The 54,888-nt window shown below is 64.8% G+C and carries 59 protein-coding genes (2 of these 59 running past the window's edge); 31 read left to right on the top strand and 28 right to left on the bottom strand.

Translation table 11 applies throughout. From position 1 onward, the window contains the following. Positions 1-869, top strand: the final stretch of a protein-coding gene (mdeB, locus tag AC3FLX_RS25405) for an alpha-ketoglutarate dehydrogenase (RefSeq protein WP_488700096.1). 1,789 nt of this gene lie to the left of the window's left edge; the window shows 869 of its 2,658 coding nt (coding positions 1,790-2,658); the start codon falls outside the window, past its left edge; it ends in the stop codon at positions 867-869. 112 nt (positions 870-981) lie between these two features. On the opposite strand, the gene AC3FLX_RS25410 is transcribed toward mdeB, so the two are convergent. Continuing rightward, positions 982-1,401, bottom strand: a complete 420-nt coding sequence (locus tag AC3FLX_RS25410) for a DUF1801 domain-containing protein (protein WP_488700097.1) — start codon at positions 1,399-1,401, stop codon at positions 982-984. Positions 1,402-1,608: 207 nt separating this feature from the next. On the opposite strand from AC3FLX_RS25410, the gene AC3FLX_RS25415 reads away from it, so the two are divergent. After that, entirely contained in the window at positions 1,609-2,859 is a 1,251-nt protein-coding gene (locus AC3FLX_RS25415) for an MFS transporter (RefSeq protein WP_488700098.1), read from the top strand. 15 nt (positions 2,860-2,874) lie between these two features. Here the strand turns inward: AC3FLX_RS25415 and AC3FLX_RS25420 are convergent, their stop codons facing one another. The 7 genes from AC3FLX_RS25420 to AC3FLX_RS25450 all read right to left on the bottom strand — a co-directional run bounded on the left by AC3FLX_RS25420 (position 2,875) and on the right by AC3FLX_RS25450 (position 7,445). Continuing rightward, entirely contained in the window at positions 2,875-3,897 is a 1,023-nt protein-coding gene (locus AC3FLX_RS25420; protein WP_488700099.1) for an alpha/beta fold hydrolase, read from the bottom strand. 11 nt (positions 3,898-3,908) lie between these two features. Beyond that, positions 3,909-4,706 (bottom strand): HvfC/BufC family peptide modification chaperone, encoded by a 798-nt coding sequence (locus AC3FLX_RS25425; RefSeq protein WP_488700100.1) that lies wholly within the window; start codon positions 4,704-4,706, stop codon positions 3,909-3,911. Further along, positions 4,703-5,548: an MNIO family bufferin maturase gene (gene bufB / locus AC3FLX_RS25430; protein ID WP_488700101.1), complete on the bottom strand. Its 846-nt coding sequence runs from the start codon at positions 5,546-5,548 to the stop codon at positions 4,703-4,705. Before bufB ends, AC3FLX_RS25425 begins: the two co-directional genes overlap by 4 nt. Before the next feature lie 61 nt (positions 5,549-5,609). Further along, complete coding sequence (gene bufA2 / locus AC3FLX_RS25435) at positions 5,610-5,876, bottom strand: BufA2 family periplasmic bufferin-type metallophore (protein ID WP_488700102.1); 267 nt, start codon at positions 5,874-5,876, stop codon at positions 5,610-5,612. A gap of 37 nt (positions 5,877-5,913) precedes the next feature. Then, positions 5,914-6,684, bottom strand: a complete 771-nt coding sequence (locus tag AC3FLX_RS25440; protein WP_488700103.1) for an alpha/beta fold hydrolase — start codon at positions 6,682-6,684, stop codon at positions 5,914-5,916. Positions 6,685-6,693: 9 nt separating this feature from the next. Further along, positions 6,694-7,131: a DoxX family protein gene (locus tag AC3FLX_RS25445; protein WP_488700104.1), complete on the bottom strand. Its 438-nt coding sequence runs from the start codon at positions 7,129-7,131 to the stop codon at positions 6,694-6,696. Positions 7,132-7,169: 38 nt separating this feature from the next. After that, a complete protein-coding gene (locus tag AC3FLX_RS25450) occupies positions 7,170-7,445 on the bottom strand; it encodes a BufA1 family periplasmic bufferin-type metallophore (RefSeq protein WP_488700105.1) in 276 nt (91 codons plus the stop codon). 175 nt (positions 7,446-7,620) lie between these two features. Between AC3FLX_RS25450 and AC3FLX_RS25455 the strand changes: the two genes are divergently transcribed. The 3 genes from AC3FLX_RS25455 (at position 7,621) to AC3FLX_RS25465 (ending at position 10,216) form a co-directional block, all read left to right on the top strand. Then, on the top strand, positions 7,621-8,082 hold the full coding sequence (locus AC3FLX_RS25455; protein WP_488700106.1) for a MarR family winged helix-turn-helix transcriptional regulator: 462 nt from the start codon (positions 7,621-7,623) through the stop codon (positions 8,080-8,082). Positions 8,083-8,186: 104 nt separating this feature from the next. Then, positions 8,187-9,074: a LysR substrate-binding domain-containing protein gene (locus AC3FLX_RS25460; protein WP_488700186.1), complete on the top strand. Its 888-nt coding sequence runs from the start codon at positions 8,187-8,189 to the stop codon at positions 9,072-9,074. Positions 9,075-9,097: 23 nt separating this feature from the next. Continuing rightward, positions 9,098-10,216, top strand: a complete 1,119-nt coding sequence (locus AC3FLX_RS25465; protein ID WP_488700107.1) for an NAD(P)H-dependent flavin oxidoreductase — start codon at positions 9,098-9,100, stop codon at positions 10,214-10,216. Between the two features lie 19 nt (positions 10,217-10,235). On the opposite strand, the gene AC3FLX_RS25470 is transcribed toward AC3FLX_RS25465, so the two are convergent. The 3 genes from AC3FLX_RS25470 to AC3FLX_RS25480 form a co-directional block, all read right to left on the bottom strand. Next, positions 10,236-10,640 (bottom strand): hypothetical protein, encoded by a 405-nt coding sequence (locus AC3FLX_RS25470; RefSeq protein WP_488700108.1) that lies wholly within the window; start codon positions 10,638-10,640, stop codon positions 10,236-10,238. A 47-nt stretch (positions 10,641-10,687) separates the two neighbouring features. Further along, positions 10,688-11,503: a hypothetical protein gene (locus tag AC3FLX_RS25475; protein WP_488700109.1), complete on the bottom strand. Its 816-nt coding sequence runs from the start codon at positions 11,501-11,503 to the stop codon at positions 10,688-10,690. 104 nt (positions 11,504-11,607) lie between these two features. Further along, the gene (locus AC3FLX_RS25480; RefSeq protein WP_488700111.1) at positions 11,608-12,507 is read right to left on the bottom strand and encodes a LysR family transcriptional regulator; all 900 of its coding nucleotides are present in this window, start codon (positions 12,505-12,507) and stop codon (positions 11,608-11,610) included. A 170-nt stretch (positions 12,508-12,677) separates the two neighbouring features. Here AC3FLX_RS25480 and AC3FLX_RS25485 point away from each other — a divergent pair, with 170 nt between their 5' ends. Both AC3FLX_RS25485 and AC3FLX_RS25490 read left to right on the top strand, forming a co-directional pair. Then, positions 12,678-13,421, top strand: a complete 744-nt coding sequence (locus AC3FLX_RS25485) for an SDR family oxidoreductase (protein ID WP_488700112.1) — start codon at positions 12,678-12,680, stop codon at positions 13,419-13,421. 26 nt (positions 13,422-13,447) lie between these two features. Continuing rightward, the gene (locus AC3FLX_RS25490; RefSeq protein WP_488700113.1) at positions 13,448-14,347 is read left to right on the top strand and encodes an SDR family oxidoreductase; all 900 of its coding nucleotides are present in this window, start codon (positions 13,448-13,450) and stop codon (positions 14,345-14,347) included. Between the two features lie 127 nt (positions 14,348-14,474). Here AC3FLX_RS25490 and AC3FLX_RS25495 read toward each other — a convergent pair whose 3' ends face one another. The 5 genes from AC3FLX_RS25495 to AC3FLX_RS25515 all read right to left on the bottom strand — a co-directional run bounded on the left by AC3FLX_RS25495 (position 14,475) and on the right by AC3FLX_RS25515 (position 20,896). Continuing rightward, a complete protein-coding gene (locus AC3FLX_RS25495) occupies positions 14,475-15,587 on the bottom strand; it encodes an acetoin dehydrogenase dihydrolipoyllysine-residue acetyltransferase subunit (RefSeq protein WP_488700114.1) in 1,113 nt (370 codons plus the stop codon). After that, positions 15,587-16,603: an alpha-ketoacid dehydrogenase subunit beta gene (locus tag AC3FLX_RS25500; protein ID WP_488700115.1), complete on the bottom strand. Its 1,017-nt coding sequence runs from the start codon at positions 16,601-16,603 to the stop codon at positions 15,587-15,589. Before AC3FLX_RS25500 ends, AC3FLX_RS25495 begins: the two co-directional genes overlap by 1 nt. A gap of 28 nt (positions 16,604-16,631) precedes the next feature. Next, complete coding sequence (locus AC3FLX_RS25505; RefSeq protein WP_488700116.1) at positions 16,632-17,630, bottom strand: thiamine pyrophosphate-dependent dehydrogenase E1 component subunit alpha; 999 nt, start codon at positions 17,628-17,630, stop codon at positions 16,632-16,634. A 51-nt stretch (positions 17,631-17,681) separates the two neighbouring features. Then, positions 17,682-18,725, bottom strand: a complete 1,044-nt coding sequence (locus AC3FLX_RS25510; protein ID WP_488700117.1) for an ATP-NAD kinase family protein — start codon at positions 18,723-18,725, stop codon at positions 17,682-17,684. Between the two features lie 203 nt (positions 18,726-18,928). Further along, positions 18,929-20,896, bottom strand: a complete 1,968-nt coding sequence (locus AC3FLX_RS25515) for a sigma-54-dependent Fis family transcriptional regulator (protein ID WP_488700118.1) — start codon at positions 20,894-20,896, stop codon at positions 18,929-18,931. 256 nt (positions 20,897-21,152) lie between these two features. Between AC3FLX_RS25515 and AC3FLX_RS25520 the strand changes: the two genes are divergently transcribed. Then, entirely contained in the window at positions 21,153-22,748 is a 1,596-nt protein-coding gene (locus AC3FLX_RS25520) for an FMN-binding glutamate synthase family protein (protein WP_488700119.1), read from the top strand. Here AC3FLX_RS25520 and AC3FLX_RS25525 read toward each other — a convergent pair whose 3' ends face one another. The 6 genes from AC3FLX_RS25525 to AC3FLX_RS25550 all read right to left on the bottom strand — a co-directional run bounded on the left by AC3FLX_RS25525 (position 22,749) and on the right by AC3FLX_RS25550 (position 27,438). Then, on the bottom strand, positions 22,749-23,543 hold the full coding sequence (locus AC3FLX_RS25525; protein ID WP_488700121.1) for a YdcF family protein: 795 nt from the start codon (positions 23,541-23,543) through the stop codon (positions 22,749-22,751). 65 nt (positions 23,544-23,608) lie between these two features. After that, the gene (gene pcaD / locus AC3FLX_RS25530; protein WP_488700122.1) at positions 23,609-24,388 is read right to left on the bottom strand and encodes a 3-oxoadipate enol-lactonase; all 780 of its coding nucleotides are present in this window, start codon (positions 24,386-24,388) and stop codon (positions 23,609-23,611) included. Positions 24,389-24,401: 13 nt separating this feature from the next. Continuing rightward, positions 24,402-24,686 (bottom strand): muconolactone Delta-isomerase, encoded by a 285-nt coding sequence (gene catC / locus AC3FLX_RS25535; RefSeq protein ID WP_488700123.1) that lies wholly within the window; start codon positions 24,684-24,686, stop codon positions 24,402-24,404. Positions 24,687-24,715: 29 nt separating this feature from the next. Further along, positions 24,716-25,774, bottom strand: a complete 1,059-nt coding sequence (locus AC3FLX_RS25540) for a cyclase family protein (protein ID WP_488700124.1) — start codon at positions 25,772-25,774, stop codon at positions 24,716-24,718. A 7-nt stretch (positions 25,775-25,781) separates the two neighbouring features. Then, positions 25,782-26,078 (bottom strand): YciI family protein, encoded by a 297-nt coding sequence (locus AC3FLX_RS25545; RefSeq protein WP_488700126.1) that lies wholly within the window; start codon positions 26,076-26,078, stop codon positions 25,782-25,784. Positions 26,079-26,100: 22 nt separating this feature from the next. Beyond that, entirely contained in the window at positions 26,101-27,438 is a 1,338-nt protein-coding gene (locus tag AC3FLX_RS25550; RefSeq protein WP_488700127.1) for a short-chain fatty acid transporter, read from the bottom strand. 96 nt (positions 27,439-27,534) lie between these two features. Here AC3FLX_RS25550 and AC3FLX_RS25555 point away from each other — a divergent pair, with 96 nt between their 5' ends. Both AC3FLX_RS25555 and AC3FLX_RS25560 read left to right on the top strand, forming a co-directional pair. Beyond that, positions 27,535-27,756: a hypothetical protein gene (locus AC3FLX_RS25555; RefSeq protein ID WP_488700128.1), complete on the top strand. Its 222-nt coding sequence runs from the start codon at positions 27,535-27,537 to the stop codon at positions 27,754-27,756. 76 nt (positions 27,757-27,832) lie between these two features. Further along, positions 27,833-28,759: a LysR family transcriptional regulator gene (locus AC3FLX_RS25560; protein ID WP_488700187.1), complete on the top strand. Its 927-nt coding sequence runs from the start codon at positions 27,833-27,835 to the stop codon at positions 28,757-28,759. 12 nt (positions 28,760-28,771) lie between these two features. Here AC3FLX_RS25560 and AC3FLX_RS25565 read toward each other — a convergent pair whose 3' ends face one another. Next, a complete protein-coding gene (locus tag AC3FLX_RS25565) occupies positions 28,772-29,692 on the bottom strand; it encodes a dihydrodipicolinate synthase family protein (RefSeq protein WP_488700129.1) in 921 nt (306 codons plus the stop codon). A gap of 273 nt (positions 29,693-29,965) precedes the next feature. Between AC3FLX_RS25565 and AC3FLX_RS25570 the strand changes: the two genes are divergently transcribed. From AC3FLX_RS25570 to AC3FLX_RS25590, 5 genes are all read left to right on the top strand, one after another. Next, positions 29,966-30,931 carry a Bug family tripartite tricarboxylate transporter substrate binding protein gene (locus tag AC3FLX_RS25570; protein WP_488700130.1) on the top strand — a complete coding sequence of 322 codons (966 nt, stop codon included), beginning with the start codon at positions 29,966-29,968 and terminating at the stop codon, positions 30,929-30,931. Positions 30,932-30,978: 47 nt separating this feature from the next. Then, positions 30,979-32,004: a 4-hydroxythreonine-4-phosphate dehydrogenase PdxA gene (locus tag AC3FLX_RS25575; RefSeq protein ID WP_488700131.1), complete on the top strand. Its 1,026-nt coding sequence runs from the start codon at positions 30,979-30,981 to the stop codon at positions 32,002-32,004. A gap of 24 nt (positions 32,005-32,028) precedes the next feature. Beyond that, entirely contained in the window at positions 32,029-33,204 is a 1,176-nt protein-coding gene (locus AC3FLX_RS25580; protein ID WP_488700132.1) for an L-rhamnonate dehydratase, read from the top strand. A gap of 217 nt (positions 33,205-33,421) precedes the next feature. Continuing rightward, positions 33,422-34,474 carry a patatin-like phospholipase family protein gene (locus AC3FLX_RS25585; RefSeq protein ID WP_488700133.1) on the top strand — a complete coding sequence of 351 codons (1,053 nt, stop codon included), beginning with the start codon at positions 33,422-33,424 and terminating at the stop codon, positions 34,472-34,474. A gap of 3 nt (positions 34,475-34,477) precedes the next feature. Further along, positions 34,478-35,959 (top strand): GntP family permease, encoded by a 1,482-nt coding sequence (locus AC3FLX_RS25590; protein ID WP_488700134.1) that lies wholly within the window; start codon positions 34,478-34,480, stop codon positions 35,957-35,959. 22 nt (positions 35,960-35,981) lie between these two features. On the opposite strand, the gene AC3FLX_RS25595 is transcribed toward AC3FLX_RS25590, so the two are convergent. Continuing rightward, complete coding sequence (locus tag AC3FLX_RS25595; protein ID WP_488700135.1) at positions 35,982-37,091, bottom strand: NADH:flavin oxidoreductase/NADH oxidase; 1,110 nt, start codon at positions 37,089-37,091, stop codon at positions 35,982-35,984. Positions 37,092-37,185: 94 nt separating this feature from the next. On the opposite strand from AC3FLX_RS25595, the gene AC3FLX_RS25600 reads away from it, so the two are divergent. Next, a complete protein-coding gene (locus AC3FLX_RS25600) occupies positions 37,186-38,061 on the top strand; it encodes a LysR family transcriptional regulator (RefSeq protein ID WP_488700136.1) in 876 nt (291 codons plus the stop codon). Positions 38,062-38,070: 9 nt separating this feature from the next. Here the strand turns inward: AC3FLX_RS25600 and AC3FLX_RS25605 are convergent, their stop codons facing one another. Beyond that, the gene (locus AC3FLX_RS25605; RefSeq protein ID WP_488700188.1) at positions 38,071-38,598 is read right to left on the bottom strand and encodes a cupin domain-containing protein; all 528 of its coding nucleotides are present in this window, start codon (positions 38,596-38,598) and stop codon (positions 38,071-38,073) included. 172 nt (positions 38,599-38,770) lie between these two features. Here AC3FLX_RS25605 and AC3FLX_RS25610 point away from each other — a divergent pair, with 172 nt between their 5' ends. The 6 genes from AC3FLX_RS25610 (at position 38,771) to AC3FLX_RS25635 (ending at position 45,358) form a co-directional block, all read left to right on the top strand. Beyond that, positions 38,771-39,679, top strand: a complete 909-nt coding sequence (locus AC3FLX_RS25610) for a DMT family transporter (RefSeq protein ID WP_488700137.1) — start codon at positions 38,771-38,773, stop codon at positions 39,677-39,679. After that, positions 39,663-40,433: a helix-turn-helix transcriptional regulator gene (locus tag AC3FLX_RS25615; RefSeq protein ID WP_488700138.1), complete on the top strand. Its 771-nt coding sequence runs from the start codon at positions 39,663-39,665 to the stop codon at positions 40,431-40,433. The genes AC3FLX_RS25610 and AC3FLX_RS25615 overlap by 17 nt, the downstream gene beginning before the upstream one ends. A gap of 109 nt (positions 40,434-40,542) precedes the next feature. Next, the gene (locus AC3FLX_RS25620; protein ID WP_488700139.1) at positions 40,543-42,750 is read left to right on the top strand and encodes a VTT domain-containing protein; all 2,208 of its coding nucleotides are present in this window, start codon (positions 40,543-40,545) and stop codon (positions 42,748-42,750) included. Beyond that, complete coding sequence (locus AC3FLX_RS25625) at positions 42,747-43,511, top strand: endonuclease/exonuclease/phosphatase family protein (protein ID WP_488700140.1); 765 nt, start codon at positions 42,747-42,749, stop codon at positions 43,509-43,511. The genes AC3FLX_RS25620 and AC3FLX_RS25625 overlap by 4 nt, the downstream gene beginning before the upstream one ends. 52 nt (positions 43,512-43,563) lie before the next feature. Next, entirely contained in the window at positions 43,564-44,667 is a 1,104-nt protein-coding gene (locus AC3FLX_RS25630; protein ID WP_488700141.1) for an alpha/beta fold hydrolase, read from the top strand. A 265-nt stretch (positions 44,668-44,932) separates the two neighbouring features. Next, positions 44,933-45,358 carry a hypothetical protein gene (locus AC3FLX_RS25635; RefSeq protein WP_488700189.1) on the top strand — a complete coding sequence of 142 codons (426 nt, stop codon included), beginning with the start codon at positions 44,933-44,935 and terminating at the stop codon, positions 45,356-45,358. A gap of 17 nt (positions 45,359-45,375) precedes the next feature. Here AC3FLX_RS25635 and AC3FLX_RS25640 read toward each other — a convergent pair whose 3' ends face one another. Continuing rightward, positions 45,376-45,918: a hypothetical protein gene (locus AC3FLX_RS25640; RefSeq protein ID WP_488700142.1), complete on the bottom strand. Its 543-nt coding sequence runs from the start codon at positions 45,916-45,918 to the stop codon at positions 45,376-45,378. A 108-nt stretch (positions 45,919-46,026) separates the two neighbouring features. After that, the gene (gene hutC / locus AC3FLX_RS25645; protein WP_488700143.1) at positions 46,027-46,767 is read right to left on the bottom strand and encodes a histidine utilization transcriptional repressor HutC; all 741 of its coding nucleotides are present in this window, start codon (positions 46,765-46,767) and stop codon (positions 46,027-46,029) included. 290 nt (positions 46,768-47,057) lie between these two features. Between hutC and AC3FLX_RS25650 the strand changes: the two genes are divergently transcribed. The 3 genes from AC3FLX_RS25650 to AC3FLX_RS25660 are packed head-to-tail and all read left to right on the top strand — an operon-like array spanning position 47,058 to position 49,891. Beyond that, positions 47,058-48,068, top strand: a complete 1,011-nt coding sequence (locus AC3FLX_RS25650; RefSeq protein WP_488700144.1) for a Bug family tripartite tricarboxylate transporter substrate binding protein — start codon at positions 47,058-47,060, stop codon at positions 48,066-48,068. A 10-nt stretch (positions 48,069-48,078) separates the two neighbouring features. Then, a complete protein-coding gene (locus AC3FLX_RS25655; protein ID WP_488700145.1) occupies positions 48,079-49,083 on the top strand; it encodes an ornithine cyclodeaminase family protein in 1,005 nt (334 codons plus the stop codon). A 1-nt stretch (position 49,084) separates the two neighbouring features. Then, on the top strand, positions 49,085-49,891 hold the full coding sequence (locus AC3FLX_RS25660; RefSeq protein ID WP_488700146.1) for a phosphate/phosphite/phosphonate ABC transporter substrate-binding protein: 807 nt from the start codon (positions 49,085-49,087) through the stop codon (positions 49,889-49,891). Between the two features lie 15 nt (positions 49,892-49,906). Here AC3FLX_RS25660 and paaX read toward each other — a convergent pair whose 3' ends face one another. Next, positions 49,907-50,839: a phenylacetic acid degradation operon negative regulatory protein PaaX gene (paaX, locus tag AC3FLX_RS25665; protein ID WP_488700147.1), complete on the bottom strand. Its 933-nt coding sequence runs from the start codon at positions 50,837-50,839 to the stop codon at positions 49,907-49,909. A 125-nt stretch (positions 50,840-50,964) separates the two neighbouring features. Between paaX and paaA the strand changes: the two genes are divergently transcribed. From paaA to paaN, 6 genes are all read left to right on the top strand, one after another. Then, on the top strand, positions 50,965-51,966 hold the full coding sequence (paaA, locus tag AC3FLX_RS25670) for a 1,2-phenylacetyl-CoA epoxidase subunit PaaA (RefSeq protein ID WP_488700148.1): 1,002 nt from the start codon (positions 50,965-50,967) through the stop codon (positions 51,964-51,966). Between the two features lie 48 nt (positions 51,967-52,014). Beyond that, entirely contained in the window at positions 52,015-52,296 is a 282-nt protein-coding gene (paaB, locus tag AC3FLX_RS25675) for a 1,2-phenylacetyl-CoA epoxidase subunit PaaB (protein ID WP_488700149.1), read from the top strand. A gap of 8 nt (positions 52,297-52,304) precedes the next feature. Beyond that, entirely contained in the window at positions 52,305-53,066 is a 762-nt protein-coding gene (paaC, locus tag AC3FLX_RS25680; RefSeq protein ID WP_488700150.1) for a 1,2-phenylacetyl-CoA epoxidase subunit PaaC, read from the top strand. 5 nt (positions 53,067-53,071) lie between these two features. Next, complete coding sequence (paaD, locus tag AC3FLX_RS25685) at positions 53,072-53,590, top strand: 1,2-phenylacetyl-CoA epoxidase subunit PaaD (protein ID WP_488700152.1); 519 nt, start codon at positions 53,072-53,074, stop codon at positions 53,588-53,590. Positions 53,591-53,614: 24 nt separating this feature from the next. Next, positions 53,615-54,691: a 1,2-phenylacetyl-CoA epoxidase subunit PaaE gene (gene paaE / locus AC3FLX_RS25690; protein WP_488700153.1), complete on the top strand. Its 1,077-nt coding sequence runs from the start codon at positions 53,615-53,617 to the stop codon at positions 54,689-54,691. Positions 54,692-54,779: 88 nt separating this feature from the next. Beyond that, positions 54,780-54,888, top strand: partial view of a phenylacetic acid degradation protein PaaN gene (paaN, locus tag AC3FLX_RS25695; RefSeq protein ID WP_488700155.1) — the beginning only. The gene runs 1,562 nt beyond the window's last position; only the first 109 of its 1,671 coding nucleotides appear in the window; it begins with the start codon at positions 54,780-54,782; the stop codon falls past the right edge of the window.

A 54,888-nucleotide genomic window follows, 5' to 3' on the forward strand; every position in this document is an offset into this window, starting at 1 on the left:
AGCCGATGTTGCCGTTCTACATCTACTATTCGATGTTCGGCTTCCAGCGGGTGGGCGACATGATCTGGGCCGCTGCCGACCAGCGCGCGCGTGGCTTCCTGATCGGCGCCACCGCCGGCCGTACCACGCTGTCGGGCGAGGGGTTGCAGCACCAGGACGGCAGCAGCCAGCTCGTGGCCGCCACGGTGCCCAATTGCCGCGCCTACGACCCCGCCTTCATTGGCGAGGCCGCCGTCATCATCGACCACGGCGCACGCGCGATGCTCGAACATCGGCGCGACGAGTTCTACTACATCACCGTCAACAACGAAAACTATGCCCATCCGCCGTTGCCGGCGTCCGCTCATGCCGACGTGGTGCGCGGCATATACCGGTTTGGCGTGCGGGGCGACGGAGACGCGCGCGTGCGTCTGCTGGGCTCCGGCCCGATTCTGCGTGAGGTCATCGCGGCGGCGGATCTGCTCGCGCAGGACTGGAACATCGCCAGCGAGATCTGGAGCGTGACGAGCTTTCCCGAGTTGGCCCGCGACGCACGCGAATGCGAACGTCAGCAGATGTTCGGCTGCAATGCCGACGCCACCAGCCACGTGGCCCGCTGCCTCGCCGGTACCGCACCGGTGGTGGCTGCCACCGACTACGTGCGTGCCTATGCGCAACTGATCGCGCCCTACGTGTCGGCGCGCTATATCGCACTGGGGACGGATGGGTTCGGCCGCAGCGATACGCGGAGCGCGCTGCGCCGCTTCTTCGAAATCGATCGCCACCACATCGTCGTGAGCGCGTTGCATGCGATCGATGCATCGCTGCATGCCGAAGCCGTGCGGCGTTACGGGCTGAGCGCCGGGGAAACGGCACCCTGGGGGCGGTGACGGCGGAGCGATGCGATGAAAGGATCGCCCGGCTAAAAACTGGACGGGACGCTGCGCGATGCAACACTCGCCGCAGCGGCCCGTTCGCAGCGTCACTCCATCGGAAACAGGTTCAAGCCTTGGCCTTGGTCTTGGTTTTTGCCTTCACGGCAGCCTGGTTCAGCGCCACGGCCGCGCGGATCAACGCCTTCAGCGCGGTCTTGTCGATCTTGCCGCCTTCCCGGAAATCAATCGCGCGGCGCACGTTGCCTTCCAGGCTCGAATTGAACAGCCCTTTCGGGTCGTCCAGCGACGCACCCTTCGGAAACGTCATCTTTACGGCGGCCTTGTAGACCTCGCCCGTGCAGAGAATGCCGTCGTGCGACCAGACCGGAACGCTCCACTTCCATTCCTCGATCACGTCCGGGTCCGCGTCCCTCACGATGGCGCGCAACTGCGCAAGCGTAGTGCCGCGCCAGTCGCCGTATTCGGCAATCCGTGCGTCGATCAGCTCGGCTGCCGGAATGCCCTCGAGCGTTTCCTCCTGCTTCATGGCGATGTCTCCCAGTCAATGGTGTTGTCAGGTTCGGATGCTTCGACCGCTACCGTTGTTACTGCGACGAACAACTGTTGATACATGGCATGCCACGCGTCGGGGCGGGTTTTCCCCTAGCTTTGAGGGACCCAGCCAACCTGGCGCGCCGTTCCGGAGAATATGACCGGAGGGCCACCACTATAAATCACAGCGTTCCCGCGCCTTATGTCCGAAGCCTCCAGCACCCTGCCCTCATCCGACGCGCCACCCGCGCACAGCTACGCGGCGCGCAATGCCTCCTACTGGCAGCGTAATCTCGCCGTGGCCACTTTCGGCTCGTTCACCACGCTCGTCAGCCTGAGCATGTTGCTGCCATTTCTGCCGCTATACGTGGAGCAGCTTGGCGTGACGGCCCAGGCCGACATCGTGCAATGGTCCGGCGTGGCGTTTGGCGTGACGTTCCTGGCCACGGCCGTGACGGCGCCGCTGTGGGGCAAGCTGGCAGACCGCTTCGGACGCAAGCCGATGCTGGTACGCGCCGCCGTTGGCATGGCCATCGTCATGTCGATGATCGGCCTGGCCCACAACGTCTACGAACTGGTTGCGCTGCGTTTTGCGGCCGGACTGATCGGCGGGTATGCGTCGGCCGCCACGGTCATGATCGGCACCCAGGCGCCCGCCGATCGGTCTGGATGGGCGCTTGGCGTGCTGTCGACCGGCGCCCTGGTCGGCAACCTCGTCGGCCCACTGGTCGGTGGCCTGTTGCCGAACCTGATCGGCATCCGCGGCACGTTCTTTGCCGGTGGCGCGATGATTGCCGTGGCGGCCCTACTCACGATCTTCGTGGTCCGCGAGGACTTTACGCGGCCCGTGAAGCAAGTGGCATCCAGGCAATCGGACACGGCGTCGCAGCCGCGCGCGTCACGCATTCCGCTCGCCGCACTGCTGATCACGGCGACGATGGTCCTGCTGTCCAACATGTCGATCGAGCCGATCATCACGGTGTATATCGGCGAGCTTGGCGTGCCCCATGACCGGCTGGTTACGATTGCGGGCATCGTCATGGCAAGCTCCGCCTTCGGCAGTGTATTGACGGCCTCGCGCCTGGGCGCACTCGCCGACCGCATTGGCGCCTGGAACGTCATCATTGGCTGCCTTGTTGCCACGGCGCTCGTGATGATCCCGCAGGCATTCGTCACCAACTGGTGGGCCCTTGCAGTGCTGCGCGGGTTGATGGGCATGACGCTGGCGGGCCTGCTGCCGGCCATCGGCAAGCTCGTACGTCAGGCAGTCAAGGAGCACCAGTCGGGAAAGATGCTCGGCTATCTGCAGTCGGCGCAGTTTGCCGGACAGGTCGTGGGGCCGCTGATTGGCGGGCAGATCGGCGTGCACTTCGGCATGCGATCCGTGTTCTTCGTCACCAGCGCACTGCTGCTGGCCTGCGCGGGTTTCGACCGCTGGGCCAGAAAGCAGTAGCGCATGCTGCCGAGCTCAGGTACGCCATTTACCCGCGCGTACGAGTTCGGCTACCGCATCGGCGAATGCTTCGGGCGCTTCTTGCGGGAGGTTGTGGCCGACGCCCGGAATCTGGCGATGGCTGCGCTGTCCGGTGAAGCGGGCCGCCTGCGCCTTGCCGTCGGTGGCGGGCACCACGCCATCGGCGGTGCCATCGAGCGTGATCGTCGGTACCGTGATCGGCGGCAGCGCCGCGAGCTTCTTCTCGGTGGCTTCATGCAACGGGAAACCCGGCGCCAGGCCCAGCCGATGCCGGTACGAATGGATCACGACATCAACGTAGTCCGGATTGTCGAACGCCTGCGCCGCGCGCGTGAATGTGGCGTCATCGAACTGCCAGGTGGGCGAGTTGTTCCGCCAGAGAATCCGCGCGATATCGCGGCGATTGGCCTGCAGCCCAGCGCGGCCACGCTCGGTCTGGAAGTAATACTGATACCAGAGACCGTGCTCGACCGGCGCCGCGATTGGCGACGCTGCATGCGCGATGTCCTGGATCAGGTAGCTGTTGACGGGAACCAGTCCAACGCAGCGCGACGGCTTGATCGCTGCCACCACGCAGGCCGCACGTCCACCCCAGTCATAACCGGCGAGCACCGCCTCGGGGATATGCAGCGCGTCCATCAGCGCGATCACGTCTTCACCAATGGCGGCCTGCTGCCCGGCCCGGGGCGTGGCGTCATCCCGAAACCGCGTGGTGCCGTGGCCGCGCAGATGCGGCACGATCACGCGGTAGCCTCGGCTGGCCAGCAGCGGCGCCACGTCGACATAGCTATGAATGTCGTACGGAAAACCATGCAGCAGAATCACCGGGCGGCCGTTGTCGGGGCCATCCTGGTGATAGCCGATGTCGAGCAGGTCGGTGCGAACCTGGCGCACGGGCATGGTTCGCGGCGCTCCAGCGTCCGCCGGGGCCGCAAAGACCTGTGACGCTGCCACCAGACCGGCTCCGGCGGTGCCTGTAAGCAGGAATTTCCTGCGGGATGTGTTGATATCGGCCATCTGTTACTCCATTACTCTTTTGCTCTATTGCTCTCGTACGCCTTGATTGGCTGGGGCGCTGCGCTGACGATGTCCGCAAGCAGATCGCTGCCGATCCAGTTCGCCAGCAATGCACCGGCGCGCGCGATACCTTCGCCTTCGCCAAGCTGCTCCACCAGATGCGCGCACAGCGCGCTGAAACTGCCATTGCCGGCCACGTGCATGAGCGCGTCACGCTCGATGGCGTCAACCTGCCGGACCACGCACATGAATTGGCGACGCCAGACAACCAACCCGGCAGTGGCTTCCCGGATCTCGCCACGCGGCACTTCCGTGCCGTCGTCGAGCGCGTTCCAGATGTCGAAGGCGTTGGTGGCAGCCGTGCGTATCGTGAATGACGGCACCAGCACCATGTGTGCGGCGTCCCAGTCAACGTCCGCCAGCGCCGCTGCGGTCAATGGCGTGGCGTCGGCGGCGACGAATGCCCATGACAAAGCGTGCTCGATCCAGGCCAGCTCGTGCAGGTCGGGGTTGTGCGGATACAGGCGGACCAGTGTGTCGCCAAAATTATCGGCATAGGCGTCGAGCGTGAAGGCATGGGGCGGACGGCTATCGATATGATCCGCGGCAGCGGACACGAACGCTTCGTCGCCCATCCACTCGCGCACGCGCGGAAACGACACCTGAAGACAGTCCAGCAACTGCGCCCGGTAGTTGTTCTGGTATACGGCCAGCCCTGGCGCCGCCTGGGTGCCAAAGCGGTCTACCGCATCGGGCGCGGCCGCCGTCAGCCAGAGACGGAAATCCTGCTGCATCGAGGCCAGATTCATGCCGCCGCTCCCAGGTTGTCTTGCGCTGCGCCGATGTCGCGGGCAATCGCCAGTTCATCCAGCAGTTCCGGCAACGGCGGGATATTGCCGTCGCGTTCGATCATCGTTGCCACGTTGCCCAGTCGTGCGCGCGCCCGCGCATAGAGCTGCCACACTGGGTCGCAGACCGCGCTGTCGTGGGTATCGATCAGCAGCGCCGCGCCCTGGCTATGGCCGGCCAGGTGAATCTGGCGCACATGGGCGGCGGGAACACTGTCGATGAATGCATGGGCGTCAAACCCGTGGTTTGTCGCGCTCACATAAACGTTGTTGACGTCCAGCAGCAGGCCGCAGCCGGTGCGCTGGCACATCGCCGCCAGGAATTCCCACTCGGTCATGCTCGCACCCGCCAGCGCGATGTAGCTCGACGGATTTTCGAAAAGCATGGCGCGGCCAAGCGTGTCCTGCGCGTGGTCGATATTGGCGCAGACGATATCGAGCGCCTCTTCCGTGTACGGCATGGGCAGCAGGTCGTGTGAATTGAACTGCCCGATGCGCGACCAGCTCAGGTGATCCGACACGAACAGTGGTTCCACCTCGTGGACCAGTGTTTTAAGCCGGCGCAGATAGTCCTGGTCCAGCCCATCGGCGGAGCCAATCGACATCGAAACGCCGTGCAGCACCACGGGATAGCGCGTGCGCACCTGCCGCAGGATATGGCGTGGACGGCCGCCGTCGACCATGAAGTTCTCGGAGATGACTTCGACAAAGTCCACCGGAACGTCGGTTTCGAGGAAGTCCGAATAATGTTCCTTCCGCAGGCCGAGGCCGTAGCCGGAGAATGGCTGGGCAAGTGCTGGCATGGTGCGTCCGCTTCGATGATTGGTCTGGGAGGGGACGGACATCCGCCCCCTCGATCACGTCTTACTTCGGCTCGGTCAGCGTGCCGCCTTCCTTCAGGCAGACGGAAGCGGGCTTGACCAGCACGCCCTTGCCCTTGCACTCGTTCAGACCGGCGCAATCGTTGCTGGCCGTGGCGCACAGGCTCGTGCCCTTGCACGAATTGACGCCGTAACAGCGGCCCGGCTCGTCGTTGCCGGCCGCATGTGCCGGCGCGGCGAATGAGGCAAGCGAAGTCAGGGCAACGAATGCCGCGGCGGTAGCCAGCGTGGCGCGTGAAGTCTTGGTCATGGTGAAACTCCTTTGGTGTGTTGGCGATAGCGCCGGGTTACTGCACATTGCGCGCGGCGTCTTCAATCACCTGCGCGACGGCTTCGGGTTGTGAAACATTGACGGCGTGACTGGCCTTGATTTCGGTGACCTTGGCACCCGCACGCTTGTACATCCAGCGCTGAAGCTCCGGATTCAGGATGCGGTCGTCGGTGGCGACGATGCCGTAGCTGGGACGGTCACGCCACGCGGCGGTCCAGACATTGCCCGCGAACACGCTGCTGGCCACCGGCACCTGCGAAGCGGCCATGAAATCGGTGCGGTTGGTCTTGATATCGGCGGCGTAGTCGGCATTGAACTTGGCCGGGTCGATATACAGATGACCGTCGCGCGTGGACCGCACGCTGCTGGCCGCGGGCTTCATCGAAGCGTTGAGCTGGTTCACGCCTTCGCCCACATCGGGCACCAAGCCGGCCACGTAGACCAGCGCCTTGACCTTGCTGCGGGCGCCGGCTTCCGTGATGACGGTGCCGCCGTAGCCGTGGCCTACCAGCACCACCGGACCCGGCTGCAGGCTGACGCGCTCTCGCACGACGGTTACGTCTTCACCGAGCGTGTTGTGGGCGAGTTGCACGACGCTGACGTCGTAGCCCTTGTGGATCAGGATGTCGTGCACCACGCGCCAGCCGGAGCCGTCGACAAAGGCGTCGTGCACCAGCACGACATGTTTCGCGCCGGGCGGCGCGGCAGGTGCAGCGGGCGTGGCTGCCGGCGCGAGCGCGGGTACGGCCAGCGCCACCGCAGCGGCGAGCATTGGAATCGATCGCATGATTCGTGTTCAGAAGTGAGTCAAAGGTTTGGAAATCGGGGCGTGCAGGTGCCGGGGGCGCAACAGGCCGTCCAGCGACCAGCGTCCACCGCCGTAGGCCAGCAGCGGCAACAGCAGTCCTGCCCAGGTCAGGTGCGTGGGCCAGGCATCGGGATAGACAAAAATCTCGATCACGGCCGTCATCGCCAGCAACGCCGCCGCGCCGATCCGTGTGCCCAGGCCCAGCACGAGCAGGACCGGGAACAGATGCTCCGCCCACGTGGCCAGCACCGCCGCCAGGTCGGGTGAAATCAGCGGCAACGCGTATTCGGAGGCAAACAGCGCATAGGTCGACGCCTTGATCGTCAGCAGCCCTTCCACCTTGGTACGGCCAGATAGGAAGAACACCGACGCAACACCAAGCCGTGCCACCAGCAGCAGCGCCGAAGGCGGCAGCAGCCGTTGCATCAAGCCGGCGCCGTCATGCCGTGAATCGGCATGTGGCCTCACTGTTGCGGCTCCAGCGTGCCGTGGCCCTTGGGCGTCTGGATCTGGGTGCAGGTGCCTTTCTTGACCATCACCCAGGCATTGCCCTGATAGTCGGCTTTGGACGTCGCGGCACAGCTGGTACCCGGTCCGGCGGAACAGTCGTTCTTGCCTGCCAGCGACACGCCGTAGCATTTCTCCATCGCCGGGGCCTGCTCGGCGGCGTGGGCGGCAGTCGCCGCGGCATTGATCGAAAGGGCCAGCGTGGCTGCCAGCAGCGCGTGGGAGCGATTCATTGTGAACTCCTGAAAGAAATCGGAATGGAAGGGAAGACTTGCAAAATCGATCCGAGGGGAACTTCATGGACCAAATTCGTATCCGTTCCTATCGGATGCGATGCATACTATCCGATTGAATCGCGCGCGATGTAGCTATAATGTATGCGGGATACACGCCGACACAATGGACGCCATGAAACGAAAAACCACGCCTGCCCCGGAAGTTCCCCGGCTTGCCGACTTCCTCTGCTTCGCTGTCTATTCGGCCAACCTCGCCTTCGGCAAGGCCTACAAGCCGATCCTGCAGGAACTTGGGCTGACCTATACGCAATACATCGTGATCATCGCGCTTTGGGAAGAAGACCAGCAGACGGTCAGCGGGCTGGGCGAGAAGCTGTTCCTGGAGTCGAACACCCTCACGCCGATGCTCAAGAAGCTCGAGACAATGGGATACATAATTCGCACTCGCAACGCGGCGGACGAACGGCAGGTGGTACTGAGCCTGACCGATGCCGGCCGCAAGCTGCGCGAAAAGGCCTTCGACGCGGACCTGTTCCAGGCATGCGGCTTGACGACCACCGAGTTCGCGCACCTGCAGCAATCGGTAGTCGACCTGCGCGACAACCTGATCCGTCACACCGCTGACAAGGACTGACCCGCCGGCGTCCGGACGCTTGACTTTTTATTCTCGAATTACAATACTAGTTCCACTTTCATTCTCTAATGGAGAACGACACATCGCTTGTGTCGTCGAACAGCGTGGAACTGGCTGAACTCGAGATTTTCCGGGCCGTCGCGCGCGAGCAGAGCATCACACGCGCCGCCAAATCGCTGGAGCGTGTGCAGTCCAACGTCACCACGCGCGTCAAGCAACTTGAAGAAAGCCTGGGCGTGGCCCTGTTCCAGCGCGCGAACAAGCAGATGATCCTGACCCCGGCCGGGCAACGGCTGCTGGGCTATGCCGATCAGTTGCTGGCGCTGGCCGAAGAAGCCCGGCAGTCGATGCGTGCCGATGCGCCGAGCGGCCGGCTGCGTGTGGGGTCGATGGAGAGCACCGCCGCCACTTTGCTGCCCAGGCCGCTCGGCCGCTTTCATGCCACATGGCCCGAAGTGGAACTGGACCTGACCACCGGTACGTCCCAGGCGCTGGCCGATGCAGTGCTGGAGCGCCGGCTCGATTGCGCCATCGTGGCGCACCCTGGTATCGGCACGCCCCGCGACATCGATGTCGCCGAGCTGGGCGACGGTCTGGAAGGCACCTTCCTGAAGACCGAAGAACTGGTGCTGGTGTTGCCGGCCACCCATCCTAAAGTGCGCCGCCCTGAAGACGTGACCCTGCGCCAACTGGCCGCTTTCTCGCGCGGCTGCACCTACCGCCGCTGTGCCGAAGACTGGCTGGAACAGGCCGGCGATGACGTGCGCCGGCATCTGAACGTCATCGAACTGCCCTCTTATCACGCCATCCTGGCCCAGGTTACGGCAGGGTCTGCCGTCGCCATCGTGCCGCGCTCGCTGCTGGCCATGCAGGGCGACGTGACTGAACTTCAAACCGTCCCCATCCGGAAGGTTCATACGTTCCTGATCCAACGCTCCGGCTTTACCACCTCCGCCTACGAGGCATTCCAGCAGGAACTGCGTCGCAGCTAGTCCGCTTCACAAGGATTTCCGCCATGAACACCGCCGCTCGTCCAACCCCGTCTCACAATCTGCTGTCCCGCCTGGGCCTTCGCCTGCCGATCATCCAGGCGCCGATGGCCGGCGTCAGTACGCCTGGCATGGCCGCGGCGGTCTCCGAAGCCGGCGGCCTTGGCTCGCTTGGCGTCGGCGCAATGGATGCCGAAGGCGCGCGCAAGGTCATCCGCGAAACCCGCGCACTGACGTCGAAGCCGTTCAATATCAACCTGTTCTGCCACCCGCCCGCTAAGCCGGATGCCGAACGCGAGTCCGCCTGGCTGTCATACCTGGCGTCGACGTTTGCCGAATTTGGCGCAACGCCGCCGGGCAGCCTGCGCGAGATCTACAAGAGCTTTGTGGTCGACGACGCGATGTACCAGATGCTGCTGGAAGAAAAGCCGGCCGTGGTGAGTTTCCATTTCGGACTGCCCGCGCAGGAATGGATCGACGCCTTGCACGCCGCCGGCATCGTGCTGCTGGCCAGCGCCACAACGCTGCAGGAAGGCCGCCAGATTGAAGCGGCGGGCATCGATGCAATCGTCGCGCAAGGCATCGAGGCCGGCGGCCACCGTGGAGCCTTCGATACCGAAGCGGAAGACGAGGGACTGGGGACGTTTGCCCTGGTGCGCGTGCTGGCGGCACGCACCGGCCTGCCAGTCATCGCCACAGGCGGGATCATGGATGGCGCGGGCATTGCTGCCGCACTGGCGCTGGGCGCCGCCGCGGCTCAGCTTGGCACCGCGTTCGTCGCCACCAATGAATCCGCGGCCGATGCCGCCTATCGCGCCAACCTGACGGCGGCCGAAACGCGCCCGACCACGCTGACGCGGGCAATCTCCGGCCGCGCGGCGCGTGGTTTCACCAGCCACTTCACCAGGCTTGGCATCGCAGCCGGGGCACCCGCCATTCCCGATTACCCGGTCACGTACGACGCCGGCAAGGCACTGCACGCGGCAGCCAAGGCCAAGGGCGTCAGCGAATACGCGGCTCAATGGGCCGGTCAGGCCGCACCGCTGGCCAGGTCGATGCCGGCTGGCGAGTTGGTCGCGGTCTTGGAACAAGAATTGAAGGAAGCGCTGGACCAGTTGGGTGGATGGCGCGCGAAACTGGGCTGATGCGCTGGCGGCCAGGCCGCTATGCAGGTTGGCGGGTCTGTGCGAAGAGTTGACCGAGGGTCATGTCATCGCTCCACAGGCTCGCCAGATCAACGCTGTATCTGGATTTCATGTGTTTTGCCAAGGTTTCCAATTCAAGGGAATCGGCCATCCACGGGTAGGGGTAAAAAGCCCGATAGATCGATAGGATGTCGTCGTCGGGCCGAAGCTTCAGCTTGTCCTTGTCGCGCAACGCGAAGGCGTCGACGAATGTCGACAGAAATCCCCGGATCTCGGACTTTGGCGCAGCGGGAAACGCGCGCCGCCATGCCGTGCCTTGGCACTTCCGCCGATGGTAGGAATCGGGCAACCGCCCGCCTGTCAGCGCGATCAGCGCGATCGATGCGACCGCTGCAACGGCATACAGCAGCGTGGTAGTCGACATGCGGATACCCCCAATTTTCCTCAGGTTTCGTGTTTGCGCCGCCGAATTCAATATGGCGCAACCAGTGGCTCGAACTGGTATGGATTCAGATCGTGCAGTAGCCGCACATCGCGCAGTCCGGCGGCGTCCAGCGTAGCCGCGTAGAGTTTTCCGGCCTCCACCCACACCAGGCGCTTGCCGTCGACGTCCGCCCATTGCCAGGTTGGCTGCGCAATCGAACGCCCGGTGCCGACGTGCGTGAGTTCGTGGCGTTCCCGGCTCCAGGTGAGCCGTTTGCGTAAGACCCAGCGCAGTCCGACGGGCTTCTCGAAGTCAACGGTCGCGCCTTTGCCGGTCCATCCTTCATTCATGCGCTTCCAGCCATCGCGCTGCAGGCGGACTTCGTAGAATTCACTGTGCCCGATCGGCGGATATTCGGGCCACGGATAGTCCTTCACGCGTCTGGCCTGCGACTGGTTTCGGACCACCGTGTGCCCATATCCATCATTGAGCCAGTATTCGCCATCCGTTACGAACAAGCCCCCGCCGTGCCACGTGTCGCCTTTCGCCAGCAGGGTTTCGGCCTTCAGATAGGGGGCGCGCGACACGGCTGTATACGCGCCACGCGCTTCCGACGCCCACTTGCCGTTCAGTGCGAAATAGATCAGGAACCTGCCATCGGGTGACAAATCGGAGCGGCGATCGAAGATCCGCCCCTGGAACCACTGTCCGATTTCGAAAGTGTCACGCCTTCTGTCCCAGCCAATCAACGCCGTCCACCGAGTGGGGCCGCGACGAATAATCACCGCAGTGTGCGCGTCGCGTGCCAGCAGAATATGAACCCTGGCGGGCGGTGCTGGCCGGACATTTGCGGACGGTTCCATGATCCAGTTGGATGGCGACGTTCATCGGTTGGCGGAAAGTCCGACGAATATATCAAAAATGGCAATCAAGGCGAGACATGGCACGCGGCAGCGGCCTCGCCAAATCAACCCAGCAACCTGCTTCCCGCAAACTCCGCGGTTGCCCAGTCCAGAAACGCCCTCACACGTGGCGACAATTGCCGGGATCGTGGATAGAGCAGCGATACCGGCTGCGACGGCGGCGGTGTGTCGCGCAGGATTTCCACGAGCGAGCCGCGCTTGAGTTGTTCGACGATATGAAAGCGCGGCACCTGCGCCATGCCGAGTCCCAGCTCGATGCCGGCCAGGTAGCTCTCGGTACCGGTCACGGCCAGCGGGCATGGCAGCGAAACGGATTTCAGGGCATCGCCCACCTCGAATTCCAACGGCGTGACATTGCCCGTACTCATCTGGCGGATGGCCACCATCCGATGGCCTTCGAGTGATTCGAGATCGGCCGGGGTGCCAAAGCGCTCCAGGTATCCGGGCGTGGCGCAGGTCAGCCGCTCAAGCATCGCCACTTGCCGGGCCACAAGTTCGCTGTCGGGCAGCTTGCCGTAGCGGAGCACGCAGTCCACGCCTTCCTGCACGAGGTCAACCCAGCGGTCGCCTTCGCTCATCGTGATCTGAAGCTGCGGGTAGCGCGCCAGAAAATCGGGAAAACCGGGCATCAGAAAATGGCGGGCCAGCGTGCCCTGGACTTCGATCCGCAGCATGCCGCGCGGCTCGGCACCGCTGAAGCCGCCTTCGGCGTCCTCGATATCGTCGAGGATGCGCAGGCAGCGCCGGTAGTACGCCTCCCCATCCAGCGTCGGCCGCACGACGCGCGTGGTGCGTTGCAGCAACCGAACGCCCAGGCGCTTCTCCAGGTCGGCAATCACCTTCGTCACGGTCGAACGCGGCACTTCCATGTCATTGGCCGCCAGCGTGAAGCTGCGGCGCTCCACCACGCGCGTATAGAGCCGCATCGCGTCGAATCGATCCATCTCCCCCTCCCCTGTGCCGTTTGGCGCTCATTCTGGCGGGATTGTTTCCCTGGCAGAACAAGTGCTGGCAATTCTAGACCGATTATCCAATCGAGGCGATCGCGCATAGTTCAGTCACACCGCGGCGCAACGCGGTTCACCCAACCCGAAGTGACCAACCGGAGCCTGACATGACCACCACCCAATCGAACCCTGTTGCCATCGTGACCGGCGCCTCGCGCGGCATTGGCGCCGCAATCGCCCGGCGCCTCGCTGCCGATGGATTCACCATCGTCGTCAACTACGCCGGCAACGCCCGCGACGCGGAAGCCGTGGCGGCCGGGATCGAAGCCGCCGGCGGCCGCGCACTGACGCACCAGGCCGATGTCAGCGACGCCGCCGCCGTTGCCCGCATGTTTGCCGCCGCGGAGTCTGCGTTTGGCGGCGTGGACGTGCTGGTGAACAACGCCGGCGTCATGAAGCTGGCCACGCTGGCGGAAAGCGATGACGCGCTGTTCGACAGCATGATGAACATCAACGTCAAGGGGACGTTCAACACCCTGCGCGAAGCGTCCCGCCGCCTGCGCGATGGCGGCCGCATCATCAATCTGTCGTCGAGCCTGGTCGGGCTGCTGATGCCGACGTACGGCGTCTATTCGGCGTCGAAGGCCGCCGTGGAGGCGATGACCCACGTGCTGATGAAAGAACTGCGGGGCCGCAATATCACCGTCAATTCGGTAGCCCCCGGACCCACCGCCACCGAACTGTTCCTCGACGGCAAGTCGCCGGAGCTGATCGAGAGGATGGCCAAGATGGCCCCGCTGGAGCGACTGGGCAAGCCCGAGGACATCGCCAACGCCGTGGCTTTCTTCGCCGGCGCCGATGGTGCCTGGGTCAACGGCCAGACGCTGCGCGTCAACGGCGGCATCATCTGAAACCCGTCTCGCACAAGGAGCCAATCATGGGCAAGGTTATTCTCGTCACCGGCGCCTCCAGCGGATTCGGGCGCCTCACCGCCGAAGCACTCGCCACTTCCGGGCATACGGTCTATGCGTCGATGCGCAATATCTCCGGGCGCAATGCGCCGGTGGTGGCGGAAATGGCGGCGTTCGCGCGCACCCGCAACGCCGACCTGCGCACCGTGGAGCTTGACGTCCAGTCGCAGCCATCGGTCGATGCCGCCGTGGCGCAGGTCATCGATGAAGCGGGACGGATCGATGTGCTGGTCCATAACGCCGGGCATATGGTGTTCGGCCCTGCGGAAGCGTTCACGCCGGAGCAGTACGCGCATCTCTACGACGTGAACGTGCTGGGCACACAGCGCGTGAATCGCGCCGCGCTGCCGATCCTGCGCAAGCAGGGGCAAGGCTTGCTGGTCTGGGTATCGAGCAGCAGTTCGGCGGGCGGCACGCCACCCTATCTGGCGCCCTACTTCGCCGCCAAGGCCGCGATGGACGCCATTGCCGTGCAATATGCGCGCGAGCTGTCACGCTGGGGCATCGAGACATCGATCATCGTGCCCGGCGCATTCACCAGCGGCACCAACCATTTCGCGCACACCGGCACGCCGGCCGATGCGGCGCGGGCGGCCGAGTATGAAAACGGTCCCTATGCGGGATTTGGCGACCAGATCCAGCAGGCATTCGGCGCCATCGTGCCACCCGATGCCGACGCCGGGCAGGTTGCGGAAGAGATCGTCAAGGTCGTGGATGCCCCATTCGGCAAGCGTCCGTTCCGCGTGCATATCGATCCATCGCAGGATGGCGCCGACGTGGGCTTTGCCGTACTCGATCGCGTGCGGGCCGAAATGCTGCACCGGGTGGGCATGGGGGATTTGCTCGCGCCTCGGGAAACGGCGTGAGCATGCCTGGCGGCGCAGCGCGAAGTTGATGAGGAGCGGAATATGGCGCGCATCCGATATCGATGCGCGCCATCGGTTTGCGAAACGGGTGGCGCGTCAACCCGCAACACGCCACCCCGGCACCCGACTAGCCCGCCAGATGCCCCTTCAACAAGCCGTTCACCTCCCCTGCCTTCTCCAACTGGCTCATGTGTCCGGCGTCCTCGAACACGGTCACCGAGGCTCCGGGCGGTGCGTTCTCCGCATGTGCGGGTGGGATGATCCGGTCTTGCGCGCCCCAGATCACCAGCGTGCGCTTGTCGGTGTCCGCCAGACGCTTGCCTGGCTGCTCGCGTTGCCGGCCGCCCGCGAACAGGCTTGTTCCCAGTTCCGTCAATGCTTCGGACACGCCGTCCAGACGCTTGTAGCGCAGCAGGTCGTCCAGCATCTGCCGGCTGACCAGATCGGGGTTGGCGAACAGCAGTTCGATGACCGGTTTCAGGTCGCGCCGTGACTGTGCGTTGACGAAGCCCTCCGTGTAGCCGTTATTGATTTCGTCGCCAAAGCCAACGGGCGAAACCAATGCGACGGAGAGCACGCGCTGCGGCGCATCGACGGCCAGTTGCGCGGCGATGCCGCCGCCCATCGAATGGCCGACCAGATGTGCGCGGTCGATGTCCAGCGCATCGAGAAAGCGCGTCACGAAGCCGGCCATTTCCGCCAGCGTCGCGCCAGCAAGTCTGGGCGTAGTCTGCCCATGCCCCGGCAAGTCCAGCGCCACCACGGTGTACGTTTCCGCCAGCGGGTCGAGGTTGAAAAGCCAGTTGTCGAGGTCGCCGCCGAAGCCGTGCAGGAATACCACCGCTTCGTCGCCATGTCCTCTTCGGGCATAGCGCACGCGCAAGCCGTCGACCTCGACGAACTGGAAGGCGGGGCCGGCCTCGCCCTCGTCTTCGTCATCGGCCGGCGCTTCATAGCTGGCGACATACGCGTCGATCTCCGCATCGCTAACCTCATCGGGTGCCAGAACGCCAAGCAGCGCCTTCACGGGCAACACGTCTCCCGCTTCGGCCACCTTGAGCCGCAGCGTGCCCGCGTCGGGCGCCTCCACGGCGTTGGCGATCTTGTCGGTTTCCACATCGAGGATCGCCATGCCCACGGTAATCTCGGCGCCAGTGTCGACCAGCCAGGCATTGATCGTGCCTTCCTTCATCGACAGGCCCCATTTGGGCATCACGATCGGGGTGATTGCTGCGGCCATCAGTGCTTGCCTCCCTTCATGGTCTTGCGCGCGGCTTCCGCGATGCGGGCGGCGCTGGGGATATACAGGTCTTCGAGCGTGGGCGAAAACGGCACCGGCGTGTGCGGCGGGCAGACCATCTCGATGCCTGCCTTGAGCGCGCCAAATGCCTGCTGCGCGGTCTGCGCGGCAATGTCGGTGGCGATGTTGCAGCGCGGGCTGGCTTCGTCCACCACAACCAGGCGGCCAGTGTTCTCGACCGATTCAAGCACCGTGTCCATGTCCAGCGGGGAAAGCGTGCGCAGGTCGATCACCTCGGCCTCGATGCCTTCCTTGGCCAGCGTGGCCGCCGCCTCCAGTGCCCGGTGCACCATCAACCCGTAACTCACGATGGTCACGTCCTTGCCGTCGCGCGCGATATTGGCTTCGCCAAACGGAATCGTGTAGGCGCCTTCGGGCACATCGCCCTCCAGCCCGTACAGGTTCTTGTGCTCGCAGAAGATGACCGGATCGTTGTCGCGGATCGCCTGGATCAGCAGTCCCTTCGTGTCATACGGCGTGGATGGGCAAATAACCTTGAGCCCCGGAATATGCGTGAAGATCGGCGTCAGCATCTGGCTGTGCTGCGCGGCGGCGCGGAATCCGGCGCCGACCATTGCCCGGATCACCACCGGTGTTTCCGCGCGGCCGCCGAACATGTAGCGAAACTTGGCGGCCTGGTTGAAGATCTGGTCGAAGCAGACGCCCATGAAATCGATGAACATCAGTTCGGCAATCGGTCGCATGCCACACGCGGCGGCGCCGATGGCGGCGCCCACATAGGCCGATTCGGATAGCGGCGTGTCGAGCAGACGGTCGCCGTGCTTGGCATAGAGTCCCTTGGTGACGCCTAGCACGCCGCCCCAGGCGTCCTGCTCGCCGTCCGCGCCGGCACCGCCGACGATATCTTCACCGAGCATGATCACGCTCGGATCGCGGGTCATTTCCTGGTCGATCGCCTCGTTGATCGCCAGTTTCATGCTGAGTTTTCGGGCCATGATGCTGTCTCCTTTGTTTTGGAATGGCTTAGTAGCTCACATAGACATCGGTCAGCAGGTCTTCCGGCCCCGGCAACGGCGCGGCCTTGGCTTCCTGCACGGCGTGGTCGATCAGCGTGGCCACCTCGCGGTCGATCGTCTCGAATTCCTCGCGCGTAATCACCCCCGCCTGCGTGACGGCGCGCGTGAACAGCTTCAGGCAATCCTTGTTGGCGCGGATGTCGTCCAGCTCGCCGGCACCGCGATAGGTCTGCGCGTCGCCTTCGAAATGGCCGTAGAAGCGGACCATCTTGCATTCCAGCAGCGAAGGCCCGCCACCTTCGCGCGCGCGGCGGATGACTTCACCGGCGGCCTCATGCACGGCAAAGAAATCGGTGCCATCGACGGTGACACCGGGAATCCCGAAGCCGGCCGCCCGATCGACATAGCTGTCGACGGCCGTGCCATAGTCGCGCGATGTCGATTCCGCATAGCCGTTGTTCTCGATGACAAAGATCACCGGCAGGTTCCACACGGCGGCCAGATTCAGGCTTTCCAGGAAGGTGCCCTGATTCGATGCGCCATCGCCGCAGAACGTGATACCGACCTCGCCCTTGCCGCGAAACTTGGCCGCCAGCGCTGCGCCGCAGATCAGCGGTGCGCCCGCGCCCAGGATGCCGTTGGCGCCCATCATTCCCTTGGACAGATCCGCGATATGCATCGACCCGCCCTTGCCGTTGCAGGAGCCGCCCTTCTTGCCGTAGATCTCCTTCATCATCGCCACCGGGTCCACGCCCTTGGCAATGCAGTGACCGTGGCCGCGGTGCGTGCTGGCAATGCGGTCGCCATCGTTCAGATGGTGCAGGATGCCCACGCCGGCCGCTTCCTCACCGGCGTACAGGTGCACGAATCCGGGGATATCCCCGCGGCCGAAATCGACGTGCAGACGCTCCTCGAAATCGCGGATCGTCCGCATCTTGCGGTACACGGACAGCAGGGTCTCCTTATCGAGGGGTAGCTGCGCTGACTGCGAGGTACTGGCGCTCATGGTCGTCTCCTTTGGTGGTGGTACTGCCTTGTGGTGTGGAATGAACGGCTGTCAGGGGATGGCTGGCACGCGGCGCATCAGGTGCTCGCGCGCGGCATGGCGCATGCATGCGGCCACGTCGATGCTGCGGAACGCGTGATCGTGGAGCGTGACGGTGACTTCGTCGCGCGGTCCGAACGCCAGCTCGCGCTCGCCGTCCAGCGCAACGATGCCAACGCGCTGCCGCACGCGATGCGGGCGCGCATGTTCGATGCGGTGCCACGCCGCGATCGGCACCGTGCAAAGCAGCCCCGGCGCAATTGGCGCCACGAGGTCGAAGGCGCCTTCACCAGCCGGTGCCAGTTCGATGGCAAGGCCGCCCGGATCGCGCCGGCCCACCGGATCGAGCAGACCGGCGATGGCGGACAGGCCAATCGCCTGTGGATCGGCATAGGCAACGTAGACGGCCGCGAGCGTATCGGCGCGCCACAGCGCCCGTGCACCGATGAACTGCTCATGCGCGATGACGGCATCGACCAGCGCGATATCGCGCCTGAAGCCGCCGTCGGCGTCCCGAATCACGATATCGAGCCGCTTGTTCGATGCCAGCGCCTGGCTGGCCGGAATACGTCCCGTGGCATAGAGCCCGGCGGCCAGCCCGGTGATGGTTGGCTCGCGCATTTCGGGGAAGGCATTGTTGGTGCCGGTGGACAGCCCGGCAATCGGCACCGAGCCGCATTCGCGCACCACCGCGCGATGCGTGCCATCGCCGCCCAGCACGATGATCACGGCCACACCGGCATCGGCCATGAAGCGGGCGGCGTGCAACGTATCGTCGACGCGCGCGGTGACCGGCATATCGATGAATTCGACGCGCGGCAGATTGGCGTCGGGGCCCTGGTGACGATCCAGATGGCGGGTCAGCATGACGCGCAGGCCCTCGCGGTCCGGCATCATCATCACGCGGTCGATGCCGCATGCGGCCAGCGCCGCCAGCAGGCGCAGCACGATGTTGACGCGGTCAGCCAGTTGCAGGCTGTTGGCGTTGGCGATCACGCGGCGGATATCGCGCGCCGATACGGGATTGGCGATGATGCCGACCAACGGTGCCCCCATGACCTGTCTCCTGTCGCGCTTGTGGTGACAGGGATCATTGCAATGGGTGTGCCAGTGGCCGCCGTATGCAAAAACCGGGGAAATTGGCCGGGTATCCGCGGGATAACCCGCAGCGGAAACGCCGTCAGGACGCCTTCGGCCCGTGGCTTGACGTGACAGGTGTCACAGTACAGCTGTCCCGCGCTGGACAGTCGTCTTGTCGATCACGCGCCCTGGTCGCTGCCGTGGCCGTCGCGACGGTTGGGCGATGCAATGCCATACCGCTCCATGCGGCGGTACAGCGTCATCCGGCTCACGCCGATCTGGCGCGCCACGGCGCTCAGATTCCAGCCCGACGCACGCAGGTACTGCATCAGAAGCATGGCCTCGGGCGGCAAGCCTTGCGGCGTCCCGGCAGCTGGCAAGGCGCGAGGCGTATCGGCATGGCCCGCCAGACCATCGGGCAGGTCTTCCGGTTCGATCACGCCGCCCTGGCAGATCGCACAGGCGTATTCGATCACGTTGCGCAGCTCGCGCAGGTTGCCGGGCCAGCGGTGCGCGTGCAGCCGTTGCCTTGCCGCGCCTGAGAGCGTGGCACTGCGCTGTCCGCCATCGGCCAGCATCTTGTCGATCAGCCAGTCCAGATCCTGGCGCTCGCGTAGCGGCGGCAGTTCAAAGCGCGCCCCGTTCAGGCGGTAAAAGAGATCCTCCCGGAACTGCCCCGTTTCCACGAGCGCCTCCAGCCTGTGGTGGGTAGCCGAGATCACGCGCAGGTTGACCGGTACCGGCCGGGTGGCGCCCACGGGCAGCACTTCGCCCTCCGCCAGCACGCGCAGCAACCGCGATTGCAGGTCGCGCGGCATGTCACCGATCTCGTCGAGGAACAGCGTACCGCCGTCGGCTTCCTGGATCAGGCCACGCTTGCCGCGCGACCCCGCCCCGGAAAAACTGTTTGGCAGATGGCCGAACAACTCGCTCTCAATCAGCGTCTCGGGAATCGCCGCGCAGTTGAACGCGACGAATGGCTGGCCGCGCCGCGCGCTTGCCTGATGCAGCGCCTTGGCCAGGTATTCCTTGCCGCTGCCGGTTTCCCCCTGGATCAACAGGTGGATGCGCGAATCCACAAGCCGCGCCGCGCGTTGCAATTGCTGCGCCATCGCGTGGTCGCCCCCGCTTAGCGCCGCAAGGGAAGGCGGCAATTGCGCCGGCGCTTGCGTCTCCGTGCGCGCATGCCATCGCAACGCCGGCGGCATCACGCTCAGGTAAAGCAGGCCGCCGCTGCGATGAAGCGCCACCAGGCGTTGCTCGCTGGGCCGCGAATAGACGTATCGCCCGAGGTCTTCCAGGCGGGCGTCGAACAGCGCCTCGAACGACTGGCCGAGCACCGGGGTGCCCGGGCTTTCGCTCTCCAGCATGCGCCGCGCGCGGTTGTTGCAGCCGATGATGCGCCCGGCATCGTCGAGCGCCAGCAGATATTCCGGGCTGACATCGACGAACTCGGGTGCGACGTTCAGCTTCAGTATCCAGTCCCGGTGATGCGCACGCAGGAAGTTGGCGTTCTCGATGTGAGCCGCGTAGATCCGCACCATCTGCAATGCCAGGCCCTGGCTGGCCTTGGCGTCGGGCGAAGTCAACGCCGAGATGTCCAGCACTGCGTTCAGGCGGCCCTGGGTATCGAACAATGGCGCGGCGGTACAGGTGAGCGGAATGTGCGTGGCGTCGAAGTGATCGGCCTGATGGACGGTCAGCGCCTCACCGGTCACCAGCACCGTCCCCACGGCGCAGGTGCCCGCGCCGGCTTCGCTCCATTCCGAACCGAGGTAAAGCCCGGCGTGGCGCAGGGCGGCGTCGGTCGTGGCGTCGCCAATGTAGTCCACGGTCACGCCCTGGGCGTCGGTCAGCAACACGACGTAGCCGAGTCCGGCCACCTGGCTATATAGAGACTCCAGACCGTGGCGGGCAATCCGCGCGAAATCGTCGATTCGTTGCTGGTGCTCCCGCAGGCAGGACTGCGGCACGATCCGCGCTTCCTGCATGCGCGATGGGTCCAGACCGTATTGATGGACGCAGCGCCGCCATGAACTCTGGATCACCGCGTCATGCCCGATCGGCTTGGCGGATTCGGCGGGCAGGGGCAGCCAGGTGGTGGCGTGCACCACCGTTTCGATGTGCTCGCGTTGCCGCAGGTCCATCGCTGTCTCCTTATAGGTCTGCGGCGTACTTTATCCCACCGCCCCGCCGGCGCAAACGCGGCGCCGCAGCAAAGCGCCGGGAAATGCGCCAGAATCCACTTGCCGGCAATTGATGCCCTTTGCCGTGCCTTTGCCGTCCCCTTCGCACCTTTTGTTGTCTATCGATCAAGACAGCGATTCCAGGGCCGATACTTCACTTTGTCAGCAACCCACGTCATCATCGAGGGTTACCAAAGAACCACACGAGTCCCCCAACATGTTCGAGCGTCGTTATGGCGCCGTGGCCCTGTCGGCCTGCGGCCTGATTGTCCTGACCTGGCTTGCGGCCACTGATGCCCTGTCCTGGTGGTGGGTGGCGCTGCCCCTGGCGCTTTGCCTGGTGGGCGCCCACGATCTGATGCAGCAGCGTCACGCCATCCTGCGCAATTACCCGATCTGGGGCCATGCGCGGTTTTTCCTGGAATTCATCCGCCCGGAAATCCGGCAGTACTTCATCGAGGACGATACTTCCGAGTCGCCGTTTTCGCGCGCGCAACGCAGCCTCGTGTACCAGCGCGCCAAGAACGAGGTGGACAGCCGGCCGTTCGGCACCGAATCGGACGTGAAGCGCCCCGGCTATGAATGGATCAGCCATTCACTGGCACCAACGAAAATTGCTTCGGCCAACTTCCGTGTCACGGTCGGTGCCGACCGGGCGCAGCCCTACGAGATGTCCGTGTTCAATGTGTCCGCGATGAGCTTTGGCGCGCTGTCCGCCAACGCGATCCGCTCGCTCAATCGCGGTGCGAAGATTGGCGGCTTTGCGCACGACACGGGCGAGGGTTCGATCTCGCCGTATCACCGCGCGGAAGGTGGCGATCTGATCTGGGAGCTGGGTTCGGGCTACTTTGGCTGCCGCCGGGCCGATGGCAGCTTCGACCCCGACCTGTTTGCAAAGCAGGCCGCCGACCCGCAGGTCAAGATGATCGAGGTGAAGCTGTCGCAAGGGGCCAAGCCGGGCCACGGCGGCGTGCTGCCGGCGGCCAAGATCACGCCCGAGATCGCGGCCACGCGCGGGGTACCGATGGGCGTTGACTGCGTGTCTCCGGCCGCCCATAGCGAATTCTCGACGCCGCTGGAATTGCTGCAGTTCGTTGACCGCCTGCGCAACCTGTCCGGCGGCAAGCCTACCGGCTTCAAGCTGTGCATCGGCCATCCGTGGGACTTCTTTGGCGTCGTCAAGGCCATGCTGGAATCGGGCATCCTGCCGGACTTCATCGTGGTCGACGGCGCGGAAGGTGGCACCGGTGCCGCGCCGCTGGAATTCGTCGACCATATTGGCGTGCCGTTGCAGGAGGGTCTGCTGCTGGTGCACAACACGCTGGTTGGCGCGAATCTGCGCGACAAGATCCGCATTGGTGCCAGCGGCAAGCTGATCAGCGCGTTCGATATCGCGCGCACGCTAGCGCTGGGTGCCGACTGGTGCAATGCCGCCCGTGGATTCATGTTTGCGCTGGGCTGCGTGCAGGCACAGAAATGCCATACGGACCGCTGCCCGGTGGGCGTGGCAACGCAGGACCCGATCCGGCAGCGCGCAATCGTGGTACCGGACAAGGCCGAGCGCGTTGCCAATTTCCATCGTCACACGGTGCATGCGCTGCAGGAGCTACTGCAGGCGGCCGGCCTCCATTCGCCTGGAGACCTGACGCCGCATCACATCGTGCGCCGCCTGTCGCCCAGCGAAGTGAAGCCGATGTCCGAACTGTTCGACTTCCTGCAGCCGGGCGATCTCGTCAACGGCAATCTCCGTTTCAGCCTCTGGGAAAAATACTGGCCGATGGCCCGCGCGGACCATTTCGGCATGCCGGGCTGATCAGTATTCGCGCAACAGCCACCCGCTGATATAGGCGAAGTATTCGCGCAGCCAGGCGTTGTAACGCATATAGAGCGGGGTCGGCGCTCCCACGCCCGACACGGACGCGAAGCCCGCCTTGCGGGCAATCCGTTCGGCGCGCGGTACGTGGAAATCGCTGGTCACAACCACGAGCGGGCCCGTGGTATCGACGCCGCGCTGTGTCAGAAGGCGGCGGCTGAAGCGCAGGTTCTCGTCGGTGCTGGTGCTGCGGTCCTCCAGAATCAGCCGCTCGCTCGCCAGCCCCTGTGCGGCCAGGTAGTCCGCCATCAAGCCGGCTTCGGTGCAGTCCATGCCGCCGAAATCGCGCCCGCCACTGACCACGACCGGCACCCCCGGCACGTTGCGCGCCAGCGTCAGTGCCTTGTCGAGACGAGCCTTCAGCGTGGGAGAAACGGTGCAGCCCGGCGAGCCGGAGCCCAGCACGATGATCGCCGTCGGCACCGTCCGCGCGGTGGCATCCACGGTGGTGCTGCTGACGATGAACCGGAAGAAGATCGCCACGCTGACCAGCCAGACGGCGAAGATGATCCACGCGGCGCGCCACAGCCACTGAATGCGCGGACGTGCATGGCGCCAGCGCGATAGCGCGTCCCAGCGAAACGCCAGGATCAGCGCCACCACCCCGATCGCCGCGGGCAGCACAATGCCAAAATTGAACACGCCCCCGGCCGCGAGCATGACCGCATCGGCCAGCAGCAACGTGCCCAGACCCGCCATGCCAATGCGCCACAGCGGCCAACGTCCCTTCGTCATCGCCATCCTGAATCCAGAAATTGTCCAGGCGGCGATGTTATCAACGGTTTGGGCCCGGCCGATTGTCAGCCGCCAAGAAACTTCACCACGGCCTGGCTGAACCCGTCCACCTGCTGGAGGTTGGAAAGATGTGCCGCGTACAGTTCCACGTACTGCGCGCCCGGAATGGTTTCGGCCAGAAAGCGGCCGTCAGCGGGTGGCGTCGGGATGTCTCCCGAACCGGCGATGACCAGCGTGGGCGTCGTGATGCGGCCGATCTCGCCACGCAGGTCGGAATCGCGGACGGCCAGGCAGTTGGCGGCGTAGCCGCGTGCGTCGGTACTGCCGAGCATGGCGCGCAACCGCTGCACCAGTTCCGGTTGCTGTGCCGAGAAATCGGGCGTGAGCCATTTGTCGACGACAGCAGCAGCTATCGATCCCACGCCATCGCGCTCAACGGCAGCGGCGCGATTGGTCCAGTTCTCAGGCGGGCCGATATAGGCGGCCGTGTTGCAGAGCACGAGCTTGTCCAGCCGGCTCGCATGGTGCAAGGCCAGCCACATCCCCGTGATGCCGCCCATCGACAAGCCACAGAAATGCACGCGCTGCAGACCCAGATGGTCCAGCAGCGCAATCACATCACCGCCAAGCTGGGCGATGCTGTAAGGGCCTTCGGTCACCGACGAGCGGCCATGACCGCGCGTGTCATAGCGCAGGACACGGAAGTGCTGTGTCAGTGCGGCCATCTGCGGCTGCCACATTTCGAAGTTCGTACCGAGCGAATTGGACAGCACCAGCACCGGAAGATTGGCGTCGCCATCGAGCTGGTAATGCAGTTTGACGTCGGAAAGTTCAGCGAACGGCATGGTCAGCTCCCGCTCAGTTCTGGGCGATGGCCGAACCATGCTGCGCCAGCGCGGTGACCTTCATGTCCATGTAGGGATACAGCGGCAGCGCCGTCAGGGTCGCGTGCAGCTCGTCGGCATCCTTGACGTCGAAGATGCTCACGTTGGCGTAAAGCCCGGCAACGCGCCACAGATGGCGCCATTTGCCCTCCCGCTGCAACTGCTGCGAGTACGCCTTCTCGTCGGCCTTGATCTTCTCCACCAATTGCGGGTCGAGCGAATGTGGAATACGGACAGTCATTTCGACCATGAACAGCATGGCAGCTCCTTCTTGAAAACGTGGCGGATTCAGACAGTGGCGACGGGGGTGACGGGCGACCCCATCGCGCCGGGCAACCGCAGTGGCGGCGCCGACAGGTAAAAGTGGCTACGGCGTTCATCGCGCAGCCACGTGGCCAGGTCGCGCAGGTACCACAGCTCGCCCAGCGGCAAACCCAGCTTGAACAGGCAATGGTGGTGCAGCGGCAGCATCGGCACCGGCCCCTTTTCTTCGGGTACCGGACGCGCCGGGTAGCGCTCGACGGCGTAGTTGTCGGCGGCAATCGCGGCGATGCCGGACCCGGTAATCCATTGCAGCAGCTTGTCGTCGCGGCCATCCAGCGCGCAGCAGCTGTTGTGCAGCACCTCGGCGTCGGGCTTGCCGGCCATTTCGACCAGCATCTCGGCAAATCCGGTGCGCAGCACGAGCACGTCGCCGGTGGCTACCTCGACCTTGTCCGCGTCAAGTACGCGCATCAGGTCGTCATAGCCGACCGTACGGCATTCGCGCCCAAAGTGTTCCGCCAGGTCGACCAGCACGCCGCGAGCCTGGATGCCATGCGTCGCGAATGTCTCGATACCCAGCGCCTCGGCGTGACTATGGTCATGGCCGCACGGATGCGCGGCGAAGTGGTCGGATTCCGCGTAGTCGACCGGGCCGACGATATCGGTGTTGGGCCGGAAACCGTTGTAATAGACCCGTTCGGCCACGCCATCGCCATCGGCATCGAACAGCGCGCCCACGTGTGCCAGCGAATCCCACTGGGTGGAGTACTGCATGGACAGCAGCACCTGGTCGTCACTGAGCACATCCAACGCGCGCGGGTCGACCTTGGCCAGCGGAAAGTTCACATACGCGACGTCGTCGCGGAACGTGGGCCGCAGCACCGGCGGATGCCGGCGCGGATTCAGTACGTTGCCGCCGGGCAGGTCCAGCGGCAACGACAGGCAGAACGTACGGCCGCTGCGAATCTCCCGCGCGGCAGCGCGGACGCATGCCGGCGTGATCAGGTTCAGGCGGCCGAGTTGGTCGTCGTCGCCGAAGTCGCCCCAGTTGGCGCCTTCGGGCCGTTGCTTCCATCGCTTCATGACAGCCTCAGATATGGCGCACGCCGTCGAGGTAGGCCTTGCGCCAGCGCACGATCTTGACCTCGGCAAACAGTGCCGCCTGATGGAATGGATCGGCTTCGATAAAGGCCTGGGCGGCCTCGCGTGTGTCGACATCGAGGATGTAGATGCCGCCGCCGCCATCGCTGCCGTCGTCGTTGAGCTTCGCGCCGCAGGCCAGCAGAAGCTTCTTGTTGGCTTCCAGGTAATCCAGGTGCGCGGGCCGGTGGGCCTGGCGCACGTGCTGGTGGTTGGGCTTGTCGAACGTTTCAATCAGGTACGGCATGCGAGGTCTCCCAGTGGTGGTATCAGTGCGTCAACATACCCCAGGCCAGCAGCGCCACGATGTAGATCGCGCCGACCCAGAACATCATGATCACGGTGTAGCCCATCACGTCCTTGAGCTTGAGCTTCGAGAGCGCCAGCGCCGGCAGGATCCAGAACGGCTGCACCAGGTCGTTCCACGCGTTGCCCAGCATCACCGACATCGACGTCTGCGCCACGGAACTGCCGATGGCCTTGGCCGCGTCGATCATGAACGGACCCTGGATCACCCAGTGACCGCCGCCCGACGGGGCAAAGAAGTTGATGACAAAGCTGCTGACCAGGCCCCAGAACGGCAGGGTCTGCGGCGTGGCGATATCGACGAACACGCGCGAGATGGTATCCACCAGTCCCGAGCCTGCCATCACCGCCATGATGCCCGCGTAGAACGGATACTGCAGGATGATGCCCGAAATCGTCTTGATGCCTTCGTTCAGCTTGGCGACGTAGTTGGCCGGGGTGCCCAGCAGCAGCACGCCGATGAACAGGATCAGGAAGTTGATCAGGTTCAGGTCCAGCGTGCCGCCCTGCACGAAGTACAGCACCGCATAGGCCACGCCGCACAGCCCGATCAGCAGGCTCAGCAGGCGGCTGTTGTTCATGCGCGCGGCCAGCGTGTTCTCGATACCCATGCTGTGGCCGCCCGCCGTGCTTTCCTTGGCCGAGGCGTCTTCCTTGATTTCCACGACGTCGCGGGCATCGCGCGGATGCAGCATTGCGTTGAGCAGCGGCAGCGTGACGATCACGGCCAGGCTGGTCAGCAGCATCGGCAGGGAGAAGATCGTGTCTTTCAGCGCGATCACACCCATCAGCTTTTCCATCGGATGTCCCGGCGTGGAGATCAGCACCGGAATACTCGCGGACAGACCCAGGCCGTACATCGTGAAGCCGCTATAGGCCGAGGCGATGATCAGCGGGTAGTGCACGCCCTTGACCTTCAGCGCCAGCTTGCGCGCGATGATGCCGCCAATCACGAGCCCGAAACCCCAGTTCAGGTAGCTGCCGATACCGCCCACGAGCGTGGCAACGATGATGGCGCCGCGCGGCGTCTGCACCCTGGCCACGATGCCATCGAGGAACCGGTCCACCAGTGGCGCGGTAGCGAGCACATAGCCCATCGCCAGAATCACGGCCATCTGCGTGGTGAACGAAAGCAGGTTCCAGAATCCCTTGCCCCAGTTCGTGATGATGGCGCTGGCACCCTGCCCCTCCACCACCATTGCCATCACCATGCTCAACAGCGTCAGGCCGATGGCAAACACAAAGGGGTCCGGCAAGTACCGGCGCATCAGTTCTGTAAAAAATCCGGCAACCTTGTTCAAGGCTTGTCTCCTGAGATCCGAATTGACCGCATATCGAACCGGCGTTCTACATGCGAACGTCTAATTGCAATGAGCGGGAGCGTAAGACTTCAGATCATGCAAAGTCAAGGCAATGGAACGAGCGATTACCGTCGAAAAACGCAACGCTTTCATGTTGCGATGCAGCGCAACAGCGATGCGCTTTTCCTGCTCGGAGGCCCGCAGATTTCAGGGGTGGCGATGATTTCCGCAATGCACAAACCACCTTTCAGTGGTGAAAGACTCGCGGCCGGTATCCGCACAGAACAGGCGGAGAGGAAAATGGGAAAGCTGGGGTGAGCGCGCGCATATCGCGTCGCGGACCTCGAACCCGAACCGGCGCATTAGAATGATGCGCCACGTTCTCTTGCCCATCATGATTCCTTCGGTATCCGCCCTGCACAACCGCCTGAAAATGCAGCACCTGCGCCTGCTCGTGGCCATCGAGGAGCGAGGATCGCTGCGCCAGGCGGCCGATGCGCTCACCTTGTCGCAGCCGGCGGTCAGCAAGATGCTGCAGGACATGGAAGACCTGCTCGGCGTGGCGCTGTTCGAACGGCACGCTCGCGGACTGCGCGCCACGCGCTTTGGCACGGCCGCCACCCGCTACGCCAAGCTCGTGTTCGCCGATATGGCCGGGTTGCGCGATGAACTGGTCGCGCTTGAGTCCGGCAAGATCGGCCGCGTGCGCGTGGGCGCGGTCATGGCTCCCGCGCCGGGCTTGCTGGCCGACGTCATCCGCGATCTGAACCGCGACCATCCCCAACTGGAAATCGCCGTGCAGGTCGATACCAGCGACGTGCTGGTGCCCCTGCTGGAGCGCGACCAGCTCGATATCGTGCTCGGCCGCGTACCCGAGGGATGGTATGGCAGCGGCGTGGAATTCGAGCAATTGGGCGACGAAGGACTCGCCATCGTCGTCGGCCCCCAGCATTCGCTCGCGCGCAAGCGCAAGCTGCAGTTCGCCGAGCTGACACGCTTTCCGTGGATCATGCAGCCTCGGCCCAGCCCGATGCGCGCGCTGCTGGACCGTTCGTTCGAAGACGCCGGCGTATCGCCGCCGCCGTCGACGATCGAGACGGCAGCGGTGCTGATGACCACGTCATTGCTGATCGACAGCGATCTGATTGCCGTCCTGCCAGAATCGGTGGCGGCGTACTACGCGCAGCTCGGCGCGCTCGCCGTGCTGCCCCTGCCCTTGCCGATCAAGCTTGGGCCGTATGGCATCGTCACCCGGCACGGACGGCCGGTGACAGCGTCGATGAGTCTGCTGATCGATGCGCTGCGTGACCGCACGGCATAGCACGCTTACGGTTCACCGTCCCCAGCGCAATACCAGCGGGTCCACCCGCCGCGCCACCTTCAGCAATCCGTCGCGCGTGGCCGGATGCATCGGTTGCAGAGGATGCCGCACGGCATCCGAGCGGATCACGCCGCCCTCCTGCATCAGCACCTTGGCCGTTGCCAGCCAGCCCTGGCGGTTTTCGTAGTTGATCAACGGCAGCCATTGCTGGTAGCGATCGGCGGCGCCCTCGGCATCGCCAGCCTGCCAGGCATCGAGGATCTGGCGAATACCGTCCGGATAGCCCGCGCCGGTCATCGCACCGGTCGCGCCGGCTTCCAGATCGGCCATCAGCGTGATCGCTTCTTCGCCGTCCCACGGTCCGACGATCGCGTCCCCACCGAGCGCGATCAGCTCGCGCAGCTTGGCCGCGGCCTGCGGCACCTCGATCTTGAAGTAGGACACATTGGCAATCTCGCTGGCCATGCGCGCCAGGAACGGCGCGGACAACGTGGTGCCGCTGACCGGCGCGTCCTGAATCATGATCGGGATGTCGATGGCCGCCGACACCGCCGAGAAGAACTCGTGGATCGCCCGCTCCGGCACACGGATCGTCGCGCCGTGGTAGGGCGGCATGACCATCACCATCGCCGCCCCGGCGTCCTGGGCGGCGCGGCTACGCTCGGCGCAGATACGCGAGCTGAAATGCGTGGTGGTCACGATCACCGGCACACGGCCCGCCACGTGGTCGAGCACGGTCGTCATCAGCAGCTGGCGCTCATCGTCGGTCAGGACGAACTGCTCGGAGAAATTGGCAAGGATGCAGATGCCGTGCGATCCGGCATCGATCATGAAATCGATGCAACGGCGCTGACCATCGAGATCGAGCCCTCCCTGGGCATCGAAAATGGTCGGCGCTACGGGAAACACTCCGCGATACACGGGCGTCGTCATGCTGTCTCCTTGCAGATGTCGTGATGTCGTTATGGATGTCGTGCCGCTCAATATACGGCTCGCCCATGCCCGCTGCCTATTGAATCCTGCACATAGGGTGATCGCCTGCGGTGATCGCTCGCGGCCCGCACCGGCACGCCCGCCGTGCCTGCCCACGTTAACCCGGATATCACCGCCGTTTATCGCCGCTTCAGAAATGCTCAGTTTTCGAGTGATGCCGGCCTCCGTATAGTGATCGTCACGCAGCACAGACTGCAAACGACGGAGACAGACATGAAGACATGGATGGCCGGGGCACTGGCTGGCATTGCGTGGTTCAGCGTGGCAATACCCGCGGCATGGGCGGACGATGCCCGTCCGGTTCGCATGATGGTGGGCGCCGCGCCTGGCGGTGGCACCGATATCATGGCGCGCATCGTGTCCGACAAGCTGGCCGCCATCCTCAAACAGCCGGTGGTGGTGGACAACCGGCCCGGTGCATCGAATACGATCGCCGCCGATATCACCGCAAAGGCGCAGCCCGACGGCAATACCCTGCTGATGGGGGTATCGACTTCCCAGGCTATCGCGCCGCATCTGCTCAAGCTGCAGTTCAATCCGCTCAAGGATCTGGTGCCGGTGGCGCTGGTTGCCCAGGTGCCCAATGTACTGGTCGTCAACAACCAGTTACCGATTCAGGATGCCCGGACGCTGGTGGCGCAGATCCAGGCCAACCCGGACAAGTATCGCTACAGCTCGTCGGGCGTCGGCAGCACGCAGCATCTGGCCGCGGCAGCCTTCGTCCATCAGATCCACGGCAAGATGCTGCACGTGCCCTACAAGAGCAGCGCCAGCGGACTGGTTGACCTGATGGGCGGCCAGGTGGACATGAGCTTCGAAACCATGCCTTCGGTCATCAACCATATCAAGGCCGGCAAGCTGCGCGCGCTGGCGGTGACGTCCGACAAGCGGTCGGCACTCCTGCCCAACGTGCCGACGCTGAAAGAGGCTGGCCTGCCCGATATCCAGGCCAATACCTGGTACGGCGTCTATGCCACCGCCGGCACGCCGCCCGCCACGCTGCAGAAGATCAGTGCCGCGATGACGCAGGTGATGAAGGACCCCGACACGATTCGCCGCCTTGGCGATGTCGGCGCCGTGCCCGGTGCGATGGACCCTGCCCAGTTCGACGCCTTCTCGCGCAGCGAATATGCGCGGTACGGCAAGCTGATCGCCGAACTCGGCGTCAAGCTCGACTGATTCCATTGATTCGATTGATGCGTTGAATTCGATTGTCTCCACTGATCATGACCAAACGTCCCCGTATTGCGATGGTGCTCGGCGATCCCGCCGGCATCGGCCCCGAATTGATCGCCCGGCTGCTGGCCGACCCCGTTGCCGCGCAGGCACGCATCCTTCTGATTGCCGACCGCGACGAATGGCAGCGCGCGATGGAGGTGGCAGGCGTCCGGTTGTCGCTGCCCGAGGTGGAGCGGCCCGACTTCCAGGGCACCGAACAGGGGCCCCGGCTCTACCACTGGGCGCTGGACGACAAACCCGTCTATCCACGCGGTGAAGCCAGCACGGAAGGCGGCCGCTACTGCCTGGGCACCTTGCAGGTGGCGCTGAACCTGGCGCAGGCCGGTCAGGCCGATGCCATCCTGTTCGGACCGCTGAACAAGAGCTCGATGCATGCCGCCGGCATGGGCCACAACGACGAACTGCACTGGTTTGCGCAGAAGCTCGGCTATCGCGGCCCGTTCTGCGAGTTCAATGTGCTGGACGGCCTGTGGACGTCGCGCGTCACGTCGCATGTCGCCATCAAGGAGGTGCCCGCGCTGATTACGCCGGAGCGTGTGCGCGATGCGATCGATCTGATCGACACCGCGCTGCGCCAGGCTGGGGTGGCCACGCCGCGCATCGCCGTGTGCGGCCTGAATCCGCACAACGGCGACAACGGTGCGTTCGGCCGCGAGGAAATCGACGTGATCGGCCCGTCCGTGGAAGCCGCGCAGGCGCGCGGCGTGGCGGCGCAGGGTCCGTTCCCGGCGGACACGATCTTTCTGAAGGTACAGGGCGGCCCGGAGCAGCGGCAGTTCGACGCCATCGTCACGATGTACCACGACCAGGGCCAGATCGGCATCAAGCTGATGGGCTTCTCGCGCGGCGTGACCATCCAGGGTGGCTTGCCCGTGCCGATCACCACGCCCGCGCACGGCACCGCTTTCGATATCGCACAACAGGGCCGCGCCAATCCGGGCGCCACGTTGCAGGCATTCCATCTGGCCTGCCAGATGGGTGCCCGCCGCCTGGCCAATGCCCACGCCGCCTGACTCTGACGCTCAAAGGAACCCACCATGAAGATCACCAACGTCCGCGCGCGCGTATTCGAATGGAAAGGCAAGACCGTGCCGCCGCAGGCGCACTTCTGCACCAACGCCACGGACATCCTGTTTGATCGCGGCGACGCGATGGGATCGTTCCGCTTTCACGGCTGGCTTGTGGTGGAAGTGGAGACCGACGACGGCCATGTTGGCATCGGCAACTGCGCGCTGGCCCCGCGCGTGGCCAAGCAGATCGTCGACCAGTACCTGGCGCCGATCGTGATCGGACAAGACCCGTTCGACAACGAATACCTGTGGCAAAAGATGTACCGCCGCACCCACGCCTGGGGCCGCAAGGGTATCGGCATGGCGGCCATCTCGGCCGTGGATATCGCGCTGTGGGACCTGATGGGCAAGGCCACGGGCCGGCCGGTGTTCAAGCTGCTGGGCGGACGCACCAAGGAAAAAATCTGGTGCTACGCGTCGAAGCTCTACAACAACGATGACCGGGACGCGTTCCTTGGCGAAGCGCAGCGCTATCTGGACCAGGGCTTCACCGCAATGAAAATGCGCTTTGGCTACGGCCCCAAGGACGGACCGGCCGGCATGCAGAAGAACCTGGAACAGGTTCGGCTGCTACGCGAACTGGTCGGAGACGGCGTCGACATCATGCTCGAATGCTATATGGGCTGGACGCTCGAATACGCGCGCCGCATCATTCCCCGACTGGCCGAATTCAATCCGCGCTGGCTCGAAGAACCGGTCATTGCCGACGACATCGAAGGCTATGCCGAGCTAAAGAAAATGAGCCCGTTCCCGATCTCGGGCGGCGAGCATGAATTCACGTCCTACGGCTTCAAGGACCTGCTGGAGCGTCGCGCCGTCGACGTGATCCAGTACGACACCAATCGCGTGGGCGGCATCACCGCTGCACAGAAAATCAATGCGATGGCCGAAGCCTGGTCGGTCCCCGTGATTCCCCATGCGGGCCAGATGCACAACTATCACCTGACGATGGCGTCCACCGCGTCGCCGATGTCGGAATTCTTCCCGGTGCACGACGTGGAGGTCGGCAACGAACTGTTCTACTACATCTTCAAGGGTGAACCGGCGCCGGACAACGGGTATCTGCAGCTCGACGACAACCTGCCGGGATTGGGTCTGACTCTGAACGAACAGTATTTCGATCAGTTCGAGATCATTGAGTAAACGCCATTCCTAAATGGCGGATCGATACCGCCCTTGGGATTCACACAGGCTTCCGACAAATCCATTGTGAGCAGTTCAGCACTTCGCTGAGTATCTGAATACCCAGCAACACCCGGCGCTATCGACTTTCCCGGAAAACCTTCCTTGCCGAAGTTGCACCGCACAACAAATAATAGAGCGGCTTGTACCTCACCTGTTTCACCTTCGGGAGCGTCGGATGAACGAGGATGGCAAGACCGCTGTACCGGGCGCGGCACGGGAACCGCTGCTGATTGACCTGGCGCTGCAGGGCGGCGGCGCCCACGGCGCCTTCACCTGGGGCGTGCTGGACCGCCTGCTTGAAGAACGCTGGCTCAAGCTTGACGGCATTTCCGGCACCTCGGCGGGTGCGATGAATGCCGCCGTGCTGGTGCACGGCCATGCGCTCAATGGCGCTGACGGCGCGCGGCAAGCGCTGGAGGATTTCTGGCGCCGCGTGTCGGACGCCTCGCGCTTCAGCCCATTCCGGCGCAGTCCGCTGGACATCATTCTGGGCCGCTGGACCCTCGACAATTCTCCACTGTTCGTTGCCGCCGACCTGGCCGCGCGGATCTGGTCGCCCTATGACCTGAACAAGGCCGGCAGCAATCCGTTGGCCGAGATCCTGCACGCCAGCATCGACTTCGACGTCCTGGCGCAGGCGCCGATCCATCTTTTTGTCACGGCCACCAATGTCGAGACCGGCCGGGGCCGCGTGTTCAAGAACACCGAGGTCACGGCCAGCGTACTGCTGGCATCGGCTTGCCTGCCGACCGTATTCCAGGCCGTGGAAATCGACGGGGTGCCTTACTGGGACGGCGGGTACGCCGGCAATCCGACCATCACCCCGCTGGTACGCGAATGCCAGTCGCGCGACACGATCCTCGTGCAGATAAATCCGGTGGCGCGGGAAGGCGTGCCGCGCAGCGCGCGAGACATTCTGGGCCGCGTCAACGAGATCTCGTTCAATGCCGCCCTGCTCAAGGAACTGCGCATGATCGCCGTGCTGCAGCGTGTGGCGGACCCCGGCGATGCCGAGGGCGCGCAATGGGCCGGCATGCGCATCCATCGCATCGCCAGCGACCGCATGGGGGAGTTCGGTTCCTCCTCGAAGATGAATGCCGAGTGGCCGTTCCTGTGCCTGCTGCGCGACGAGGGCCGCGCGGCGGCGGAGCAATTCCTGACGGCCCACGGCGATGCACTGGGCCGCAAGTCCTCGTTCGATCTCGACGAACTGCTGCAGGAGGTGTGAATCGTGGGCCTGCTAGGCATCGTCATCGCCCTGGGGGCGATGATCTGGATGGCGTTCCGTGGCTGGAGCATCCTTCTCATCGCCCCCGCCGCCGCACTGTTGGCCGCGGCCACGGCCGGACAACCGCTGCTGGCGCACTGGACCCAGACCTTCATGGGCACGGCCGCCGGATTTGTCGCGCAGTTCTTTCCGCTATTCCTGCTCGGCGCGCTGTTCGGCAAGCTGATGGACGATAGCGGGTCCGTGATGGCGATTGCGAACTGGATGACCCGGACGCTCGGGCCACGCCGGGCGATGCTGGCCGTGGTACTGGCCGGCGCGCTGCTCACCTATGGCGGCGTGAGCCTGTTCGTGGCGTTTTTCGTGCTGGCACCGATGGCCCACGCGCTGTTTCGCGCGGCAGATATTCCGCACCGGCTGATGCCCGCGGCAATCGTGCTGGGCACGTCGACGTTCACGATGTCGGCACTGCCCGGCACGCCGGCAATCCAGAATGCGATACCGATGCCGTTCTTCAGCACCACACCGTTCGCGGCGCCTGGGCTCGGCATCATCGCCAGCCTGATCATGCTGACATTCGGCATGTGGTGGCTGGCGCGCTGCGAGGGCGCCGCGCGCCGCAAGGGCGAAGGTTATGGCGTGGGGTTGCCGGCCGATGTAGCCGACGTGGCCGATGTGGCCGGCGTTGGCGCGGTGGCCGAGCGGCCGCTGATCCGCGAACGCGCCAGTACGGCGCGAGAATTCGATCCGGCCGAAACACTGCAGGGCCAGCGCAGCGTCGAGGCGCCCAGCGCGTTCGTCGCGCTGTTGCCGCTCGTCGTCGTGATCGCCGTCAACCTGCTGATGAGCCTCGCGGTACTGCCGCGCCTGGACGCCGACTATCTGGCCCTGCCCGAATGGGGCGCGACGACGCTGCAGACCGTCGGCGGCGTCTGGTCCGTGATCGTGGCGCTGAGCGCAGCCGTGCTGTGCCTGGTGCTGCTGAACTTCCGGCGCCTGCCCGCGCTACGCGAGACCGCTGGCGCGGGCGCGCACGCGGCCGCCCTGCCGGTACTCAGTGTGGCGAGCCTGGTGGGATTCGGCGCGGTCGTCGCCGCCCTGCCCGGCTTTGCCATCGTGCGGGACTGGGTGTTGTCGATAGAAGGCGGCCCGCTGGTATCGCTGGCCGTGGCCACCAACGTGCTGTCGGCGCTGACCGGCTCCGCATCGGGTGGACTCACAATCGCGCTTGACGCGCTTGGCGGCACGTATCTGCTGCGCGCGCTGGAAATCGGCCTGGACCCGGCGGTGCTGCATCGCGTGGCCGTGATGAGCGCGGGCACGCTCGATACCCTGCCGCACAACGGCGCTGTGGTAACGCTGCTGGCTGTCTGCGGCGCCACGCACAGGCAAAGCTACGGCGGCATTGTGATGGTCGGCATCGTCGGGCCGTTGCTGGCCCTGACGGTCGTGATCGCGCTGGGCACGCTGGTCGGATCGTTCTGACCCGGCCAGCGCGGCCTCAGGCTCAGGCCGACTGCACGCGATAGCGTTCGAGCCAGTGGGCGTACGGCGCGGGCAGAACCCACGACGGGCGCTCCACACCGAGCTTCATCGCGGTCTGGTACGGCCAGTGCGGATTCGACAGCATCGCGCGACCCACCATCACCAGGTCCATCTGGCCTTCTTCGACCACGCGGTTGGCCACCACGGGGTCGTCGATACCCCAGGACGACGCCACCGGCAGACCGGCTTCACGATGCACGCGCTCGGCGATCGGCGCCAGGAAGGCCGGACCCCACGGAATCTGCGCATTCGGCGTGGAAAAGCCGACGCTGACGTTCAGCATGTCCAGGCCGCCTTCACGCATGGCGCGCACCAGTTCGATCGACTCCTTGAGCGTCTGCTCGTCGTTGCCGTCGTACTCGATCACGCCAAAGCGTGCCGTCAGCGGCAGGTTCTTCGGCCACACTTCGCGCACGGCGGCCAGCGTTTCCAGCAGGAAGCGGCCACGGCCGATGGCGTCGTTACCGTATTCGTCGGTGCGATCGTTGCCGTGGACCGAGAAGAAGCTCTGCGCCAGGTAGCCGTGCGCGAAATGCAGCTCCAGCCACTGGAAGCCGGCGTCGCGGGCGCGCTTGGCGGCAGCCACGAAATCGGCCTGGACACGGGCAATGTCGTCCTGGGTCATCGCCTCGGGCATCTTCGACAGATGCGCGCCGAAAGGCTTGGCCGACGGCGAAATCGTGTTCCAGCCACGGTCGTCGCCTTCGGGAATATGATCGTCGCCTTCCCACGGACGGTTCGCGCTGGCCTTGCGGCCGGCATGGGCGATCTGGATGCCGGGCACGGCACCGCCGGCCTTGATGGCTTCGGCAATGCGCGCCATGCCAACGGCTTGCTCGTCATTCCACAAACCCGTGCATCCCGGGGAGATGCGGCCTTCCGGCGACACGGCCGTGGCCTCGACGATGACCAGGCCGGCACCGCCGCGCGCCAGACCGGCGTAGTGGGACAGGTGCCAGTCGTTGGTGAAGCCATCGATGGCGCTGTACTGGCACATCGGCGGCACCGCAATACGGTTGCGCAACGTAACGTCTTTCAGCGTGAACGGGGTGAAAAGTGCAGGCGTAGTCATGAGTTTGTCTCTGCGTGTTGCAATGCAGCGATATTAGTCATGGCTCGCTATAATGAAAACCATCTACACGTTATCGCTTCAATAAGAGTTCATTATGCTTAACCCGCAATGGCTGCGTTCGTTCGCAATGCTGGCGCAGAACGGCAGCTTCACCAGCGCGGCGGACGAGCTCGGGCTGACGCAGGCCGCCGTCAGCCAGCACATCCGCCATCTCGAAGATGCGCTGGGTCCGCTGCTGATTCGGCGCCCGCGCGCGCTTGAACTGACCCCGGCCGGCAAGGCGCTGCTGGAATACTGCAGCGACATGGAAGTTGCCAACGACCGCCTGCGCGCCCGGCTCAGCGCCGACGGCGAAAGCGGTGTCGTGGGGTTGATCACCCCCGGCAGCATCGGCCTGTTCCTGTATCCGCGTCTGCTGGACCTGCAGGGAAAGACGCCCGGGCTGATCATCCGCCATCGCTTCGCGCCCGATGCGGAAGTGCTGGAAAGCGTGCTGCAGAACCGCTTCGACGTGGGTCTGGTATCGCTGAAGCCCGATGAGCCGCGTCTGGCCGCGAGCCCGTTCAGCGAGGAACCGCTGGAACTGGTCTACCCGGCTGGCGAACAGGTACATGGTTGGGAAGATCTCCAGCGCATCGGCTTTGTCGACCATCCAGACGGCAAGACAATGGCCAACCGCCTGTTGAGCCGCCACTATCCTGGCAACGCGGGCGTGCACACGCTGCCTTGCCGCGGGTTCAGCAATCAGGTGAGCCTGATGCTGGAACCGGTGGCGCGTGGCTTTGGCTTTACCGTGATCCCGCGCTATGCACGCCAAGCATTTGCGCAGAAGGACCAGATTCGTGTGCTGGACTGCCACGCGCCGGTGATCGACAAGCTCTGGCTGATTCACCGCTCGGAATGGTCGCTGCCGCCCCGTGTGGCGCGCGTGGTGGACTACCTGCGCGCACAGGTGAAGGCCCCGGTCTGACTGGCGCTTTTAGTTGCTCGCGCGCGGCCTGCTGCCAAGCCGTGCGATCAGCCCCGCATGCGCGGGGTGCGCAGCCGCCAGTTGCGACGCATCGGCCAGTTCGAATTCGCTGAACTCGAATCCGGGCGCCACCGTGCAACCGGCCAGCGCGTAGCCTGCGCTGGCGTCAGCGGCGGGAACACGTTCGGCGGCGAACCAGTAACCGGCGGGCACCACGGCCTGGAATACCGTGCCCGGTTGCACCAGCGGATTGCCAAGCCGGTGCGTGACCAGCGCGCCATCGGGCGTCAGCATATGCACGTGAATCGCGTCGCCGGCATGGAAGTGCCACAGTTCGTCGGCCCGGATGCGGTGCCAGGCCGAATACGCGTCGTCACACAGCAGGTAGTAGATCGCAGTGGATGCGGAGCGCTCCGCGCCGTCCGCCGCCCGGGTCACGCGGGCCGGATCACGAAACGTCTCGCGGTAGTAGCCGCCCTCGGGGTGCGGAATCAGCTCAAGATCGTGGATCAGGCGTTGCTGCGGACGGTCGGGCATGTCAGGCATGGCGGATGGGCATTTGGATGGCGATGGCGGCGGCAACCATACCACGGGCATCGGCGCGCGCAGTGCAGGATTTGCCAAGACAGCCGTGCCGTGCTGGGTTAGCCTCCACCGCTATCGCTGAAAATCCGTCCGTCACCTGTAACCCGTCCCGCTGCTGTCATCGATGTCGCGCCCCTATCCCGCCTGGCTGCCCGCCGTGGCTTTTGTCCTGATCTGGTCAACCGGTTTCATCGTCGGCAAGGCCGTGGTGCCCGTGGCCGACACCAGCCTGTTTCTGCTGGCCCGCTTTGCGCTGGCCACGCTGATGTTCGCCGTGGTCGCGGCCGCCGGGCGCGCCACTTGGCCGCCGTTGTCCCAGGTGCCGCGTCACCTGCTGGCCGGTGCGCTGATGCAGGGCATATACCTGTGCGCCGGATACGGCGCCGTGGCGCACGGCCTGTCGCCGTCGATCATGGCGCTGCTGGGTGCGCTGCAACCGCTGCTGACCGCGCTACTTGCCATTCCGCTGCTCAAGGAGCAACCTTCCTCGCGTACCTGGCGCGGCCTCGGCCTGGGCGCGCTTGGTGTGGGTCTGGTAGTCTTGCCAGCCATGCAGGCCGGTACGCCGCAAGCGGTATCGCCGTGGATCGTCCTGGTCGGCGTACTCGCTATTGTGTCCATCACGATGGGAACCCTCCTTCAGAAAACCTCGATCGCCCGCGCGGATATCCGCGCCAGCTCGGCCTGGCAGAACGCCGGGGCGATGCTCGTGGCCGTCATCGTGGTCACTGCGTCGGGTGGCCCCGGCGCACTGCGCTGGGAATCCGGCCCCACGCTGTGGGCGTCGCTGGCATGGGCGGCCGTGGTGCTGTCCGGACTGGGTACGTGGCTGCTGCTGGGTTTGGTGCGCCGTGGCCAGGCCGCCAATGCCGCCGCGCTGATGTTCCTGGCGCCGCCGCTGGCCGCCGTGCAGGCCGCGCTGCTGTTCGGCGATCGCCTCGGGCCGGTGCAATGGCTCGGCATGGGTATCGCCGGTGCCGGAGTCTGGCTGTGCCAGACGCATGGAAAACCGCGTCATGCCGAAGCTCGTTGAGCATGCGTCGCCGCTGGTCGAACCCCGCCGCTATCACCGGCGGCCGTTCGGCCACGCACACGATTATCACCAGTTGCTGTTTGGCGTCGACGGCGAGATCGAACTCGAAATCGATGGGCATGCCTACCGCGTCGACGGCACGCATGGATTGGTCATTCCCTCGGGCCTGCATCATCTGTGCAGCGGGCTGACCGACAATCTGCAGCTCGTCGCCGATTTTCCTTTGAGTTCCGTTGCCTTGCCTGCGCGCCTGATGGCCAAACCGCGCACGTTCACGATGGACACCACATTTGCCACGCATGTGCGCGGGCTGGCCACGGCACGCGATGCGTCGCGGACCGTGGCGGCGCAGCATGCCTGGCACCAGGCTGCGGCGCTGGCCGGTGGACTGTCCGCGATGCTTGGCCTCGACGACCGCCAGCCCGACGCCGCGCGTTTTCCGGTGGCGGCCATCGATAACTATCTGCGCGCGCATCTGTCCACGCCATTGCGCGTGGACCAGCTCGCCGCACGTATCGGCTGGGGACCCCGGCGCTTTCATACGCTGTTCTGCGAAGCGTTCGGCGACACGCCGCACGGCTACCAGACCCGGCTGCGGCTTGACCGGGCCGTGCAGTGGCTGATGAGCGGCGCCATGCCACTCGCCGAGATCGCCGCCGGTATCGGCTATCCCGACCAGACCACGTTCACCCGGGCGTTTGCCCGCCGCTTCGGCATGCCGCCCGCGGCATGGCGCACCGCCGCTGCGGCCTGACGGCAGGATTTACAAAGGCAAGTAAGGCGCACACGCGCCGCCGCCGCGACATCCGCGACGGCAAGCGCCTGCGCGACCGGTACGAAACTTGCGCAGCCTACCGTTCGCCATGACGAGCGATGCCGATGCTTCCCTGCTGCGTCCGGGCCACAATTGCTGGCGCGTGGAGTCGAGTGCGCGCTTTGCCATGCTGGTCGATGCCGATGCCTATTTCCCCGCGCTACGGCACGCACTCGCGCGCGCCGAACACAGCGTCTTTATCCTCGGATGGGATATCGACAGCCGCGTGCGTCTGCTTTCCGAGCCGCCCGACGATGGGCTGCCGGCGGAACTGCGCGATTTCCTCAACGCGCTGTGCCGGCGCCGCCGGGGGCTGCGCATCTATGTGCTGAGCTGGGACTATGCGATGGTGTTCGCGCTCGAACGCGAATTCCTTCCGTCCGCCAAGGAGCACTGGCAGACGCACCGGCGGTTGTCCTTCTGCCTCGATGGCAATCACCCGCCGGGCGCCTCGCATCATCAGAAAATGGTGGTGATCGACCACAGCGTGGCATTCGTCGGTGGATTGGACCTGACCATCCGGCGCTGGGACACGCACCATCATCTGGCCGATGATCCGCGCCGCGTCGATCCCGATGGCAAACCGTACCCGCCTTTTCATGACGTGCAGTGCATGGTCGATGGCGACACGGCGCGCGCGCTCGGCGATCTGGCAGCGGAACGATGGTTGTGGGCAACCGGACGCCATGCACGTGTGCCGGCCGTCAGCAAGATTGGCGCGGCCGACGCATGGCCCGAACAGGTGGTGCCCGACGTCACCAACGTGCGCGTGGGCATCAGCCGCACGTATCCCGAGCGCGACGACAGGCCGGGCGTCAGCGAGATTCGCGCGCTCCACCTCGACGCTATCGCCGCCGCGCGCGACAGTCTCTATCTTGAAAACCAGTACTTCAGTTCCGGACTGATTGCGGAAGCCTTCGCGGCTCGTCTGCGTGAACCGGACGGGCCGGATATCGCACTCGTTTCGCGTCGGACCGAAAGCGGCTGGCTTGAGGAAGCCAGCATGGGCGTGCTGCGCGCGCGTCTCTATCGCGGGCTGCGCGAGGCCGACCCGCAGGGCCGCTTCCAGCTCTATTGCCCGCATGTACCCGAACTGGGCGATGCCTGCGTCAACGTGCACAGCAAGGTCATGGTGGTCGATGACCGCCTGCTGACCATCGGCTCGGCGAATCTGAGCAACCGGTCTTTCGGTCTCGATACCGAATGCAATCTCGTGATCGAATCGCAAGGCGCCCCGCACATTGCCACGGGCATTCGCGCCATGCGCGACCGCCTGCTGTGCGAGCACCTGGCGGTGACGCCCGACGCCCTGCACCAGGCGCTGCATGCGCACAGCCGCCTGAACACTGCCCTGGCTGCGCTACACCGGCCCGACGGCCGCACGCTTCAACCATTCGTGCCCACGGTGCCCGAAGACATCGACGCCGCATTGCCCGATGCCACGCTGCTCGACCCAATGGAGCCGATCGACACCGACGAGATCATGTCCGAGTTCGTCAGCCACGACGCCCGGCCGCGCGTGGCCAGTCGCGTGGTGATGCTGCTGTTGCTGCTGATGGTACTGGCTGGCGCGGTGTTCGCGTGGCGCCATACCCCGCTGCGCGAATGGACCGACTTCCGCCATTTGCTTGCCGTGGTCCAAGGCCTGGACGACATGCCGTTCGCGCCCCTGGCGATGGTCGGCGCCTTCATCGCCGGTGGCCTTGCGCTGTTTCCCGTCACCGTGCTGATCGTCGTGACGCTGGTGGTGTTCGGCCCGTTGTACGGCGGTGCGATTGCGCTGGCGGGCACCGTGGCAAGCACGGCCGCCGGCTACATCGTGGGGCGCCTGCTCGGACGCAACGCCGTGCAGCGCTTTGGCGGACGGCGCCTGAATCAGCTGAGCCAGCAGGTAAACCAGCACGGGTTGCTGGCAATGGTGGTGCTGCGGCTGGTGCCCGTGGCGCCGTTTACGCTGGTCAACCTGGTGGTGGGCGCGTCGCGTATCCGGTTGCGCGATTGTCTGCTGGGGACGGCCATCGGTATGTCGCCGGGCATCATCGTATCGGCGTCGCTGGTCGATCGCATTGCAGCCGTGGCGCGCGATCCCGGCGCGGCAACGTACGCATGGCTGGCAATCGTGCTGCTGATTCCCATCACCGTGCTATGGGTGCTGCGTCGCAGACGGCAGCGCCGCCGCGCCCGGACGTCGCATGCGAACGCGACAGCACGGCAACCGCACTGCTGCCGTCCGCCGTCGAGCGAGGGCGCGCAATGAATGCGCCTGACGCCCACCCCGGTGCGCCTCGCGCTGCAACCCGGCCCGTACTCCACGCCGATATCGTCGTGGCGAGCTACAACATCCACGGTGGCGTCGGCATCGACGGGCACTTCGTGCCGAAGCGCGTCTGCGAGGTGATCAACGAACTGCGCGCCGACCTGATCGCGCTGCAGGAAGTGGAAAGCCGGGGCACGGGCTTCGACATGCTGCGCTTCCTGTCACACCACACCGGGCTTCATGCGATTCCCGGCCCGACGCTGGTGCGCGACGACGGCGACTATGGCAATGCGCTGCTGACGCGCTATCCACCGCTGAGCGTGCGCCATATCGACCTCAGCGTGAAAGGATGCGAACCGCGCGGCGCCATCGACGCGCAACTCGAATGCAATGCCATCGAATCGGGCACGTTCGCGCTGCGTGTGATTGCCACGCACCTGGGCCTTCGCCCCGGCGAACGGCGCTGGCAGGTGCGGCGCCTGCTGACCGCGTTGGCCGAAGCGCCGGCCCAGCCAACTGTCCTGCTCGGGGACGTCAACGAATGGTTCCTGTGGGGGCGGCCGCTGCGGTGGCTCCATGCCTACTTCGAGCGCACGCCCCATGTCTCGACATTTCCGTCGCGCCTGCCGTTCCTGGCGCTGGACCGCATCTGGACCTCGCCCCGCGCGCATCTCGTGGCGGTGACCAGCCATCGCTCGCCGCTGGCACGGCTGGCGTCCGATCACCTGCCGTTGCTGGCGCGGATGCGGCTGACTTCGTGATAGCGCACCTTGCAGTATGATCGCCCGTGCTCATACAACACCAAGGGAGACGATGATGCGCGAGAGAGCTGCACAGGCTGTAAAAACACTGGTTGCCGCGGCGGCGCTGGCATGGGGCATGGCCTGCGCGCAGGCACCCCAGCCCACTGCGCCGCAGGTCAAGGAAGGCGATGTCGAAGTGCATGACTTCCGCTTCCAGAACGGACAGACGCTGCCCACAGTGAAGCTGCACTACGCCACGCTGGGCACGCCAACGCGCGGCGCCGACGGCAAGGTCAACAATGCCGTGCTGCTGCTGCACGGCACCACCGGCACCGGCCGCGCGTTCCTGACGCCGCTGATGCGCAAAGAGCTGTTTGCGCCGGGCCAGCCGCTCGATGCCTCGCGCTACTACATCATCATGCCCGACGGCCTGGGACGTGGAGGATCGAGCAAGCCCAGCGACGGCATGCGCGCCGGCTTTCCGCGTTATGGCTACACCGATGTGGTGGAAGGCCACTACCGGCTGCTGACCGAAGGACTCAAGGTCGATCACCTGCGGCTCGTGCTGGGCACGTCGATGGGTGGCATGCAGACCTGGATCTGGGGCGAGCGTCATCCCGACATGATGGATGCGCTGATGCCGATCGCCAGCCAGCCGGTGGCCATGTCGGGCCGCAACTGGCTGTGGCGCCGCACGCTGATCGAAGCCATCCGCAACGATCCGGACTGGAACGGCGGCAACTACACGAGCCAGCCCACGCGCTGGACCAATGCAGTGCCGGTGTTTTCACTGATGACGCAGAGCGCCGCCACGCTGCAGAAAGCGGCGCCCACGCGCGACCAGGTGAACCAGTATTTCGACACGGCCGTTGCCGAAAGCCGCAAGATCGATGCGAACGACTACCTCTACTGGTTTGAATCGTCCTGGGACTACAACCCCGAGGCCGACCTTGGCAAGATCCGCGCACCGCTCTACGCCGTCAACTTTGCCGACGACATGATCAATGCCGTCGATCTTGGCGTCATGCAACGCACCGTGCCCAAGGTGAAAGGCGGCCGCTTTGTGGAGATGCCCGAAAGCGAGCACACATACGGCCATCAAACGCTGCAGCATCCCGAGGTCTGGAAGGGCTATCTGGTTGAACTGATGCAGGGTTTGCCCGCGCGCAATTGACGCTGCACTGCAATGCCCGCAGGCGCCACATCGGGCCTGCGGCGCGGCCTGCCTGTCTTGCCGCAGGGCCGCAATACGGGTATTTCGCTAGGCGTCCACGCTAGATTGGCGTCATGCCGCTGCCTATACTGGCTTTCACACCGTGCATGTCATCAAGCGTGGAGGTGTGCTTCCGATAACAACGGGCGGGTGAATGGCGGCCTACAGGGAGGACGCTGCCGAAGGTCATGTCGATACGGCCTGCCCCATGAACAGGAAAGTGGAGATGGGCATGCCCAGCGAACAGTTCCTTGCTACCCAGGAAACCCGCCGCTCGGGGCTACGTGCCTTGCGGGCGGCGCTGCTCCAGGTCCACAAGGAGGTCATCGGTTATGACCGTGGCCAATATGAAAGACTGCATGGCCCGATACCCGCGGGACAGTTTGTGCAGTTAGTGACAGAGGAATCATTCTTCCGCTGGCTCGATCCGTTGTCACGTCTGATCATCGAGATCGACGAGGAACTCGACGGCGACGAACATCACGACGAAACCTGCCGCGCCGTGGCCGGTGCCACGCAGAAGCTGTTCAGTGAGCATGGCGACGAACTGTTTCGCAAGCGCTATCAGGAAGCGCTGCAGGATGAGGCATCGGTGACCGTGGCACACGGTCGGCTGATGTCAGTGATCGGCCAGTTGCGCCAGTTGCCATAACACCAGGGGGCCGCCTGCTAGCGGCCCCTGCCGCCGCCTCGTCCACCGCCGCGATAGCCACCCCGGTTTCCGCCGTAGCCTCCGCCATATCCGCCGCTGTAGCCACCGTATCCACGGTACCCGCCACCGTAGCCGTAGCCCTGGTAGCCACCGTGATAGCCCCCGTAGTATCCGCCGTGATACCCGCCCCGGTAGCCGTAGTAGCCGCGGTAGCCGTATCCCCGGTACCCGTAGTAGCCACGATATCCGTAGTAACCCCGATACCCGCAGCAGCCGTAGCCAATCCATATGCTGCTGTAGACCGGCCAGCCCGCGTATCCATATGGATATCCGTACGGATAGCCACCGTAGTAGTTGCCGTAGTAGTACGCCGGATAGGCCGGGTATCCGCTATAGAAAGTGCCGTAGGCATTGATCGGATAACTGCCGTAGTCACTGGTGGAGTAGCTGCCGGCATAACCGCCATAGCCAGTGTCATAGCCCGGATATGCCACGCATCCGCCCAGCATCAGGGCAAACCCGGTCAGTGTCCCCGCCAGCTTTCCACGTATGGCACCCATTTCCGTCTCCCGCCTGCCCTGCAAGGCGTGCCCGTCTGCACGTGCTTTCAGCTCTTTGATTCTATTGCTTATTCGTTGGCAGACAAGTCTGTCCTCGCCCGCCGTGCATTAGAGCGCCTGACCCAGCGCACCGCCAAACCGATAGCGATTACCGGGATGCCAGAGCACCACCACCGACGCCACCGCGCCGTGTGAAAACGTGCGCCGCCGCAGCACCAGCGCCGGCTCCGTCGGGGCAATCGCCAGCATCTCCGCCACCTCGGCACTGGGCAGCAATGCTTCGATCTGATACTCGGCACGCTGCAGTGGCGCCACGCGCATCAGGTGCTCGTTCGGTGTGATGGTGCCGAAATCGGCTTCCATATAGTCGGGCGCCAGCGCGGGATTGACCCAGCGATCTTCCACCTGGATCGGCGCGTCGTTCTCGTAGTGAAGAATGACCGAATGGAACAGCGTGCTGCGTTCCGCCACCCCAAACTGGCTGGCCAGGCTGCGGGTGGCACGCTGGCGCTCCAATCGGTACAGGCTGCTGCGATGACGGTGGCCCCGTGCGCGAATTTCCTCGGCAATACTGCGGATCTCCACCACGGTCGCCTGGTAGCGCTGCTGTGCCACGAACGTGCCGGCGCCCTTGCGTCGCACCAGAATCTGCTCGGCTTCCAGTTCGTTGAGCGCGCGGTTGACGGTCATGCGCGACACCGCGAACGTTTCCGCGAGCCGCAACTCGGGCGGGATGGCGTCGCCCTCGCGCCAGACGCCGGCTTCTATCTGCGCCTGCACATAGTCCTTGATGCGCTGGAAGGCCGGCGCTGCCGGGTCAGCGGTTTGGACGGATGGACGTGTTGGCATGCGGGTTCCCCGATCCGCGGACCGGCGTGAATGAAGTGGGCCGCGCACGTTCCACAACGGTGAAAAGCGCCGCACCCCTTGCTTAGGCGTGCACAGCGCTTGTGCCAATCGGCACCGTGCGCGTGCCGATCCGCATCTTATGAGAAATCCGCTTTCCCATATGCGAAAAGTTGTCTATACAGTATCAGACAGCTTCATTAAGATCAGTCTATACAAGTCGGCCGCCAGCACAAGGGCCGCCAGCGAATTGACAGGGTCATCGATCCAAATGAAATAACGGGGAGTGTTGCGTGAACCGTTGCGTAAACAGGCCGGCGCTGAAGTGGCGGCTCTTGCTGGCCGTCCCGGCCGTGATCTCGGCATTGGCGTTCCAGCCGCGTCCCGCGTGGGCGCAACCGGACGAATATCCTTCCCGGCCGGTGCGCATCGTCGTGCCGTTTGCCGCCGGCGGCGTGGCCGATGCCCTGCCACGATTGGTCGGTCAAAAGCTGTCGGAGCGCTGGGGCAAGCCTGTCGTCATCGACAACAAGCCCGGCGCCGCTGGCAATATCGGCATGGAGACCGTGGCACGCGCCGCGCCTGACGGCTACACACTGGGCCTGGCGCCCGCGGGCAACCTGACCGTCAACCCGATCCTGTTTCGCAAGCTCAACTTCGAGACACGCGACTTCGTTCCCGTCACGATGCTGGCCGCATCGCCCAATGTGCTTGTCGTGAATCCGTCGGTTCCCGCGCGTTCGCTCAAGGACCTGGTCACGTATGCGCGGGCGCATCCGGGCGAGCTCAATTTCGCGTCGCCGGGTAATGGCAGCGGTGCGCATCTGGCCGGCGAACTGCTGAATCTCGAAGCCGGTGTGAAGACCGTTCACGTACCGTACAACGGCATGGCCACCGCGCTCAACGATGTGCTCGGCGGCCAGGTCCAGATGATGTTCGGTGGTGTTTCCACGGTGCTTCAGCACGTCCGCACCGGCAAGCTGGTGGCGCTGGCCGTAGCCGGTCCGCATCGCCTGCCGCAGTTGCCAAACGTGCCCACGGTGGCGGAATCGGGTTATCCAGGGTTCGACGTAACGTCGTGGTACGGACTGGTTGCGCCCAAGGGCACGCCCGACAGCGTGGTGCGCAAGTGGCAGGCAGATGTCGCCACCGTGCTGCGCGATCCCGACGTGCGGCAAAAGCTCGATGGCCTGGGCCTTGAGCCGGTAGGCAGCACCAGCAAGGCATTCGGCGAGACCATCGCCACCGAAACGACAAAATGGCGCGCCATCGTGCATCGCGCCAATATTCCGCAGCTGCAGTAAGGAGACCCCCGTGAAAGAGCTGTACCTGACCTACCTGAACGGCCCCGACGTGGCCGAGCTGGCACTGACCGATGCCGAGATCCTGTCCGCCGTGGAAGCCGCGCTCGCCGCGCAGGGGCGCGCGGAAACCGTGATCGAACCGCGCGTGCACCTGGTGCCGGAATCGTCGGACAAGGGGCACTTCAATGTCCTGCGCGGCTTTATCAAGCCGCTGCACGTGGCAGGCGTGAAAGTGGTGTCGGACTACGTTGACAACTACAAGCAGGGGCTGCCGTCCGAAATGGCGTTGCTCAACCTGTTCGATCCCGACAACGGCGTGCCGCTGGCCGTGATCGACGCCACCGCGATCACCGACATGCGCACCGGTGCGGTGACCGCGCTCGGCGCCAAGCACCTGGCGCGCAAGGGCAGCAAGGTGCTGGGGCACGTGGGAGCGCGCGGCACGTCGTACTGGAATGTGCGTCTGCTCGATTCCTTGTTCGACTTCGACGAAATCCGCGTGCACTCGCGCCGGCCGGAAAGCCGCGATGCATTCGCCGCAAGGCTGTCACGCGACCTGGGCAAGCGCGTGATCGTGACGGAAGACTGGGAGTCCTGCGTACGGGGCGCCGATATCGTGGTCGAGGCGTCCCGGCTGCCCAAGCCGCAGCCCATGCTGCTGACCGAATGGATCAAGCCGGGCGCGCTGGTGATTCCATACGGCACCATGAGCGCCGTGGAGCTGTCGCTGACGGACATCATGAGCAAGATGGTGGTCGACGATTGGGGCCAGTGCCGCAAGGGCCTGCCGTTCGGCGCGCTGCGCCAGCACGTGGACAGCAGGCGGCTGAACGAGGAAAACCTGCACGCGGAGCTTGGCCAGATCGTGGCCGGCCTGAAACCGGGCCGCGAGCGTGACGACGAGACGATCCTCTTTTGGCACCGCGGCCTTTCCACCACCGATATCGCGTTGGGCCACGCGATGCTGACCAAGGCTCGCGCCAAGGGGCTGGGTCAGACGCTACGGTTTGCGTGAGATGGCCGCCGGCATCGCATCATTCCGGATGTACAACGCCACGCCGGCCGTGACGGCCGCGTGGCAGGCCCTGTTTGCGCGCGTATTTGCCGATCTGTCGTGGCAGGTGGAAATCGTGCCGTTTGCGTGGCCGGCTCCCCTGCCCTCGTTATGGGAACGGCCCGATCTGGTTTGCGGCTTCATGTGCGGGCTGCCGTTCTCGCAAGGGATCGCGCCTGTGGCCCCGCTGGTGGCGCCTGTGCCCTCGCCTGCCGCGTATGGCGGACAGGCGCGCTATCGCAGCGAACTACTGGTCCGCGCCGACCGTGGCTGGCACAAGATCGAGGACACATTCGGCCATCGATTTGGCTGGATGGCGCAGCATTCCCAGTCTGGCTATCACGCCGCGCGACATCTGCTGGCGCCGTATGCCAGGGACCGTGGCGAGCTTTTCTCGCAATCCGTTGGCCCGCTCGATACCCCTATGCGAGCGCTCTCCGCACTGCGCGACGGAACGATCGACGTCACGGCACTCGACAGCTATTTCCTGGACCTCGTCCGGCGGCATGAGCCTGCCTTGCTTGAAGGGCTGCAAACGGTCGCCACCACGCCCTGGACGCCGAATCCCTTGCTGGTTGCATCGACAACGCTGGACCCCGCCGAGCGCGAGCAACTCGTTGAGCGCCTTGGCAGTCTGCACCGCGAAAGCGTCTACGTGCCGTTACTCGATGCCGTGCTTGTCGAGCGCTTTGTCCGCCCCGATCCGTCGGCCTACGCGCCATTGGCGCAAGGCGCGGCCAACGGCAACGGCTATCCCGAGATTCGGTGACGCGCCGCGCGCCTTTTACTCGTGGACCCGCGCCGTAAAACGGTCCTTCAGCACGCGCCCAGGTGAGTGGAAGGCGCCGGTTTCGGTCTCCATATGCTCGCGCAGAAAGGCCTCACTCGCCGGCAGCAGCGCCGCGTAAAGCGCACCCGTACCGGTACGGGCCTCGCGCCCTGGCCAGTCCGCGGGCAGCAGTTCGTCGGGCAGGCCGGGGTCGCGCAGTAGCACGCGGCGGTATTCGTGGATCAGCAGGATACGCACGAAGAACGCATCGGCCGGCGATAGCCCGTCCGCCGCATCGATCCACGGCGAAAATCGCCTGACATAGGCCTGCAACGCCTGCGCAACTTCCTTGAGCCGGTAGGTCTGGTGAATCAGCAGTTCCAGTGGCCGCCGCGAAAACGCCGCCACGGATTCGGCCAGCATCACGGCCGCGTGCTCCGCTGCCGATGCGGCACCGATGATTTCCGCCAGCGAGTCCTGGTCGGCGTTCGGATGCGCGAAGACGCCCGGCGCCACCGGGCCGAATCCCTCCCATAACAGTTCGCGTCGCAAGTGCTGCCGCATCGACGCCTTGGTGTCGTTGCGCAGCATGACCAGCGTCCATTTGCCGTCCCACGGCGGCGATACCCCGGCGTAGATGCGCTTGCCCGCATGTTGCACGCGCAGCAGCCCGGCGTCGGATAACCCATAGAAACTCTTGCGGCCGACCTTTTTCGCATCGAGCCAGTCGTCGGCCGCCAGACGGAAGATGGCCGTGCGCACAAGCCGGTTGCTGAGACCGAACGGCGCCGAGAGATCGATCAGGCTGCCCAGCCACGGCGCCTGAGGCCTCGGCGCAATCACATCTCCGTACATCGTCACCAGCAACGAGCCCGCGCCAAGCTTCAGTCCCTTGGCCAGCCGCGCCACCGGCGCTGATACCGCCTCCGCCTTCACTCCGTCACCCATGAGCCTCCGCCCCCAAAGTGATACACACGAACCGATTGAATGAGTCAAATCGTATCACTATGATTTGGCTCAATGTCAGCTTTCGCAGACCCGCTAAGGGACTGCACCAGTCAACGGAGACATGCATGTACGCGCAACTGGTCGATACCGGTGTCACACAGGTCCGGTCCTCTGAGAACATGAGTGCGGAGGAACGCGCCTTTCAGCAACGTGTGGATGACGGTATTCGCATCGAAGCAAAGGACTGGATGCCCGAGGCTTATCGCCGCACGCTGGTGCGCCAGATTTCGCAGCACGCTCATTCGGAAATCGTCGGCCAGCTGCCGGAAGGCAACTGGGTCACCCGTGCGCCCACGCTGGAACGCAAGGCGGTGCTGCTGGCCAAGATCCAGGACGAAGCCGGGCACGGCCTCTATCTCTATAGCGCGGCGGAAACGCTTGGCGTCTCGCGCGACGAGATGCTGGGCGACCTGCACAGCGGCAAGGCCAAGTATTCGAGCATCTTCAACTATCCAACGCTGAGCTGGGCCGACATTGGCGCGATCGGCTGGCTCGTGGACGGCTCCGCGATCATCAACCAGGTGCCGCTGTGCCGCTGCTCCTATGGTCCGTATGCGCGGGCGATGGTGCGCGTGTGCAAGGAAGAGTCGTTTCACCAGCGCCAGGGCTACGACATCCTGCTCAAGCTCTGCAATGGCACACCCGAGCAGAAGCAGATGGCCCAGGATGCACTCGATCGCTGGTGGTGGCCCGCGCTGATGATGTTTGGTCCGCCCGACGCGGATTCGCTGCACAGCGCCCAATCCGCCCAATGGCGCATCAAGCTGTTTTCGAACGACGCGCTGCGCCAGAAGATGGTGGACCAGACCGTGCCGCAGGCCGAGTTTCTGGGCCTGACGATCCCCGACCCCGATCTCAAGTGGAACGACGAAACCGGCCACTACGATTTCGGCGCCATCGATTGGGACGAGTTCTACAGCGTGATCCAGGGCAACGGCCCCTGCAACCGCGAACGCCTGGGCGCCCGAGTCCAGGCGTGGCAGGACGGCGCCTGGTTCCGCGACGCACTGGTGGCCAATGCCGACAAGCAGGCCACGCGCCACGCTCCGGCGCGCCAGGTGGCCTGAGACGGCCACACCCGAATTCCCCACAAGATCCAGCAAGCAGGAGGCAGCATGAAGGAATGGCCCCTTTGGGAAATCTTTATCCGTAGCCAGCACGGTCTCGCCCACAAGCACGTCGGCAGCCTGCACGCGGCCGACGCCACGATGGCCATCAACAATGCACGCGACGTCTACACCCGCCGCAATGAAGGCGTCAGCATCTGGGCCGTTCCCGCACAGCACATCGCCGCCAGCAGCCCGACGGAAAAAGGGCCGCTGTTCGAGCCGGCGCACAGCAAGGTCTATCGCCATCCCACCTTCTTCCCGATGCCGGAAGCGGTCAAGCACATCTGAGGCACATCATGGCAGTCAGCAATCAGGCAACGTTCGACTACCTGCTCCGCCTGGGCGATGCTCCGCTCGTGCTGGGGCAGCGTCTGTCGGAATGGTGCGGCAAGGGCCCGGCACTGGAAGAAGACATCGCGCTCACCAACGTCGCGCTGGATCTGATCGGTCAGGCACGCCTCTGGCTCTCTTACGCCGGTGAAATGGAAGGCAATGGCCGCACCGAAGACCAATTGGCCTACCTGCGCGACGCGCACCAGTTCCGCAATCCGCTGCTGGTGGAACAGCCCAACGGCAGCTACGCGGATACGCTGGCCCGTCAGTTCCTGTTCGACACCTGGCACTACTACCACCTTGAAGCGCTGCAGGCGTCCAGCGACGCACGCATCGCGGGCATTGCGGCCAAGGCGATCAAGGAAGTGGCCTACCACGCGCGCCGCAGCGCCGATCTGGTGGTGCGGCTTGGCGACGGCACGGCGGAAAGCCATCGCCGCATGCAGGAAGCCATCGATCGCCTGTGGATGTATACGGGAGAACTCTTCGACAGCAACGCCGTCGATGCGAACCTGATTGCTGCGGAAGTGGCATGCGACCCGGCGTTGCTGCATGCACCGTGGCGCCAGCAGGTGGCCAACGTTCTGGAAGAGGCCACGCTGGCCATGCCGGCCGATGGCTGGATGCAGCGCGGCAGCCACACCGGCCGCCACACCGAGCATCTTGGCTTTCTGCTGGCCGAGATGCAGTTTCTGCAGCGCGCCTATCCGGGCGCCACGTGGTGAGCGCCATGCAGGCACAGACGATCTCCATTCCGAGCGCGACGACGGCCGCCGTCTGGTCGTGGCTCGACAGCGTACCCGACCCGGAGATTCCGGTGATTTCGGTGATCGACCTCGGCATCGTCCGTGACGTGCACTGGGAGCGCGAAACCTGCGTGGTGACGATCACGCCAACCTACTCGGGCTGCCCGGCGGTCACGCTGATCCGCGAACAGATTGGCCACGTGCTTGGCGAACACGGCATTGCCGACGTCGACGTGCGGCTGCAGCTTGCGCCGGCATGGACCACCGACTGGATGACCGCTCGCGGCAAGCAGCAACTGTCGTCCTACGGCATCGCGCCGCCGGCACAGAACGTCATCGACATCAGCGGCATCACGCGCCGCCGCACCGCGCCGCAAGTGCCCTGCCCCCATTGCGGATCGGCGCATACGCATGTGGTCAGCCAGTTCGGCTCCACGGCCTGCAAGGCGCTGTACCGGTGCGACGAATGCCGCGAGCCGTTCGATTACTTCAAGGCGCACTGACGCCACCGACTGGAAGAGACCGAGATGAGCCAGTTCCATGCCCTGCGCGTGAGCGACGTCACCAGCGAAACCCGCGACGCCATCGCCGTGACCTTCGCGGTGCCTCCGGAGCTTGCGGATACCTACCGCTATCAGCCCGGCCAGCATCTGACGCTGCGCACCACCATCGACGGCCATGAAGTGCGCCGCTCCTATTCGATCTGCGCCGCCGCCCAGGACCAGCGCCTGCGCATCGCCATCAAGCGCGTGGATGGCGGCCTGTTCTCGACTTGGGCCAACGCGCACCTGGGCGCCGGACAGACGCTCGATGTCATGCCGCCGTCGGGACACTTTCATGTTCCGCTCGATGCCAGCCATCGCAAGCACTACGTCGGCTTTGCCGCTGGTAGCGGCATCACGCCACTGCTGTCGATCATCGAAACCACGCTGCGCGCCGAGCCGGAAAGCCGCTTCACGCTGTTCTACGGCAATCGCGCCTCGTCGACGGTGATTTTCAAGGAAGCGCTCGAAGACCTGAAAGACACCTATTTGCACCGGCTGAACCTGGTGTTCATTCTGAGCCGCGAAACGCTCGACATCGACCTGTTCAATGGCCGCCTGGATGGCGCCAAGACCGACGCACTGCTCAAGCAATGGGTGGACCCCGCCAGCATCGACGTCGCTTTCATCTGCGGTCCGCAATCGATGATGGAAGAAGTGTCCGGTGCGCTGATTCAGAACGGCGTGGATGCGTCCCGTATCAAGCGCGAGCTGTTTGGCACCACCGTGCCCGCGAACGCCGCGCCCCGGCCGCAGCACCGCGTGGTCGGCAAGCAGGATTGCGAAGTGACGGTGATTCACGACGGCCGCTCGCGCAGCTTCACCGTCGCCAAGAACAGCCAGACCGTGCTCGACGCGGCGCTCGAACAGGGCATCGAACTGCCCTATGCCTGCAAGGGCGGTGTCTGCTCGACCTGCCGCTGCAAGCGCGTATCGGGCGACGTGGACATGGACGTGAATTTTGCGCTCGAAGACTACGAGGTGGCGCGCGGCTTCATCCTCAGTTGCCAGAGCTATGCGGTCAGCGACACGCTGCTGCTCGATTTCGACCAGGAAACCTGAGCGGTCCGGCTGGCCATTTTTCCCTCGCACAGAACAACGCCCCCAACGCTTCGGCGTGACAGACATAGATATAGAAATGGAGACACCCGTGACCCACGCATTGTTTACCCGCCACCAGGCCCTGCTCGACCAGACGCTCAACGCCATCGACCAACGCGGTTACTGGAGCCCGTTCTCCGAAATGCCCAGCCCCAAGG

This window comes from Cupriavidus sp. 291-E7, from assembly GCF_057798835.1.

Excerpts from the sequence above, each read along its gene's own strand:
- AC3FLX_RS25410 (WP_488700097.1), bottom strand. The coding sequence starts at position 1,401 with ATGAAGCAGGAGGAAACGCTCGAGGGCATTCCGGCAGCCGAGCTGATC.
- AC3FLX_RS25415 (WP_488700098.1), top strand. The coding sequence starts at position 1,609 with ATGTCCGAAGCCTCCAGCACCCTGCCCTCATCCGACGCGCCACCCGCG.
- AC3FLX_RS25420 (WP_488700099.1), bottom strand. The coding sequence starts at position 3,897 with ATGGCCGATATCAACACATCCCGCAGGAAATTCCTGCTTACAGGCACC.
- AC3FLX_RS25425 (WP_488700100.1), bottom strand. The coding sequence starts at position 4,706 with ATGAATCTGGCCTCGATGCAGCAGGATTTCCGTCTCTGGCTGACGGCG.
- bufB (WP_488700101.1), bottom strand. The coding sequence starts at position 5,548 with ATGCCAGCACTTGCCCAGCCATTCTCCGGCTACGGCCTCGGCCTGCGG.
- bufA2 (WP_488700102.1), bottom strand. The coding sequence starts at position 5,876 with ATGACCAAGACTTCACGCGCCACGCTGGCTACCGCCGCGGCATTCGTT.
- AC3FLX_RS25440 (WP_488700103.1), bottom strand. The coding sequence starts at position 6,684 with ATGCGATCGATTCCAATGCTCGCCGCTGCGGTGGCGCTGGCCGTACCC.
- AC3FLX_RS25445 (WP_488700104.1), bottom strand. The coding sequence starts at position 7,131 with ATGCAACGGCTGCTGCCGCCTTCGGCGCTGCTGCTGGTGGCACGGCTT.
- AC3FLX_RS25450 (WP_488700105.1), bottom strand. The coding sequence starts at position 7,445 with ATGAATCGCTCCCACGCGCTGCTGGCAGCCACGCTGGCCCTTTCGATC.
- AC3FLX_RS25455 (WP_488700106.1), top strand. The coding sequence starts at position 7,621 with ATGAAACGAAAAACCACGCCTGCCCCGGAAGTTCCCCGGCTTGCCGAC.
- AC3FLX_RS25465 (WP_488700107.1), top strand. The coding sequence starts at position 9,098 with ATGAACACCGCCGCTCGTCCAACCCCGTCTCACAATCTGCTGTCCCGC.
- AC3FLX_RS25470 (WP_488700108.1), bottom strand. The coding sequence starts at position 10,640 with ATGTCGACTACCACGCTGCTGTATGCCGTTGCAGCGGTCGCATCGATC.
- AC3FLX_RS25475 (WP_488700109.1), bottom strand. The coding sequence starts at position 11,503 with ATGGAACCGTCCGCAAATGTCCGGCCAGCACCGCCCGCCAGGGTTCAT.
- AC3FLX_RS25480 (WP_488700111.1), bottom strand. The coding sequence starts at position 12,507 with ATGGATCGATTCGACGCGATGCGGCTCTATACGCGCGTGGTGGAGCGC.
- AC3FLX_RS25485 (WP_488700112.1), top strand. The coding sequence starts at position 12,678 with ATGACCACCACCCAATCGAACCCTGTTGCCATCGTGACCGGCGCCTCG.
- AC3FLX_RS25490 (WP_488700113.1), top strand. The coding sequence starts at position 13,448 with ATGGGCAAGGTTATTCTCGTCACCGGCGCCTCCAGCGGATTCGGGCGC.
- AC3FLX_RS25495 (WP_488700114.1), bottom strand. The coding sequence starts at position 15,587 with ATGGCCGCAGCAATCACCCCGATCGTGATGCCCAAATGGGGCCTGTCG.
- AC3FLX_RS25500 (WP_488700115.1), bottom strand. The coding sequence starts at position 16,603 with ATGGCCCGAAAACTCAGCATGAAACTGGCGATCAACGAGGCGATCGAC.
- AC3FLX_RS25505 (WP_488700116.1), bottom strand. The coding sequence starts at position 17,630 with ATGAGCGCCAGTACCTCGCAGTCAGCGCAGCTACCCCTCGATAAGGAG.
- AC3FLX_RS25510 (WP_488700117.1), bottom strand. The coding sequence starts at position 18,725 with ATGGGGGCACCGTTGGTCGGCATCATCGCCAATCCCGTATCGGCGCGC.
- AC3FLX_RS25515 (WP_488700118.1), bottom strand. The coding sequence starts at position 20,896 with ATGGACCTGCGGCAACGCGAGCACATCGAAACGGTGGTGCACGCCACC.
- AC3FLX_RS25520 (WP_488700119.1), top strand. The coding sequence starts at position 21,153 with ATGTTCGAGCGTCGTTATGGCGCCGTGGCCCTGTCGGCCTGCGGCCTG.
- AC3FLX_RS25525 (WP_488700121.1), bottom strand. The coding sequence starts at position 23,543 with ATGACGAAGGGACGTTGGCCGCTGTGGCGCATTGGCATGGCGGGTCTG.
- pcaD (WP_488700122.1), bottom strand. The coding sequence starts at position 24,388 with ATGCCGTTCGCTGAACTTTCCGACGTCAAACTGCATTACCAGCTCGAT.
- catC (WP_488700123.1), bottom strand. The coding sequence starts at position 24,686 with ATGCTGTTCATGGTCGAAATGACTGTCCGTATTCCACATTCGCTCGAC.
- AC3FLX_RS25540 (WP_488700124.1), bottom strand. The coding sequence starts at position 25,774 with ATGAAGCGATGGAAGCAACGGCCCGAAGGCGCCAACTGGGGCGACTTC.
- AC3FLX_RS25545 (WP_488700126.1), bottom strand. The coding sequence starts at position 26,078 with ATGCCGTACCTGATTGAAACGTTCGACAAGCCCAACCACCAGCACGTG.
- AC3FLX_RS25555 (WP_488700128.1), top strand. The coding sequence starts at position 27,535 with ATGCAAAGTCAAGGCAATGGAACGAGCGATTACCGTCGAAAAACGCAA.
- AC3FLX_RS25560 (WP_488700187.1), top strand. The coding sequence starts at position 27,833 with ATGATTCCTTCGGTATCCGCCCTGCACAACCGCCTGAAAATGCAGCAC.
- AC3FLX_RS25565 (WP_488700129.1), bottom strand. The coding sequence starts at position 29,692 with ATGACGACGCCCGTGTATCGCGGAGTGTTTCCCGTAGCGCCGACCATT.
- AC3FLX_RS25570 (WP_488700130.1), top strand. The coding sequence starts at position 29,966 with ATGAAGACATGGATGGCCGGGGCACTGGCTGGCATTGCGTGGTTCAGC.
- AC3FLX_RS25575 (WP_488700131.1), top strand. The coding sequence starts at position 30,979 with ATGACCAAACGTCCCCGTATTGCGATGGTGCTCGGCGATCCCGCCGGC.
- AC3FLX_RS25580 (WP_488700132.1), top strand. The coding sequence starts at position 32,029 with ATGAAGATCACCAACGTCCGCGCGCGCGTATTCGAATGGAAAGGCAAG.
- AC3FLX_RS25585 (WP_488700133.1), top strand. The coding sequence starts at position 33,422 with ATGAACGAGGATGGCAAGACCGCTGTACCGGGCGCGGCACGGGAACCG.
- AC3FLX_RS25595 (WP_488700135.1), bottom strand. The coding sequence starts at position 37,091 with ATGACTACGCCTGCACTTTTCACCCCGTTCACGCTGAAAGACGTTACG.
- AC3FLX_RS25600 (WP_488700136.1), top strand. The coding sequence starts at position 37,186 with ATGCTTAACCCGCAATGGCTGCGTTCGTTCGCAATGCTGGCGCAGAAC.
- AC3FLX_RS25605 (WP_488700188.1), bottom strand. The coding sequence starts at position 38,598 with ATGCCCGACCGTCCGCAGCAACGCCTGATCCACGATCTTGAGCTGATT.
- AC3FLX_RS25610 (WP_488700137.1), top strand. The coding sequence starts at position 38,771 with ATGTCGCGCCCCTATCCCGCCTGGCTGCCCGCCGTGGCTTTTGTCCTG.
- AC3FLX_RS25615 (WP_488700138.1), top strand. The coding sequence starts at position 39,663 with ATGCCGAAGCTCGTTGAGCATGCGTCGCCGCTGGTCGAACCCCGCCGC.
- AC3FLX_RS25620 (WP_488700139.1), top strand. The coding sequence starts at position 40,543 with ATGACGAGCGATGCCGATGCTTCCCTGCTGCGTCCGGGCCACAATTGC.
- AC3FLX_RS25625 (WP_488700140.1), top strand. The coding sequence starts at position 42,747 with ATGAATGCGCCTGACGCCCACCCCGGTGCGCCTCGCGCTGCAACCCGG.
- AC3FLX_RS25630 (WP_488700141.1), top strand. The coding sequence starts at position 43,564 with ATGATGCGCGAGAGAGCTGCACAGGCTGTAAAAACACTGGTTGCCGCG.
- AC3FLX_RS25635 (WP_488700189.1), top strand. The coding sequence starts at position 44,933 with ATGGGCATGCCCAGCGAACAGTTCCTTGCTACCCAGGAAACCCGCCGC.
- AC3FLX_RS25640 (WP_488700142.1), bottom strand. The coding sequence starts at position 45,918 with ATGGGTGCCATACGTGGAAAGCTGGCGGGGACACTGACCGGGTTTGCC.
- hutC (WP_488700143.1), bottom strand. The coding sequence starts at position 46,767 with ATGCCAACACGTCCATCCGTCCAAACCGCTGACCCGGCAGCGCCGGCC.
- AC3FLX_RS25660 (WP_488700146.1), top strand. The coding sequence starts at position 49,085 with ATGGCCGCCGGCATCGCATCATTCCGGATGTACAACGCCACGCCGGCC.
- paaX (WP_488700147.1), bottom strand. The coding sequence starts at position 50,839 with ATGGGTGACGGAGTGAAGGCGGAGGCGGTATCAGCGCCGGTGGCGCGG.
- paaA (WP_488700148.1), top strand. The coding sequence starts at position 50,965 with ATGTACGCGCAACTGGTCGATACCGGTGTCACACAGGTCCGGTCCTCT.
- paaB (WP_488700149.1), top strand. The coding sequence starts at position 52,015 with ATGAAGGAATGGCCCCTTTGGGAAATCTTTATCCGTAGCCAGCACGGT.
- paaC (WP_488700150.1), top strand. The coding sequence starts at position 52,305 with ATGGCAGTCAGCAATCAGGCAACGTTCGACTACCTGCTCCGCCTGGGC.
- paaD (WP_488700152.1), top strand. The coding sequence starts at position 53,072 with ATGCAGGCACAGACGATCTCCATTCCGAGCGCGACGACGGCCGCCGTC.
- paaE (WP_488700153.1), top strand. The coding sequence starts at position 53,615 with ATGAGCCAGTTCCATGCCCTGCGCGTGAGCGACGTCACCAGCGAAACC.